This window comes from Streptomyces sp. NPDC002888 (assembly GCF_042888465.1).
Lineage (GTDB): Bacteria > Actinomycetota > Actinomycetes > Streptomycetales > Streptomycetaceae > Streptomyces.
In genome coordinates this window covers 113076-157416 of the sequence record NZ_JBIAPU010000030.1, presented here as the reverse complement: position 1 = coordinate 157416, position 44341 = coordinate 113076, and the positions used below count along the sequence as shown (strand labels likewise).

The following is a 44341-nucleotide window of genomic DNA, read 5'->3' as shown; positions in this document are numbered from 1 at the left end:
TGTTCAGACGAAGGCCGCTTCTGCGTACGGCAGTTACCGGACTGAGTGATCAAGTTCGACGCACCATTCGATGCCGGACGTTAAAGATCAAGCTAGGGCCCCTGACCCAGGAGGACACGGCATGACAGAGGACCTCGTGCTGCCCGCCCCGCGGGAGGCCGCCGACGAGTCGGCCGGAGAACCGCTACTGGTCGTGGAGGGGCTCACCAAGCACTTCCCGGTCAAGGGCGGCTTCCCGATCCGCCGCACGGTGGGCCAGGTGCAGGCCGTCGACGGCATCGACCTGACCGTGCACGTCGGCGAGAGCTTCGGCCTGGTCGGCGAGTCCGGCTGCGGCAAGTCGACGACCGGGCGCCTGATCACCCGTCTGATGGAGCCGACGGCCGGGACGATCACGTACCGCGGGCGGGACATCAGCCGCGCCTCGCGCAAGCAACTGGCGCCGATCCGGTCCGAGATCCAGATGATCTTCCAGGACCCGTACTCCTCGCTGAACCCCCGCCAGACGGTCGGCAAGATCATCTCGGGCCCGATGGAGATCAACGACATCAACCCGGCGGGCGGCCGGGAGGCGCGGGTGCGCGAGCTGCTGGAGATCGTGGGCCTCAACCCCGAGCACTTCAACCGCTTCCCGCACGAGTTCTCCGGCGGCCAGCGCCAACGCATCGGTGTGGCGAGGGCGTTGGCGCTGGAGCCGAAGCTGATCGTGGCCGACGAGCCGGTCTCCGCGCTCGACGTCTCCATCCAGGCGCAGGTCGTCAACCTGCTCCAGAAGGTGCAGCAGGAGCTCGGCATCGCGTTCCTGTTCATCGCCCACGACCTCGCCGTCGTACGGCACTTCTCCCAGCGCGTCGCCGTCATGTACCTCGGCAAAGTGATCGAGGTCGGCGACCGCGACTCCATCTACACCCGCCCCCGCCACCCCTACACCCACGCCCTGCTGTCCGCCGTCCCCGAGGTGAACGTCACCGACGGCGAGGGCGCCTCCGGCGGGCGTGAGCGGATCCGGCTGGCCGGTGACGTGCCGTCCCCCATCTCGCCGCCGTCCGGCTGCCGCTTCCGTACGCGCTGCTGGAAGGCGCAGGACCAGTGCGCGACCGAGGAACCCCCGCTGATCCAGCTCTCCGGCAACCATGACGGCCACCTCACCGCCTGCCACTTCCCGGAGGAACCGACGATCGAGGCACGCGAGGAGGACATCGTCCTGGACCCGGCGCTGGCGGCGCTGGAGGAGGGGGCCGAGGGATAGGGCTGGATGTGCCCGCCACCAAGTAATGCCTCGACAGCGGTCGTTGTGATCAGTAATGCTCAGCGCGATGACAAGAACAGATGACACTCCTCCCGCGTGGGACGAGCGCACCCAGCTCACCACGTTCCTCGACTACGCCCGCGACACCGCCCGCGCCAAGTGCGAGGGCGTCTCCGCGGAGAACGCGCGCAGGGCACCCCTGCCGACCTCACCGCTGATGACCCTGAGCGGACTGATCAACCACCTCCGCTGGGTCGAGTACTGGTGGTTCCAGGTGGTCTTCCTCGGCGAGGAGGACGAGGGCCCCTGGACCGACGAGGACCCCGACCGCGAGATGCGCGTCGCCGTCGACTTCCCGATGGAGCAGCTGCTCGACGAGTACGCGGCCCAGAGCGCCCGCTACCGCACGCTGGTCGCCGAGAACGACCTGGACACCAAGGCCAAGCGCCCCGTCCGCGACGGCCTCCACGTCGACCTGCGCTGGATCCTCCTCCACCTCACCGAGGAGACGGCCCGCCACAACGGGCACATCGACATCCTGCGCGAACTGGCGGACGGCACGACGGGGGACTAGGGCGCGTATCGAGTCGTGATCAGTTGGTGGTCCGGGTGAGGTCTTTGATCCAGATCATCGAGGCTCGTAGGTGGAGGCCGGCGAGGTAGCTGTCCGGGGTCTTGTCGTATCGGGTGGCGATGCCTCGCCAGGCCTTGAGCTTGTTGATCAGGCGCTCGACGGTGTTCCTCTCCTTGTAGAGGGCGGCGTCGTGGCTGACGGGTCGACCGCCTCCGGAGCCCTTCTTCTTCCGGTTTGCGGCCTGGTCCTTCTTCTCCGGGATCACTGCCTTGATGCCGCGTCTGCACAGGTGGGCCCGGTTTGCGCGGGAGGAGTAGGCCTTGTCGCCGGCGACCGCGTCCGGCCGGGTGCGGGGGCGGCCGGCGGGGCCGCGGACCCGTAACTTCCCCAGCACCGGGATGAACTGCGGACTGTCCGCGGCCTGGCCCGCGGTCAGCACGAACGCCAGCGGGCGGCACCTGCGGTCGGCGGCCAGGTGGGCCTTGCTGGTCTGCCCGCCCCTGGAGCGTCCCAGGAGGGCGGCCTTCAGCCGGAGTTTTCGCCGACGCCGGATGCGTCGTCGTTCCTCCCGCCCGGGATCGAACTCGCCGTTCTGTCCGTCTTGTTCTTCGACACTGCCCCTTTTGACCTGGCCTTCTCCCCCTCGGTGGCAGCCTTCTCCAGCGCGGTGAGGACGTCCTCGCCCAGGTGCATCCCGGCTGCGTCGTGGTGAGCGCGCGCGGTGGTGGCGTCGATGCTGACCAGGGACAGATCGATCTCACCCCGCGTCACATTCGCGGGTTGACCTGCGAGAACGGTATGCGGAGCCGCCGGAGACGTGTGTTCACGGCTCTGGAGCCCAGACCCATCGATGTTGGAGAGCACTGCGACCCGACCATGGGCTCCAGTATTGCGGCGCCTCCGCCAGGGAACCGTCCATGTGGCCCGATCTGATTGTTTCTCGTCTATTTGAGCACTATAAGCTCGACCTAAAGAAAAGAAGTCGCAAAGTTGGATCAAGATTCCTTTGCTTGCTTGCGGAAGTCTCGCTCGTCCGCCTAGCCTTCCGGCAGGTGTTCGAAAGGCGTGGCGTACAGACCAACCGCTCACGTTAGCTTTGCGTTGGATCGGAGCGAGGGGCCCCGATCCAGCGAAGCGGAATATACGGGGATGATCTTCGAATGCGATGTTCCATCATGCCTGGGTTCCGGCCCTCGCATCTCGGCTGCTCCGATGTCTCTGATACTCCCTTTTCCTCGGGTAGTGGCTAGCCGTCACTGATCGAAAGCACAATGCACCGCTTGCTGCGGGCGCTGTGGGGCTGCCGAGGGAAGTGAGCTCGTGACTCTGCAAGACCTTCAAAGTGTACTCTTCAAGATCTACCTCAACCCCGGATACCGGCTGGCCCACCGAATGGATCCCGGATCCTTCGCCGTCCATATGGGACTCAGCGGGGCGAATGCTGAGTTAGTGCGGAATCTTTCGCCGGGCGAAGCGGACGAGTTCGCAGAGGGGCTCAAGGCCAAGCAGCTCGGCTCCCTGGCCTCGCATATGCCCACCACATGGAAGTGGCTGCACGCCGAACGGCCGGAAATTCTGCACGAGTTCCAGGAGGGCAGGACCTACAGTCGTCTCGCCGAGTGGGGCGGCTTGGCCAAGCAGCTCGTCGAATTCGTACGCGAATGCCATGACTTCTACGAGGGTGTGCCCAGAGCCCTCTCCGATGTCGCCCAGCTGGAATTTCTGCTGATGGCGGCCAGGCGGGAGCAGGAGATCAGGAGCGGCCGAACACCCGGCTCGGCACCTGATCCGGATCGGTTCTCCTGGGAATCGCTCTACTGGAAGCTTCCGCACACGTCCCTCGCACACTTCTCTGTCGACGCGTTTGCCATTCTGCTGGGCAAGAAGAAGATGGTGGACGAGCGCGAGCCCACCTGGGTCGTTATCGCCCCGTCCGCATCGCGTCGTATGCCCGTCATTCTCCGCATCACGGAAGCGGCCTACAGCCTGCTCACCGAAATGAACGAACCCAGCACCGCCAGACATCTGCACGAGTACGCCTCGGAACAGGGTCTGAACGTTTCGGTAAAGGCGCTCGAGGCGTTGCTGGGAAGTCTTGTGAAGTCTCGCGTCGTCGGCTCTCACCATCTCAAGGAGAACGATGTCGATGCATGACGAGACGCACCTTTCCGATCTCATCGTGGCGGACCATTCCGAAGAACTGGACAGGGTAAAACCACGCCCTCTGGAAGGCTGTGCCGCTTGCCGGGCGTGCGCCCTATGGAGCCTCAGGGGCAAGCCGAGCACGAGCTCGATCGAAGGATGATGCGGTGACCTCGGACGATTCAAGCAGCTGGCGGCCTCCGATACACGGAGCGGGTCTGGGTTACCGCAAGGAGCTGAGCAAGGAATTCACCCTGCACCGTGCGGAAATCGATGTCGTCGAGATACTCGCCGATCAGTGGTTCGGCCATGACAATCCTCGGCGGCTTCGCGAAGTCGCCGATGAGTTCACCACCGTGACCCACGGTGTCGGCATGTCGCTGGCCGGCGCGGGACGTATCCCGGACGACTATCTGGCCGAGATCCGCAAGGTCACGGACGCCTGTGGCTCCTCGTATTACAGCGAACACCTTGCCATGACTCACGTCCCCGGCGCGGATTCCGGGCATCTGTGCCCTCCGGTCATCAGCGAGGAGAGTCTCCGCGTATGCATCAGGAATGTGGATCAAGCGCAAGAGGCTCTCGGTATCCCGCTGGCCGTGGAGAACATCACCTACTCGTTCTCGCTCGGTACCGGCCATGTCGAAGCTGCTTCGTTCTTCGCTGAAATCATGGCGGCCACCGGTTGTTTCATGCTGCTCGACGTGGCGAATCTCTACATCAATTCCAAGAATCATTCGTTCGACCCCCTGGGCTACCTGGACCAGTTGCCGACGGATCGGATCGTGCACATCCATCTGGCCGGTGGCCTGGTGACGTCGACGGGGCACCACATCGACAGTCATTCCGAGACGATCGGCGAGGAGATCTGGCGGTTGGCGGCTGCTGCCGCGGAGCGCTGCAATCCGAGTGCGGTCATCGTGGAGCGCGACGACAATTTCCCTGATTTCGAGGCACTGGTCAAAGAGGTTGCGATGAGCCGCGAAATCTTCTACCCCCGGAGCTGAGGAAAGGCGATCGAGGTGGCAGTCCATGATCACACACCACCGTTTGTTGTCGCTGTGATCGGCGCGGGACTCTATGGCTTGTCAACGCTTGAGCGTCTCGTCGTGAATATTCCCGAGTACTTTCCGGACCAGGAACGGGAAGTCCACATCCATCTGATCGACCCATGCCTCGAACGCGGCAGTCGAACCTGGCCGGTCGATCAGCCGGCTGAGCTCTGGATGAACTCGCATGCGGGGCTGATGACCCTGTTCACCGACGATTCCTCCAGCTGTGAGGGTCCGGTGCGGAAAGGCCCCACACTTCAGGAATGGGCGATCGCGTCGGGCGAGGTCCTGAGCGTGGACGAGACCCTGGACCGTCTGGTGGACGCCCACTCTCCCTATCGGTGGGCATCGCGCTCAGTGATGGGCAAGTACATGGGCTGGTTCTTGGAGCACGTCGTGCAGAACGCGCCCAATAACGTTCGCATACACCGGCACAAGTCACTGGCAGTTGAGATCGCGCTGGCATCCCCGTCGCAGAGTGGAGCCGAAGCCGTCCGCCTCGCCGACGAACCGCAGCCGCTCATCTGCCATCGCGTGGTTCTGGCCCAGGGCAGGCCTCCCATGGAGCTGGCCGCAGGCCAGGAAGACCTGCGGCGAGCCTTGTCCTCGTACCGGGGCAGCTACGAACCACCCGGTCACGCCGCGCTGTCGAAGACGTCGCACATCAAGCCCGGCGAGCGTGTGCTGCTGCGTGGACTGGGGCTCACGTTCTTCGACTACCTTCAGCTCCTCACTACGGTGCGAGGTGGAACATTTCACCGAGCGGCCAACGGCTCCCTGAGGTACGAACCGTCCGGCGACGAGCCAAGCATTTTCGCCACGTCACGGACCGGTGTGCTGGCGCATCCTGCCCGATGGTGGCCCATGACGGGCAATATGGTGAAGTGCCCCGTGCCCAGGTTCACTTCGTCCCGGATATTCGCCGAGCTGGCTCGAAGTACTGACACGGCGGGCGCTCTCCGGAAAGCGACCGCGCGCATGACGTCGGAGCTCCAGTACTTCTACTACTGCGAACTCCTCGCCGCCGATCCCGAGCGCTCTTCCCATGTCTTGGAACGGTTCCAGCAGACCTACCCGACCCTCGAACCGGGAACGTCGGCCCAGGAAGAGCTAATCGCGACGATCATCCCGGAGGATGAGCGACTCGACTTCAGCCGTCTGCTGGATCCGCTCCAGGGCCAGAACTTCCATGACCTGGACTCCCTCCAGTCGTGGATGAGGCGGTATATCGCGCAGATCACCAATCGCACCTTGTCCAAGGAACACAGCCGCGATCTGGCACTCCGGATCGGTCTCTCCTATCTCACCACCTCCCTCATGACGGCCGCGCGTTCGCACGGGCCTCGGGCAAACACCGATTTCTACCAGGCGACACGGGACTGGGTGTGGGCCAGGATGGCGATCCTGACAGGAGGGGCCCCGTGGCCGAGGCAGCTGGAGCTACAAGCTCTTTCCCGCGCCGGTGTGGTGACCTTCCTGGGTAAGGGATCGCGCATCGTCAATGACACCGAGACGCGGACGGTGAAATACAGGAGCGAGACCGTTCCCGTGACCATCAATGTCGACCACGTGATAGAGGCGCGCCATTCGATGCCATCGGTGACGCGGACGAGCGACGAGCTGATCAAGCAGCTGCAGCGGCGCGGGGAAGTGTCGTGGCGGGAATTCGGTCGTACTTCCCCCGGTCATGAGCCCGGGCCGCAGAGGGTCACCGTCACTCGGCACGGCAGCCTCATCACCGCTGACCGCGGCGTGAGCCGCACCATGTACGCGGTCGGTGCCGACACCTCGAACCCGATCCTGACGCCGGGTCTGCCACGTGCGGGGACCGACAGCGATGTCTTCCACCTGACCGACCGGGTGGCACGACACGTCCTTCAATCGCTTGCCGGCGGCTACCCGGACCCGTCCACGGAGGGCTGAATGATACCGAGCATCAAAACCGACACATATGCGGTGTTCGACGATGTCCTCACTGCGGAGACCCTCCGTTCGGTTCGGAGCCGCATGGCCGACGAGCGTTTCGTCCATCTGAAGAACGTCTGGCAGCCGAACCATTTCCATCGCCTGGTCGAAGGAGAGCCGCTGGTCGGCCGCACCGTCTATCACAACCACCCGAAGGTACCCAAGGGCCTGGCCTCCTACCCCTCGGGTGACTCCGCGGACGAAGTGGTCGAGGCACTGCTGGAGGCCGAGGACTCACTCGCCGCGTGGATCGGACTGCGGGGGAGCGCCTGGGACTTCCTGACCTGTACGCCCTACCTGTACCCGGTCGGCTCGGGCCTCTCCTGGCACGATGACGCCAAGGACAGATCCGGTTCCTTCGTGTTGTACGTCCATGAGGACTGGAAGTCGTCCTGGGGCGCCGAACTGTTGATCGCCCACAATATGGGGGAGCGAAAGGCATCGGTCGAGCGCTACCAGGGCATCAATACCGATCTTGGGCAGTACGTCGCGGCTGTGCCCAACCGACTTGTGGTCATCAAGGCGGGAACTCCTCACTCGGTGCGGAGCGTGAGCGCACGCGCCGGGGAAAATCTGCGGATGTCCATGACCGGGTTCTTCCAGCCTCTGCCGCAGGGCCTGCGGGACGCGGGATGACGCATCCCGGCGGCCGCGTTCTGTGGCTACGCGTGCTGAGGCTGCTGGCTCTCGACCGGGTCAGGCTCACCGTCTCGTTCTTCGTCGTCCTGTCCTCCGTTGCTCTCACCATGACCAGCACGGTCCTGCTGAAGGGCGTTGTGGACGTGGCGCTTCCGCAGCACGACGTACGCCTGCTGAGCATGCTCTGCTCGCTCATGCTGCTCGCAGTCGTGCTGTCGTCCCTCTGCATGGTGGTGACGGCACGGCTCAATCACACGATCGGTCAGGGCCTGGTGCACAGGTTGCGCAGGGACATCTTTCGATCCACTCAGCGGATGCCCTTGGAGCACTTCACGCGCCACTCGGTCTCCGACGTGCAGACCCGCATTGCCAATGATGTCGAGGGTGTCAGCAATGTCCTCACGTTCGCCGCACAAGGAATGGTCGCTTCGGCGGCGGCACTGATCACGTCCGCGGTCATCATGCTGATCATGAGCTGGCCCATCGCCCTGGTGTCGCTATCGGTGGCTGTTGCTCTGAACATCCTGAACAACCGGTACGCCCGGAAGCGTCGCCGCCTCACCCACGCCCAGCAGGGCAAGGCCTCGGACATGGTCCACTTCATCGGCGAGCATCTGTCGCTCTCGGGTGTGCTGCTCGGGAGGACGCTGAGCCGGGAACACTGGCAGTTCGAAAGGTTCGACGGTATGTCCCGAGAGGCCGCGGACACCGCGATCCAAGAGCGTCTCGCCGGCCGGACGGCGCTCGCGACGATCTCCATGACACTGGCCGTCCTGCCGATCCTGGCCTACTGGGCCGCCGGTACCGCCTTGCACGGGATATCGCTGGGTGCGGTGATCGTCATCACCGCGTTGCAGGCTCAGATCTCGATGCCGATCCAGCAGTTGATGCAGTTGTCGGCGGATGTCCAGAGCTCCAGGGCATTGTTCGAGCGTATTTTCGAGTTGATCGACCTGCCGGATTCTCTGCCGCGACGGGACAAGCACGTCGTCGACGCCAGGGAGCGGGAAGCGGTTACCGAAATCCGCTTCGTGGATGCGGAGTTCAGCTACGGAGAGCGCATCGGGAAGGTTCTGGACTCGGTCAACCTCACCCTGCCGGCTGGCCGACGCGTCTTCGTCACCGGAGAGTCGGGCTCGGGCAAGAGCACCTTGGCGCTGATGTTGGCCGGCCTGATCATTCCGCAAGCGGGGTCGGTCTCCGCCTGTCTGGCGAGCGGGCGCACGGCTGAGGACATGAGGGCGGTGGCGACGTTGGTCCCCCAGGAGCCGACTCTGTTCAATCTGTCCATCCGGGAGAATCTGGCCTTTGGCGATCCATCGTGCACTCCTGAACGCATGACCGCAGTGCTGCGCACCGTAGAACTGGACGGTCTGCTCACCCGTCTCCCGGACGGCCTGGACACGGTCGTCGGTGATCGCGGTGCCACGGTTTCGGGTGGCGAGCGACAGCGAATGGCGGTCGCGCGAGCATTGCTTGCCGACTACCCCGTACTGGTTTTCGATGAATTCTCCAGTGGGCTCGATGACGCAACGTCGGAAGCGGTATTCGAGGGGCTTTTGCAAAGGATCGAAGGTAAAACCCTCATCGTGGTGGCACACAGATTGCCCACTTTGCGTGACGGCGACATCGTCCTGACTATGAGCTCGGGAAAGGTCGCGATCGTCGAATCGGTATGACGGGTATTAAAAAGAAGCAAAAAAGCAGGTGTCCCTGAGAAGCGTCAGCTCCTCAGGGACACCTTGATTGAGGCGCGCTCAGATGGGACCCGGGCGTCCCCGGCAGCCGGCGCTGCAGATCACAGACGTGCTCCCGCCACCGCTACAGCACGGCGTGGGGACGTTGGTCATCCACACCTCCAGCTCCTCCTCGTCGAAGTCCACCGGAATTATCAGTTCCTGGTGATCGAGCTCAACGAGGGTCTCGGCGGGCTCTTTGAGCGCCGAAGATCCAGTTGCCTGCATTGATTTCCTTCCGTTCGTTGGGGCACGGATGGTTCGCTTGGGTACGTTATTTGCGGCACCGCTTCCCGTGCAATACCCGGAGGTGATCTTGACGAATGTTTTACGTTTACTTTACTTCGCGCGAGGCTATATTTTGAGGAAATGCTCGCGTGGCTGACCGCAGGAGTTTGCTCACCATGCTCGACTTTCGCTTCCTTGAGTTCTGCCGACCTGACAAGCTCTTCTACGACGTGCCCGACGCGGAGAAAGCGGAGGACGACTTCGAGGTCTCCCTGCCCGACGAGTGGCGCGTCGAGCGCGGGCGAGACTGGACTTCATGTCGGCCGCCTGACCCCTCCGGGCGGCCGGAGCAGGGCTGGAAGATCCATGTGTCCGGCACCCTCGACACGGCTGAGGGTCTGCTGGCGACACTCGTCCCGTATCTGGTCGAGCGGGGGGTGATGTTCAAGTTCATACGCAGTGCCACCGTGCTCAGGCGCCGCAACTCCAAGAACGGCGAGCGCACGGCCAGCGGCAAGTTCATCACCGTCTACCCGCACGGCGACCGACACACCGAGCAGTTGCTGAACGGCATGGAGGAGTTGGTCGGTGGGACCCCCGGGCCGTACATCCTCACCGATCTGCGCTGGAAGCAGGGGCCGCTGTACGTCCGCTACGGCGCCTACGTATGGCGGTCGACGCGTGACCAGCGCGGGGTGATGGTGCCCGCGATGACCGGCCCGGACGGGACCCTCGTCCCTGACGAGCGCCGACCGGTCTTCCGGCCCCCCGCCTGGGTGGAGATCCCGGACTTCTTGCACGAGGCACTCCAGGCCCGCAAGGAAGGCACCCTGGCGAACTTCCCGTTCAAGATCCGAGGTGCGCTGCACTTCTCCAACGGCGGTGGGATCTACCGGGCCACCGAGGACGGCACCGGCCGGGACGTGCTGCTGCGCGAAGCTCGCCCGATGGCCGGAGTCGACGCCGAGTGGGGGGATGCGGTCACCCGCATGAAGCGCGAACACTGGGCGTTGGAGCGGTTGAGCGGCCTGCCCTGCGTCCCGGAGTTCATTGACTATCTGACCGGGCACGAGCACCACTATCTGGCGCGTGAGTACGTCGAAGGGGACTCGTTGTCCGCGGCGATGGCGACCCGCCACCCCTACTCCGTCGGCGACAACAGCCCCCGCGCCCGCCACGCCTACCGCACCTGGGCGCTGGACGTGCTCAGGAGCGTCGAGGACGGCATGAACGCCATGCATGAACGCGGCGTGGTCTTCGGCGACTTGAGTCTCGCCAACGTGCTGGTTACCAAGGACGAGATCCGGTTCATCGACCTGGAGACGGCTACACCCGTGGACGAGGCCAGGCCACAGGCCATGGGCAGCCTGGGGTTCAGGGCGCCCGAGCACCTGAGGGGCCGGGACATCGACCGCTATGCGCTCGCCGTCCTCAAGCTCGTTCTGTTCATCCCGGTGCCGCAAGCGGTGCCCTGGAGCGCCCACAAGGCACGGCAGTTGGTGGACGAGATGGTGCGCGACTTCCAGGTGCCCGTCGAGTTCGTCGACTCCATCCTCGCCTGGCTCAGCCCTGAGAACCTGCCCACACGCCATGAATGCACCGTTGCCTGGCCCGAGCGGGCGGAGCACTCCGACCTGGAGGCCCGGATAGTCGACTCGGTTCTCGCGACTGCCACGCCCAACCGCACGGACCGGCTGTATCCCGGTGATCCTATGCAGTTCATGAGCCCCGGCGGCGGAACCACCTTTGCCTTCGGCGCCGCGGGCACCCTGTGGGCCCTCTCCCGCACCGGTTGGACGGTGCCCGCCGAGCACGTACGCTGGCTGGTCGACCGGGTCAAGGCCGGTGAGAGCGGCGACGGACCCGGCTTCACCGGCGGTCTCGCCGGCCTCGGCCACACTCTCGACGAACTCGGCGAACACGACCTGGCCAGCGAGGTGCTGGAGCGGGCCCTGGCCCAGGCGGACGAGCAGGGCGTCCCGGACTCCTTCGCCTCGGGACGGTCGGGCGTGGCCCTGGCCGTGCTGTTTCACCACCGGGCAACCGGCGACGCACGGTGGCTCGACGCAGCCCTCGATATCGCCGCTCGCATCGAGCAAGGGCCGCACAGCGCACGCCGGGTGGGCCTGCTGCACGGGCGCACCGGGCCGGCACTGCTGCACATACACCTGCACCGTGCCACCGGCGACCCGGAGTCACTGGCCAGGGCGGTCGACGAACTGGGACGTGACCTGGAGCTGCTGGAGCGGGCCAGGCGGGTCGGGCCCGGGCTTGACGGGGGAGGCGGCATGGCCGTTGTCGCCCGCGCGGCCATCGGGTTCGGTGCCGTCGAACTGCGCGAGCCGCACGAGCTGTTGGTGCGGTCGCTGGACCAGATCGCCGCCGGATTCGGACTCTGGGGAGGCCGGGTGGGCAGCGTGCTCGCTCGGGTCGACCACGGACTGCCCACCGATGACCATGTGCGCTCGCTCGGCTGGGACGCCGTCTTCCTGCAGGACGACTCCGTCGACTTCATTGGAGACCGCCGCTTTCGGCTCTCCACTGACCTCTCCACCGGCTCGATCGCAGCACTGCTTGCCCTCGCCAGCGCCCGTGGGCGGACCATCGTGTTCCCCTTCCTGGGGCGCGACCTGGGGTGACCATCCTCCGCGCAGCTGCGAGTCGGCCGCGCGAATCGGAGAAGGCCCGCGCCGGGTGGGCGCGGGCCTTCCTCCCCCGGAAGCAGGGGGATCGTGTGGTGCGGTCAGGCCGCCGGCTCGGAGTCCTTGGCGAGGCGGGGGGCCGGCACGGTCTCGGCCGTCTCGGGGTAGTGGCAGGCGGTCAGGTGGCCGGCCTTGTTGCCCTCGACCTGCACCAGCGGGGGAGCCTCGCTCGCGCACTTCTCCGTCGCCTTCCAGCAGCGGGTGCGGAAGCGGCAGCCGGAGGGCGGGTTGATCGGGGAGGGCACGTCGCCCTGCAGCCGGATGCGCTCGCGGGCCGGGGTGTCCTCCGCCGTGGCCTCGGGCACGGCCGACAGCAGCGCCCGGGTGTAGGGGTGGCGCGGGTTGCCGTACAGGTCGTCGCGGTCGGCGATCTCCACGATCTTGCCGAGGTACATGACCGCGACACGCTGCGAGAAGTGCCGTACGACGGCGAGGTCGTGGGCGATGAACAGGAACGCGATGCCCAGGTCCCGCTGGACCTTCTGGAGCAGGTTGACGACCTGCGCCTGGATGGACACGTCCAGCGCGGAGACCGGCTCGTCGGCCACGATCAGCTTGGGTTCCAGGGCCAGGGCGCGGGCGACACCGATGCGCTGGCGCTGGCCGCCGGAGAACTCGTGCGGGAAGCGGTTGTAGTGCTCGGGGTTGAGGCCGACGATCTCCAGGAGTTCGCGGACCCGCTTCTCGTGGCCGCCGTCCGGGCGGATGTCGTTGATCTCCATCGGCCCGGAGATGATCTTGCCGACCGTCTGCCTCGGGTTCAGCGAGGCGTATGGGTCCTGGAAGATCATCTGGATCTCGGACCGGATCGGCGCCAACTGCTTGCGATTGGCGTGCGTGATGTCCTTGCCCTGGTACTTGATCGAACCGCCGGTCGGCTCCAGGAGCCGGGTGATCAGGCGTCCGGTCGTCGACTTGCCGCAGCCGGACTCGCCGACGAGGCCCAGGCTCTCGCCCTCGGCGACCTGGAAGTCCAGGCCGTCGACGGCCTGCACGGCACCGACCGTGCGCCGGATCGGGAAGCCGCCCTTGATCGGGAAGTGTTTGGTCAGCCCGGAGACGTCCAGGAGGGGAGTGGTGCTGCTCATGGTGGTGAAATCCCGTCTCTTGTACGTCAGTTCGCCGCGCCGGCGAGGTCGGAGAAGTACTCGCCGCGCTGTTCGGCGGTCAGGTGGCAGGCGCTGCCGCGGCCGTCCACGAGCTCCAGGAGCGGACGCTCCTTGGAGCACAGGCCCCCCTCGACCTTCTCGGCGAATGCGCACCGCGGGTGGAAGCGGCACCCCGACGGCGGGTTCAGCAGCGACGGCGGCGAGCCCGGGATCGGGTTCAGCGGCACGTCGACGGGGTGGTCCAGACTCGGCATGGAGCTCAGCAGGCCCCAGGTGTAGGGGTGCTGCGGGTCGCGCAGCACCTCCTGCTTGGTCCCGCGCTCCACGCACCGGCCGCCGTACATCACCAGCACGTCGTCGGCGATGTCCGCGATCACGCCCAGGTCGTGCGTGATGAAGATGATCGCGGTGCCGAACTCCTTCTGGAGGTCCTTGAGCAGGTCCATGATCTGGGCCTGCACAGTCACGTCGAGGGCCGTGGTCGGCTCGTCGGCGATCAGCAGCTCCGGGTCACAGACCAGGGCCATGGCGATCATCGCGCGCTGGCGCATGCCGCCGGAGAACTGGTGCGGGTAGTCGTCCACCCGGGTCTCCGGCTGCGGGATCCCGACCCGGCGCAGCATCTCGATCGAGCGCGCCCGGGCCTCCTGCTTGGAGCAGCCCGTGTGCTTGCGGTACGTCTCGGCGATCTGCCGGCCGATGGTGTGGTACGGCGACAGCGAGGCCAGGGCGTCCTGGAAGATCATCGCCATCTTGTTGCCGCGCAGCTTCTCAAGGGTCTTCTCCGGCGCCCCGTTCAGCTCCTCGCCGTCGAGGACGATGGAGCCCTCGACGTGAGTGGTGTCCGGGTTGTGCAGGCCCAGGATGGTCAGGTTGGTGACCGACTTGCCGGACCCCGACTCACCCACGATGCCGAGCGTCTTGCCGCGTACGAGGTCGAAAGAGAGGCCGTCGACGGCCTTGACGGTGCCGTCCTCGGTCGAGAAGTGCACCTTCAGATCCTTGACGGACAGGAAGGGCTGCTGATCGGTGCTCGTCACGGGGACGCTCCAGAGGGGGTGATGCGGGGGGTAGCTGGCGGGGCGGGCGGGTGCCGCGCGGTCAGGCGAGCCGGATCCGCGGGTCGATGAGGGCGTAGCAGGCGTCCACGACGATGTTGGCGATCACCACGAAGGAGGCGGTGAGCACCATGACGCCGAGCAGCATGGGCAGGTCGCTCGTGATGACGGACTTCACGGCGAGCATGCCGATGCCCTGAAGGCTGAAGGTGCTCTCCGTGATCATGGCGCCACCGAAGAGAACGCCCAGGTCGATGCCGAAGATGGTGACGATCGGCCCCATCGCGCCGCGCCAGGCGAAGCGGAAGAAGACGCTGCGCTGGGACAGACCCTTGGCGCGGGCCGTACGGACGTAGTCCTCGGTGAGTGTCTCGACCATCTGGGAGCGCGTCATACGGGTGTAGTTCGCGGTGAAGATCAGGGCGAGTACCAGCCACGGGAGGAGCAGTCCGCTGAACCAGGCACCCGGGTTGTCGCTGAGCGGTGTGTAACCCGGCTGGTCCATGATGTGCCACTGGTACACGAAGAAGTACAGGGCCAGCGTGCCCACGAAGTAGATCTGCATCGACGAGGCGACCAGCGAGGCGCCGGAAGCGATCTTGTCGACGGGCTTGCCCTGCTTCAGCGCGGCGATCATGCCCATCCCGACACCGAAGACGAGGAAGACCACGGCGGCGCCGATGCCCAGGGAGAACGTCGTCGGGAAGCGGTCCATAACCGTGGCGAGCACGGGCTCGCGGTTGACGAAGGAGTAACCGAGGCACGGCGCGTCGCAGTGGCCGAAGCCCGGGTAGTCACGGCCCAGGAAGATGCCGGTCAGCCAGTGCCAGTACTGCAGCGGCAGCGGGTCCGAGATCCCCATGTTGTGGCGGATGAGCTCCAACGTCTCAGGCGTGCACAGCTTGCCGCAGGCCAGCCGGGCAGGGTCGCGCGGCACCGAGTAGAAGAGCATGAACGTGACCGCGCTGATGATCAGCAGCGTGATCACGGCGCCGAGGACTCGGCGGACGAGGAAGCGAAGCATGGGGAGTGGCTTTCCTGGGAGGGCCGTCGTGCGGAACGGGCCGGGCCGGGGTGACCGGGGGCCCGGAGGACGAGAGCCGAGGGTGGGGGCGGCGTCGTGGCCGCCCCCACCGCTCAGTGAGGGATCAGGACTTGACGTACATCTTGTAGAGCATGCAACCGTCGAAGTTCGGGTCCATCTTCACGTTGCCGAGCTTGGAGCCGTGCATGTAGATGCGCCGCATGTACACGTCGGGGATGAAGGCGCCGAGCTCCGTGACCTGCTTGTCCAGGGCGGCCCACATCTCGTTGGCCTTGTTCTGGTCGGTCTCGGCGGTGGCGGCCTTGATGGCCGCGTCGACCGCCGGGTCCTTCAGGTGCGAGTAGTTCTGGCCCTGGTCCTTGACCTGGTCGCTCTGGAACAGCGGCTGGAAGACCGAGAAACCGGTCGGCCAGTCGGCGGACCAGCCGCCCCAGTAGACGTCGAAGCCGTTGTCGAGCTTGCCGACCTGGTCGTACCAGGTGGTGGAGTCGATCGGCTTGGTGACGACGTCGAAGCCGGCCTTCTTCAGGGCCTGCTCGACGACGACCTTGACCTTGGCGTTGGTCGGGTCGTTCTGGTAGGCGTAGACGATCTTGGTGCCGGTCTTGCCGGCCTTCTCCAGGATCTTCTTCGCGGCGGCCGGGTCGCCCGCCGGGTTCTTCAGCTTGCCCCAGACGTCCTGCGACTTGTAGCCGGCGACGAGCGGGCTCATGATGCCGGTCGCGTACTCACCGCGGTTGGCGCCACCCTGGAGCTGACGGATGTTGGCGGTCGGCCAGGCCTTGATGAGGGCCTCGCGGACGGACTTGTCCGTGACACGGGTGGTGTTGATCCAGTAGACGCTGACGCCGCTGCCGAGCTCGGAGAAGACGCGGTCCTTGGCCTGCGAGGTCGCCTTGGCGACGCGCTCCACTGGGATCGTGCGCCACGACACGGCGTACTGGTCGGGGCCGGAGTCGGCGAGCAGACGGTCGGCCGCGGTGAGCGCCTCGATGCCGAAGGTGAAGTCGAACTCGTCCGGGTAGGCGTTGCGGATCGGGTCGGTCGCCGGGTCCCAGTGCTCGTTGCGGACCAGCACCATCGACTTGTCGGTGACGTGCGACTTGATCTTGTAGGGACCGTTGGAGACCGGCTTCTTGTCGTAGTTCTCCTTGGTGTCCTTCTTCACCGGGGTCGGCGCGTAGGAGTGCATCGCGAGGACGTAGTTGAAGTCCGGACGCGCCTCGGAGAGGTGGAAGGTGATGGTCTTGCCGCTGGTCTCGATCGACTTCAGGTGCTTGCCCTTGTAGGGGCCGGGGTACGACTTGCGGTAGTCCGCGGTGCCCGTCAGCCAGGTCTGGACGTAGAAGGCGCCCTCGGTGATGAAGCTGGCGAAGGCACGCTCGAAGCCGTGGCGGACGTCGTCGACGGTGACGTCGGAGCCGTCCTCCCACTTGATGCCGTCCTTCAGGGTGAAGGACCAGGTCTTGCCGCCGTCCTTCATCGTGCCCGTGTCGGTGGCGAGGTCGCCGACGAGGGTCATCGAACCATCGTCGCCGATCTTGTAGCCGGTCAGGGTCCGGGAGAGGACGATCGCGGCCAGTGAGTTCCAGGCGTAGTAGATGCGCTGCGGGTCGAGGTGCGAGAAGTCGTCGTCGTTCAGGAGGGAGACCTTGCCGCCCTTCTTCGCGCCGGAGACCTCGGGGGCCGGGCCCTTGGAGTCCTCCGCGGTGCCGATCTTGACCACGGTGGCCTTGGCCTTGGCGGCGTCCTGCTTGCCACCGCCGGTGTTGCTGCTGGAGTCACCGCTGCTGCACGCGGTCAGCACGGATCCCGAAGCGGCGGCCACACCGGTGGCTATCAGGAAGTTTCTGCGCGAAAAGGACATCGCATCCTGCCTAGGAAAGAGAGTTGATGAGAGAGGTTCCGGCACCCCGGCACCTTTGCCGTGGTCCTGAAAAGGGCCGGAGTCAGCGCTTGGTCTTCGGGTCGAGCGCGTCGCGTACCGAGTCACCGAGCAGGTTGAACGCCAGTACGAAGATCACCATCGCCACGCCGGGGAAGAGCAGGAAGGTGATGTCGTCCTGGTAGAACTTCGCGGCGTACCCGATCATGACGCCCCAGTCGGGCGTCGGGTCCTGCAGACCGACACCGAGGTAGGCGAGACCTGCCTCCGTGGTGACCATCAGCGGGAGGTTGAGGGTCGCCTGGATGAGGATCGGCGTCCACAGGTTGGGCAGCAGCTCCTTGAAGATGATGCGTGCCGGGGAAGCGCCGGTGACCTTGGCGGCCTCGATGAACTCACGCTCGCGCAGGGCCAGTACCTGGCCGCGCAGCAGTCGCGCGATGGAGGCCCAGCCGAAGACGGTGAGCAGGCCGATCAGGCAGACGACGGTCAGCCAGACCGGCGTGTTGTCCTCGGGGTCCACGAAGAGGGCGATCACCACCGGGGTGAAGGCCACGAAGAAGAGCTGCGACGGGAAGGCCAGCAGGATGTCGATGACACGGCCGAGGAACCAGTCCGTCTTGCCGCCGATGTAGCCGGCGGTCACGCCGATCACCACACCGATGATCACGACGAGGATAGTGATGCCGGTCGCGATGAGCAGCGAGTTGCGGATCGCGTAGAGCAGGAAGGTGAAGACGTCACGGCCGAGCTGCGGGTCGATGCCGAACCAGAAATCGCCGCTCATGCCGCCGTTGGCCCCCGTGGGGAAGCCGTTGTCGCCGAGCAGGCCCGGCGTGTTCAGGCCGTAGGTGTCGTACGGGTTCTTCCCGTAGACCTTGGCGATCAACGGGGCGCACAGCGCGATCACGAAGAAGAAGATCACGACGAAGGCGGATATGACGCCCGTGCGGTCCCGTTTGAACCGGCGCCACGCGAGCTGCCCGGGGGACCGGCTCTCGTTGGCCTTCGGGGCGGGAGAAGTGATCGACTTCTCGACGTCCTCGTCGGTCACCTCGAGCGGGGCAGCCGCGGATGGAGTAGGGGGGGTCATGGTGCTCCTGGCCCAGGGAGGGTCTGAATGACTCCGCAGGGCACTCCCCTACGGGCTACGCGGGACTTTTTCAACGCAATTCGTTCAAGGTCAATAAAAACTAGCCTCCCTTGGTCTTCTATTTACTTTCTTTACCTCGCCTTTGCCGTACTGTAGCTACGCGTGTAGCGCGTTGTAATCGTTCCGTGTCCAGAACCCGGCGAACCGGGCGAAGCGGGCAACGTGTTCGTTATCCGGATACCTCAGCGTCGAAATGCGTACATGAAGGGGTAGCAATCCAACGGTTCGGCATCGGATGACAATGATCCATTGCGTCCCCCGGTGGAGATCCATTGTGAGGCACGGGGGAGATCCTTCGGTATCCCTCCAACAGCCCCGCGGCGCGCGGGGTCCATGTGCGGTATGCACCTCTTGAGTCGATATTGGCCAATAACGGATCGGCCAGAAACGGTCGGCCGGTGACGGATTCTCAGGAGGAGACACCCATGCGTGGAGCCACGCGCGCCAAGTGGGCCGTATGTGCGGCGGCGACGGCCCTCGTGGCCGCGGGCTGCGGAACCGAGACCAGCGGCAGCGGCGCCGGCGGGGCGGTGCTCACCTCGTCCTGGGGCGACCCGCAGAACCCGCTGGAGCCCTCCAACACCAACGAGGTGCAGGGCGGCAAGGTCCTCGACATGATCTTCCGGAGCCTCAAGCGGTACGACCCGCGCACCGGCGAGGCCGAGAACATGCTCGCCGAGCGCATCGAGACCCCGGACTCACAGCACTTCACCGTCACCCTCAAGGACGGCTGGACCTTCAGCAACGGCGAGAAGGTCACCGCCGCATCCTTCGTCGACGCCTGGAACTACGGCGCGAACCTGAGGAACAACCAGAAGAACGCGTACTTCTTCAGCTACATCGACGGCTACGACGCCGTCCACCCCGAGGGCGGGGGCAAGCAGAGCGCCGACACGCTCTCCGGGCTGAAGGTCGTCGACGACCGCACCTTCACCGTCCGGCTCAGCCAGAAGTTCTCGGCCTTCCCCGACACCCTCGGCTACCCCGCCTTCGCCCCGCTGCCCCGCGCGTTCTTCGACGACCACGACGCCTGGTTGAAGAAGCCGGTCGGCAACGGGCCCTACAGCGTCGAGTCGTACACCAAGGGCGCGGAGATGGTCCTGCGGAAGTGGGACGGCTACCCCGGCAAGGACAAGGCGCGCAACGACGGCGTGACCCTCAAGGTCTACACCGACACCAACACCGCCTACACCGACCTGCTGGCCGGCAACCTCGACCTCGCCGACGACATCCCGGCCGCACAGCTCAGAAACGTCCGCGGCGACCTCGGCGACCGCTACCTCAACACGCCCGCCGGAATCATCCAGACCCTCGCCTTCCCCTTCTACGACAAGAAGTGGAACCAGAAGGACTCCGTCAAGATCCGCAAGGGGCTGTCCCGGGCGATCGACCGCAAGGGCATCACCGAGACGATCTTCCAGAAGACCCGCACCCCCGCCACCGACTGGACCTCCCCGGTCCTCGGCAAGGAGGGCGGCTACAAGGAGGGGCTGTGCGGTGAGTGGTGCGAGTACGACGCCGCCGCGGCGAGGAAGCTGATCGCGGAGGGCGGCGGGCTGCCCGGCGGCCAGGTCAGGATCACCTACAACGCGGACACCGGCTCGCACCGGCTCTGGGTCGACGCCGTCTGCAACTCCGTCAACAAGGCCCTCGGCAACGACCGGGCCTGCGTCGGCAACCCGGTCGGCACCTTCGCCGACTTCCGCAACCAGACGACGAAGCAGAAGGTCCAGGGCCCCTTCCGGACCGGCTGGCAGATGGACTACCCGCTGAGCCAGAACTTCCTTCAGCCGCTCTACTACACCAACGCCTCCTCCAACGACGGCAAGTGGTCCAACCAGGACTTCGACCGGCTCGTCGACCGCGCCAACGCCGAGACCGACACCGCCAAGGCCGTCGACCTGTTCCAGCAGGCCGAGGAGATCGTCCGCGACGAGATGGCCGCCATCCCGCTCTGGTACCAGAACGGCAGCGCCGGCTGGTCCGAACGGCTGTCGAACGTGACGCTCAACTCCTTCAGCGTCCCCGTCTACGACGAGATCAAGGTCGGCTGACCCGCATGGGACGCTACGTCGTCCGGCGCCTGCTCCAGATGGTCCCGGTGTTCATGGGCGCCACCCTGCTGATCTTCCTGATGGTGAACGTGATGGGCGACCCCGTCGCGGGCCTGTGCGGCGAGCGGCAGTGCGACGCGGCGACCGCCGACCGGCTCAGGCAGGAGTTCGGCCTCGACGAGCCCGTGTGGCGGCAGTACCTGACCTACATGGGAAACGTCCTCACCGGTGACTTCGGTACGGCGTTCAACGGCCGGCCGGTCACCGAGCTGATGGCGACCGCCTTCCCCGTCACCGTCCGCCTGACGATCGTCGCGATCCTCTTCGAGGTCGTCATCGGCATCACCCTGGGCGTCGTCACCGGCCTGCGCCGCGGCCGGCCCGTCGACACGACCGTGCTGCTGTTCACCCTGGTCGTCGTCTCCGTGCCCACCTTCGTCACCGGCCTGCTGCTCCAACTGCTCCTCGGCGTGGAGTGGGGCTGGATCAGACCGTCCGTCTCCACCGAGGCCGGCTTCGGCGAGCTGATCGTGCCGGGCCTGGTGCTGGCCTCGGTCTCCCTCGCCTACGTCACCCGTCTGACCCGGACGTCCCTCGCGGAGAACCGGCGCTCCGACCACGTCCGCACGGCAGTCGCCAAGGGACTGCCCCGGCGCCGGATCGTCACCCGGCACCTGCTGCGCAACTCCCTCATCCCCGTGGTCACCTTCATCGGCACCGACATCGGCGCCCTGATGGGCGGAGCGATCGTCACCGAGCGCATCTTCAACATCCACGGCGTCGGCTACCAGCTCTACCAGGGCATCCTCCGCCAGAACACCCAGACCGTCGTCGGTTTCGTGACCGTCCTCGTCCTGGTGTTCCTGGCGGCCAACCTGCTGGTCGACGTCCTGTACGCCGTGCTCGACCCGAGGATCCGTCATGCCTGAGCTCCTCGACACCACCGCTGACCAGGTGAGTGCCCTCGGCAGACCCCGCAGCCTGTGGTCCGACGCCTGGCGGGACCTGCGCCGCAACCCCGTCTTCCTCGTCTCGGCGCTGGTCATCCTCTTCCTGGTCCTCATCTCGCTGTGGCCGTCGGCGATCACCTCCGGCAACCCCCTGGCGTGCGACCTCGCCAAGGCCCAGCAGGGCTCCCAGCCCGGTCACCCCTTCGGCTACGACGGCCAGGGCTGCGACGTCTACACCCGCACCGTGTACGGCGCCCGTACGTCCGTCACGGTCGGCGTCTGCGCCACCCTCGGGGTCGCCCTTCTCGGCTCGGTCCTCGGCGGGCTCGCCGGGTTCTTCGGCGGGGCGTGGGACGCGGTGCTGTCCCGGACCACCGACGTCTTCTTCGCCATCCCGGTCGTCCTCGGCGGACTCGTCCTCCTCTCCGTGGTGACCAGCAACACGGTCTGGCCGGTCATCGGGTTCATGGTGCTGCTGGGCTGGCCGCAGATCTCGCGGATCGCCCGCGGCTCGGTCATCACCGTCCAGCAGAACGACTACGTCCAGGCCGCCCGCGCCCTCGGCGCCTCGAACTCCCGTGTCCTGCTGCGGCACATCGCGCCCAACGCCGTCGCCCCGGTGATCGTGGTGGCGACCATCGCGCTCGGCACCTACATCGCCCTGGAGGCGACCCTGTCGTACCTCGGCGTGGGGCTGAAGCCGCCGGCTGTGTCCTGGGGGATCGACATCTCCGCCGCCTCGCCCTTCGTCCGCAACGCCCCGCACGCGCTGCTGTGGCCGTCGGGGGCGCTGGCGGTCACCGTCCTGGCCTTCATCATGCTCGGCGACGCGGTGCGCGACGCCCTCGACCCGAAGCTGAGGTGAGCCACCGTGCTGCTCGAAGTGCGCGACCTGCACGTGGAGTTCCGGACCCGGGACGGGGTCGCCCACGCCGTCAACGGCGTCACCCTCGGCGTGGACGCGGGCGAGACGCTCGCCGTGCTCGGCGAGTCCGGCTCCGGCAAGTCGGTCACCGCCCAGGCGGTCATGGGCATCCTCGACACACCGCCGGGACGGATCACCGGCGGCGAGATCCTCTTCCGGGGCAGGGACCTGCTGACACTGACGCGGGAGGAGCGACGCCGGGTCAGGGGCGCCGAGATGGCGATGATCTTCCAGGACGCGCTGTCCTCGCTCAACCCCGTCCTCACCGTGGGCGACCAGCTCGGCGAGATGTTCGTCGTCCACCGGGGGATGTCGAGGCGGGACGCACGCGCGAAGGCCGTGGAGCTGATGGACCGCGTCCGCATCCCGGCCGCGAGGGAGCGGGTGAGGCAGTACCCCCACCAGTTCTCCGGCGGTATGCGCCAGCGCATCATGATCGCGATGGCGCTGGCCCTGGAACCCGCCCTCGTCATCGCCGACGAACCCACCACCGCCCTCGACGTCACCGTCCAGGCCCAGATCATGGAACTCCTCGCCGAGCTGCGGCGCGAGACCGGCATGGGGCTCGTCCTCATCACCCACGACCTGGGCGTGGTCGCCGACGTCGCCGACCGGATCGCGGTGATGTACGCGGGCCGCATCGTGGAGTCGGCCCCGGTGCACGACCTCTACAAGGCGCCCGCCCACCCGTACACGCGCGGCCTGCTGGACTCGATCCCACGCCTGGACCACAAGGGCCGGGAGCTGCACGCCATCCTGGGCCTGCCGCCCAACCTCATGGACATCCCGCCCGGCTGCGCCTTCCACCCCCGCTGCCCCACGGCCCGGGACGACTGCCGCTCCGACGTACCGCCGCTGCACGCGGTGGACGCGGGGCGTGGCAGCGCCTGCCACCACTGGAGGGGGTGTCTGCATGGCTGAGCCGATTCTGGAGGTCAGCGGGCTCGTCAAGCACTACCCGCTCACCCGCGGCGTCCTCCTCGGCAGACAGACCGGCGCGGTCAAGGCCGTCGACGGCGTCGACTTCACGCTCGGCCGGGGCGAAACCCTGGGCATCGTCGGGGAGTCCGGCTGCGGCAAGTCCACCGTGGCCCGGATGCTGGTCAACCTGGAGAAGCCGACGGCCGGTTCGATCCGCTACAAGGGCGAGGACATCGGCAGGCTCTCCGGCCGCGCCCTGCGGGCCGTGCGCCGCAACATCCAGATGGTGTTCCAGGACCCGTACACCTCCCTCAACCCCCGTATGACGGTGGGCGACATCATCGGGGAGCCGTACGAGATCCACCCCGAGGCGGCCCCGAAGGGCGAGAGGCGCAGACGGGTCAAGGAGCTGCTGGAGGTCGTCGGGCTCAACCCCGAGCACGTCAACCGCTATCCGCACCAGTTCTCCGGCGGCCAGCGCCAACGCATCGGCATCGCCCGGGGGTTGGCGCTGCGCCCCGAGGTCGTCGTCGCCGACGAACCGGTGTCGGCCCTGGACGTCTCGGTGCAGGCGCAGGTCGTCAACCTGCTGGCCCGGCTGCAGAGCGAGTTCGAGCTGAGTTACGTCTTCATCGCCCACGACCTGTCGATCGTGCGGCACATCTCGGACCGGGTCGCGGTGATGTACCTCGGGCGGATCGTGGAGACCGGCACGGACACCGCGATCTACGACCGGCCCGCGCACCCGTACACCCAGGCGCTGCTGTCCGCGGTGCCGGTCCCCGACCCCGAGGGCCGGGAGACCCGGGAGCGGATCATCCTGACGGGTGACGTACCGTCCCCGGCGAACATGCCCTCGGGGTGCCGCTTCCGCACCCGCTGCCATCAGGCCCGGGAGAGCTGCGCGGGGGAGGCGCCGGAGCTCCGGCCGATGGGCGGATCGGCGGCGCACGAAGTGGCCTGCCACTTCGCATAGCCCCACAAACCCGCCGCAACCGCGTTAACACGCAGGCAACTTGGCTGACCCGATTCCGATATACGGACGCGTCAGGCTGAACAGCGTACGGCCGTGCGGGTGCCGTGAACGGGCCGGGAGCGCCATGTCTCCCGGCCCGTTTCTTGCGCCTAGTCCAGCGGGGCGAGGCCCAGCGACCGCTTCAGGAAGTCCACCTGAAGCAGCAGCAGGTTCTCCGCGACCTGCTCCTGCGGGGTCATGTGGGTCACGCCGGACAGCGGCAGCACCTCGTGCGGGCGGCCCGCGGCCAGCAGGGCGGAGGACAGCCGCAGGGCGTGCGCGACGACCACGTTGTCGTCGGCCAGACCGTGCACGACCATCAGCGGGCGGTGCGGCTCGGCGGGCGAGGAGAGCCCCTCGTCGGTGACGAGTGAGCTCCTGGCGTACGACTTTGGGGTCGCGGCCGGGTCGCCCAGGTACCGCTCGGTGTAGTGGGTGTCGTACAGCCGCCAGTCGGTCACCGGCGCTCCCGCGATACCCGCGTGGAAGACGTCCGGCCGGCGCAGCACCGCGAGGCCCGCCAGCCAGCCGCCGTACGACCAGCCGCGGATCGCCACCCGGGACAGGTCCAGGGGGTACCGCTGCGCGAGGTCCTGGAGCGCGTCGACCTGGTCCTCCAGGGAGACCGTCAGGTCGTGGTGGATCGCCTTCTCCCAGGCGGGGGAGCGGCCGGGGGTGCCGCGGCCGTCGGCGACTACCACCGCGAAACCCTGGTCGGCGAACCACTGCGAGGTGAGGTACGCGTTGTGCGCGGCGAGCACCCGCGGACCGTGCGGACCGCCGTAGGGGTCCAGCAGGACGGGGAGGGGAGTGTCACCGCGGTAGTCCGTTGGCATAAGCACGGCGCACGGGACGCGGCGTGCGCCCCCCTCGGTGAGTGTCACGCGCGGGGACAAACCGGGATCCTCGGCATACGACGTCACAAAGGGCCCCGGCTTCCCGTCGCGCAGTACCTGGGCCCGGGCCCCCGGCCGGTCGAGCGCCGCCGACACCAACACGGTCACGCCCCCGGCCCGCACCGCCGAGTGCACACCGGGCTCCTGGGAGACGCGCTCGACCCCCAGCTCGTTGACGCGATACACATGCACCTCGCCGGTCTCCGGGGCCGCCGCGTCCTCGCCGGCCGACGCCGAGACCAGCACGTCCTCGTCGGAGACGTCCAGCACCGCCCGCACCTGCAACTGCGCCCTCGTCAGGGGCCGTTCGCCGACCGCGAGGACCCGCGCGCCGCCCTCGTCGGCGATCCGCACGAGCCGTCCCGACGGGGTCCAGCACGGCACTCCGGGGAAAAGATCAAGCCAAACTGGATCTTCGTCCGCGTGCACCATCCGGGTCGCCCCGGACTCCGGGTCCACCGCCAGATACAACTGGCTGCGCTGGTCGCGAGCCTGCACGAGCAGCAGCGGCGCACCCGCCGCTGACCAGTGCACTCGCGCCAGATACGGATAACGGGCCCGGTCCCAGACGACCTCCGTGCGCGTCCCGTCCAGATCGACCGCGAACAGCCGGACCTCCGCGTTCGCGGTGCCCGCCGCCGGATACGCCACGTGTTGTGGGTCACGTTCCGGATGGGCGGGGTCGGAGATCCACCACCGCCCCACCGGCGTGTCGTCCACCCGCGCCACCAGCAGCCGATCGCTCTGAGGCGACCACCAGAAGCCGCGTGACCTCCCCATCTCCTCGGCCGCGATGAACTCGGCCGTGCCGTACGACACCCCCTCCGACTCCGGTTCGGCGAGCGCCCGGTCGCCCTCGCCCTCGGCGCCCACGACCCGCAGGGCGCCGTCGGCGGCGTAGGCGATCCGCCGCCCGTCGGGGGAGGGGCGCGGGTCGATCACCGGCCCGGGGGCGGGGAGCTCGCGTGCGGTGCCGGCCCGCAGCTCCGCCGCGAAAAGCCGCCCTGACAACGCGAAAGAGGCCAGTTCGACGGTCGTGTCGGTGGCGTAGCCGATGATGCCCGCGCCGCCCTCGCGACTGCGTTCGCGCCGGGCCCGCTCCTCGGCGGACAGGTTCTCCGAGGCGCCGCCCAGCAGGGCGTACGGGTCGGCCGCCACCCGCTCCCGGCCGTTGGCCGGATCAAGGACCCACAGCGCGCCCGCCCGGTCCGTGCCGGAGGCGGACCGCAGGAACACGACACGGGAACCGTCGGGAGCCACGGTGAACGAACGCGGCGCGCCGAGCGAGAACCGCTGGGTGCGGGCGTGCCGTCGGGGGAAGGAGTCAGGCTCGGTCGTCATCCCCTGACCATATTGGCCGTGCGCCCCCTTGTGCGGCTGTGCGCCGACCGATGCGCGCGTACTCATAGTTATGATCACTAGCGCTGTGTGGGTATGAACCTGCTGCCCGTCGTATGGATTTACAAAATGGCCGCGCTCTGATTTGGAGGTGAGCCGCCGTGGCACTCTCGATTTCGGCGGTGGTGCTGCTGGCGATCGTCGTCTTCTTGTTGATCAAGAAGTCGGGGCTGAAGGGCGGTCATGCTGTCGTCTGCATCCTGCTCGGTTTCTACCTGGCCTCCTCCACGATCGCTCCGACGATCAGCGAGCTGACGACGAACATCGCGGGGATGATCGGCAGCATCAAGTTCTGACGCGCGGAGGCACGTGGGCTCCGGTGGCTGGCTGACTGGAGCTCACCCGTGGCCGCCGTTTTCCACGTCTTCCCCGCATCCGGATCCGTAAGCGTGACGGATCCGGGGCAGGTGCAGGGTGGGAGTGGGGGGCACGCGACGGTCGTGTGGCGCAGGGAGAACCCTTCGCGTTCCGCTACGTCAGCACGGGCGTGGAAACGTACTTCCTCAACAGCGTCGACCCCGATGCCCGCTCCCGCGCATGGTCCAGGTTGGCGCCATCACGGGCCTGGAGGGCTCTCTGGCGGCCGACCGCCCGCACGCCCTCATCCAGGGACCACGGGCGCCGGCAAGACGCTCACGGCCGTCACGGAGACCTACCACCTGCCGTGCCACGCTGGAGCCCGCAGGATCCTTTTCCTCGTCGACCGCAACAACCTCGGTCGGCAAGCCCGCGCCGAGTTCGACAAGTACAGGGCACCGGACGGGGACCGGTCCAGCGGATGTGCGCGCTCCTCAAGGGCGAGGAGTTGCCGGACGGGCCGGAGACGGACGAGCCGGAGACGAACGAGGTTGCGGTCGGCGACGGCGGAGACGCCGCCAACGGCGTGAACGGGGAGGGCAAGAATTCCTCGAACCTGGACGAGACCTACGGGGCGGACGAGCCGATCACGGCAAGCACGCCACCCTCGTCCTCGCAAACTCTCCCTGGGTCGCAAGTCCGCGATCACGGTCATCGGCCAGGACGGCGAGGTCCCGAAGGCGGACATCAAACCGCCCGAGGTGATCGCCGAGGAGATCGTCCGTGGCCTCCAAGCCGCCCTGAACGAGTTCACGGCCATCGCAGGCTTCTTCGGCGGCGAGGTCGCCGTACCGGAGGCCGAGATCGACTAGACCATCAGCCTTCGGATGCGTACGGCACGAAGTCGGCCCAGGCCTCCCGCGAGAGCCGGAGGCAGGGGCCGGAGGTGTGCTTGGAGTCGCGGACGTGGACGAGGGCGGGGGTCGTTGCGACCTCAACGCACTCATTGCTGTTGCTGCTGTCGCTGTAGCTGCTCTTGAACCACCGCAGCCCCGAGCCGTCCTCCGCACAGGTCTTCCGGATCATGTCTCCCCCAGAACTTGCTCGATGAAGGCCAGTGACTCCTCCGGCGAGAGAGCCTGAGCCCGGATGATGCCACACCGTAGTTCCATGATCCGAAGATGCTTCAACTCGGAGACCGGCCGACTGCCGAAGTCTCCTTCGGCACGGCCGACTGCCGTGCCGTCAGCGAACTTGAGCACTTGGATCTCTCCTCCCATGCCGGCATGGACCGTGCGGTCGATCGGCATCACCTGGATCTCCACGTTCCTCATCTGACTGAGCTCCAGGAGATGCTCCAACTGGCCACGCAACACCATTTTGCCCCCGAGCGGACGCTTGAGCGTCGCCTCTTCCTGGACGAAGCAGAGGTCGGGAGCAGGTGCACGCTCGAAGATCGATTTCCGGGCCAAACGTGCCCCGATCAGCCGCTCCACCTCGTCCTGCGGGTGAGCTGGCCGTCGCATCTCGAACAATGCCCGCATGTAGTCAGCCGTCTGCAGGAGACCGTGAAGATTGTGGGTGCCGTAAGCAGTCAGTTCGGCTGCTTTTGCCTCCATCCGTGCAAGATCCCGAACTGTCTTGGGGTAACGGACCTTCTTCACGTCCTCCTTCATCGCCGAGAGCAACCCACCCGCCCCCAGCACCTCGTCCGCCCTGTCCAGGAACTCAGGCCGGGGGATGCGCTTACCGCTTTCGATTTTGTAGACCATGTCCTCGCCGTACCCGACGGCCTCCCCGAACTGACCGGCCCGCATCCCCACGGCCTCCCGCCGCAGCTTCACCTGCCGCCCCACCGTGGCGACCACCGCGACACCCCAGTCGTCGTCCGGGTCCACCTCCCACCCCGGCTCGTCGGCCTCGCCCGTGCTGAGCCGTCCCGCGTCACTGTCCACGCTCACTCGGCGCCCTCCCGTCGTACGACTTGGCAACGACGCACTACCCGTACGCAGCACTCCGACCGGCCCGGACAACGCTGGACAAAGCCCGGACAGTCACTATGTGTGATCGTGTCGTCACTTCTTACGATAAGGCTTCGCCACTCCGCGTGACGTGATCCACGAAACCGGCGCCGCTGAAGGTGCCGTTGGACCCCGCTCCGCTTTGCCTGGCCGAAACCCGTACGCACCGTTGAACGCTCCCGTTAGGCCTCAGAAGATGGTCATAGCGGTGACGCGATGCCGGTCTGTAGAGGCCGGTGGGACGGGGGTTGAGCGGTGCTGGCAGGTGGCGACGCGGTCGTGAGTTGTGCCCGATGAGGAACCGTATGCAGGTTGCGCTTCAGATCATGCTGGCGCTCGTCGCCTGCTTACTCGGAATCGCCACCAACTACGCGACCAGCACCGACAAGGTTCCCTGGGCATTGGAGGCGATTCAGAGGTTCTCCGTTCCGGCCATCGGTGTGCTGATCGTGGCACTCGTGGTCGGGCAGGTCGTCGTCTACCGGCTGGAGAATCCCGCGCCGCCCCGGATCGAGTGGCCGCGTGACCGGGTTCCCTACCCGGGCCTCGACGCGTTCGACGAGGACGAGGCGCCCGTCTACTTCGGCCGGGAGGCGCAGGCCGCCGAATTGACGCGCAGGCTGAACTCCACCGTGGCCCGCCCCGCAGAACGGCTCCTGGTGCTGGTCGGAGCGTCAGGAAGCGGAAAGTCCTCGCTGGTCAGGGCTGGAGTGATGCCCCGGCTTCGGGAACGCCGCTGGACCGTCGTACCGGCCTTCGCCCCCGGCCCCAACCCGCTGGGCGCCCTCGCGGGAGCGCTGGCGGCCATTGCCGACGGGCAGGAACCGGCGAGTGCAGTACTACGCAGGTTGCGCCAGTCGCCGGACGCGCTGCGAGCCGAACTGTCGCGGCTGCGTGGCGGCCGGTTCCGGCGGATACTCCTCGTGGTCGACCAGTTCGAGGAGGTCGTCACCCTGGCGGGGGAGCGAGAACGCGCCCAGTTCCTCGAAGCGCTGCGCGCCTGCGTGGAACAGGACCCGGCGGTCCGCGTACTGGTCACCCTCCGGGTGGACCTGCTCGGTCGGCTCCTCGGCACCGGACACGCGGAACTCCTCCAGCACCCTGTCGCCATCGGTACGTTGGGCAGAGCACAGCTCGCCGAAGCCGTGGAGCGACCCGGGGCCCTCGTCGGCCTCAGCTTCGAGCCCGGGGTTGTCGACACCATCGTGAGCGAGACCGGGGCGGACGACGCCCTGCCGCTGCTCGCCTATCTCCTCCAGGAGTTGTACTTCGCCTCCGGCCCTGGCGGAACGGTTACCGAGGAGCTGTACCGGCGGCTCGGCGGAGTACCCGGCGCGCTGGCCCGCCAGGCGGACAACACCGTGACCGGGCTCGGTGCGGGCGTGGGCATCGACTCCGTCCTCCGCGTCCTGCTCAGGTTCGTCACCGTCGAGGGACAGGACGTGGCTCGCCGCCATGTGCCGTTGTCCGAACTCGACGAACGGGACCGCCATGTCGTCGATGCCTTCGTTGAGGCGCGGCTGCTGCGCACCGACATTGCTGGCGGCGGATCCGCAACCAGCAGCGAGCCCTACGCGCAGGTGACGCACGAGGCCCTGTTCCGTCAGTGGGCCCCGCTGCGGCAGGAGGTCGAGGCACAGGCCGAACGACTTCGTGAGCGCGCCGAGCTGGAGCGGTGGGCGGCCGACTGGGAGCGGGCCGGACGCAGCGACGACTATCTCCTCACTGGGGAACGCCTTACGGCGGCCCGGCGCTGGCTCGAAGCACTGGAGGAGTCCGGGCAGGCGTCCGCACCCGCTCGCGCGCTCATCGAATCCTCACAGCGCCGCGACCTGACCTTCCTGAGCCGGGTCTCTGACAGCATCGGCCGGCAGGTCCTACTGAGTGCGGAGAGCGAGCCGGAGCGCTCCCTGTTGCTCTCGCTCGCCGCGCTCGGCGAGTGCACGCCCACGCCCTCGGCCAGGCGTGGGCTGATGGCGGCACTGGCGGCGAGTCACCTCCGCTCCCGGCTCGACGGACACACTGACACCGTCCGGCACATCGCATGGTCCCCGGACGGGCGCATGCTGGCCACGGCGTCCCGGGACGGCACCGCCCGCCTTTACGACGCGCGGTCCGGGCGCGCGCTGCTGGTGCTGCCCTGCGACGGCGTCATGGTCGAGTCCGTCGCCTGGTCCCCGGACTCGGCGAGGGTGGCAACCGCCGGCCGTGACCGTGTCGTACGGATCTGGGACGCCGCCTCGGGGGAGCCGGTCCGGCTGCTCACCGGTGCCGGAGACCTCAACAGGCAGGTGGCCTGGTCGCCGGACGGACGGCATGTCGCGGCGAGCTGCAAGGACCGGACCGTACGGGTCTGGGAGGCGGACACCGGGAGGCTCGTGCACGAGCTGCACGGGCACGACGAGGACGTGTGGGGTGTGGCCTGGTCGCCGGATGGCAACCGCCTAGCCTCCGCCGCACACGACCAGACCGCGATCGTGTGGGACCTGACGACCGGGAGGGCGGTCACCACACTCACGGGCCACTCGGACTTCGTCGAGGGCATCGCCTGGTCACCGGACGGACGGCACATCGCCACCGGCTCCGGGGACCACACCGCGCGTATCTGGGACGCCGGGACCGGCGACCTGCGGCTGTTGCTGCGAGGACACACCGACTACGTGTGGAACCTGGCCTGGTCGCCGGACGGGCGGATGCTGGCCAGCGCCTCCTCCGACCGCACCGTGCGCATCGTCGGCACCGAGGACGCCAAAGTCCTGGCCGTGCTGCGTGGTCACGCCGACACCGTGTGGGGCGTCACCTGGTCGCCCTGCGGGACCATGCTCGCCACCAGCTCCACCGACGGCACCGGCATGGTGTGGGACCTGCGCCCGCGTGGCGCCGAGGCCGTACTGGCCGACGGTCACCGGGCCCCGGTGAACCAGGCCGCGTGGTCCGGCAACGGCGGTCGTTTCGCCACGGCCTCGGACGACGGCACCGTACGGGTGTGGGACGCTGCCACCGGCGTTCCGGCCGGACCGGTGATCGAGTCGGAGGACCGGGCGTGGGCCGTCGCCTGGTCTCCGCAGGGGGAACGGCTCGCCCTCAGCACCAACGACGGCCTGCTCCGGATCACCGACGGGCACGGCGGCACACTGTTCGAACGACACGGCGAGGTTGTTGAGGGGTGCGCCTGGTCCCCCGATGGCGGCCGGATCGCCACCGGTGGCCACGACGGCGCCGTACGTGTCCTGTCCGCGCTGGACGGAACCGAGCTGCTGAAACTGACGGAACATCAAGACTGGGTGGGGCGCGTGGCCTGGTCGGCGAGCGGACGGCTGCTCGCCAGTTGCTCCGACGACCGTACGTGCCGACTGTGGGACATCGGGGAGGGGCAACAGTTCACGGTGCTGCGCGGCCACGACAACTACGTGGAGGACGCGGCCTGGTCTCCGGACGAGACGAGGATCGCCACCGCCTCCGGCGACTGGACGGCCGCCGTGTGGGACGTCGTCACCGGACGGCGCATCGAGGTGCTGAAGGGGCACGAGGGACGGCTTCGCGCCGTCGCCTGGTCACCCGACGGCCTGCGCATCGCCACGGGCGCCGACGACTGCACCGTACGGCTCTGGTCCGCCACCACCCTTGAGGAGATCGCCGTGGTCGGCGTCCACCAGGACAAGGTGACCTCCGTGGCCTGGTCCCCGGACGGCACACGGCTGCTCACGGCATCGGCCGACGGGACGGCGCGCGTGTGGCGGGCGGAGCCGGACTACGACCGGCTGGAGGCGACCGCCCGAGGACGGGTCTTCCGCACCCTCACTCAAGAGGAACGGCGGCAGCACTTGCTGCCGCTCGACCCCGCGTGACGGTGTGATCAGTAGACACCTTCGACCGTGCGGTCGTCGGTGTGGACGAGGTAGTCGTCCGGGTCCAGGCCCATGGCCTTGCGCTCGGGTGACGACCAGTACAGCGCGTTGCGCTCGGCGAAGGTCTCCGGGCCCTCGTACGAGATCAGCCAGACGAACTGGTTGCGCTCCCGGTCCACCCAGGCCCCTCCGATGGTGAAGCCCAACTCCAGTCGCAACGGCACGATTTCCTCCCGCCACCGCTCCGCCCACTCGTCGAGCAGGCCGTCCCGGACGGTGTACGTACGCAGCTGTGTGGTCTTCGGCATGCCAGACATCTTCTCCGAGGGGAGGACGGTGGCACCCGCGAGTGAGCGAAGCCCATCTGGCGCCGGAACATGCCCGCCCGTGCTCCGGTGCGAGGGGCGCTCTCTTTTCCAAGGACCACGACGGCGAAAATGACCTGACCAAGCCCCACCCCTCCCGCCCGCAGCGCACGCTCACTCGCGCGAGTGAATGTCACCAACTCGGCTGGATTTGTGGCCCATTGCCTGCCTTACGCTCAGCGCAACAACCGCAAAAATGCGACGGCCCCCGCCGGGACTGCAATCCCAGTGCGAGGGCCTGACCACCGAGGAAGGTAAGGACTTCCCGATGGATACGCAGAACCCTAGCGTGCCTCCGCACGCCCAGTCCCGCGTTGCCGCCAGCAACCACCCGAACCGGCGTCGCCCCCGCTCCGGATTCGGCGGCCTGGTCCACGACAACGCCCGCCACACCACCCGCTTCACGGTGATCGGCAACCACCTCGCCCAGCACGAGGAGCTGTCCCTCCTCGCCATCGGGCTGGCGGTGCACATCCAGTCGCTGCCGAAGGGCGCCCACGTCGACATCAAGTCCCTCGCGGCTCGCTTCCCCGAGGGGGCCACCCGGATCGCCGCCGCCTTGCGCGAGCTGGAGGCCCACGGCTATCTCCGCCGCGAACGTGAACGCATCCCCGACGGCCGCATCGTCACCCGTACGGTCTCCTGCAACCAGCCCGGCCACCAGCGCCGACCGGCTGCTGCCGGGCACGCTCCGAAGAGCGCCGACAGGCCGAAGCGGCGTGTACCCGGCAAGCCCCTCCCCGCCGTACCGCGCCCCTCACACCCCCACCCCGCCCTCCTCGAGGCAGCCAGCGACCTCCTCGCCGGCCTCCGCCGCCACGACCCCCGCCTTCTCCTCTCGACCTGCGACACGGTGCACCTTGCCCCCGGCGTCGCCGCCTGGCTGGAGCGGGACGTCAGCCCCACCGCCGTACGCCAGGCCCTGACCGAGGATCTCCCGCCGGAGGGCCTGCGCCGCCCCGCGGCCCTCCTGGCCTACCGCCTCACGGCCCAATTGCCTCCTCCGCCCCCGTTCCGGGCTCCGGCCGCGCCGCCGCCGCCCGTCCGGCACCCGATGCGGAACTGCGACGGGTGTGACCGCGGCTTCCGCTCGCCCGAGCCGGGCGGCCGCTGCCGCGACTGCCAGGAGCTGTCGGTCGCGGCCTGCTGAAGACCCAACCAAGCAAAGGAAACGCATGGTCAACTCGTCCCACGAGGCGATGCACCGGATCTTCCAGGAGTACCCCGGCTTGTTCACCGGTGTCTCCAAGGTCCTCGGCCTGCCCTTCATCCAGCCCACGTCGGTCACGGTTCTTCCCACCGATCTCACCGAGATCCAACCCGTCGAACGCCGTGTCGACACACTGCTGCGTTTCGACGGCGACGACCCGTTCCTGCTGGCCGTCGAGGCGCAGAGCGCGAAGGATCCGGACAAGTCCGCCAGCTGGGCCTACTACCTGTCCTTCCTCTACACCAAGTACAAGACCCCGCCCCTGCTGCTGGTCGTCTGCCAGGACCGGGCCACAGCGGCATGGGCAGCCCAACCCGTGCCCATCGGCCCCCGATGGTGGGCTGCCCTCACCCTGCGCCCGCTCGTGGCCGGTCCGCACAACATGCCCTTCATCACTGACCCGGACGAAGCCCGTGCCGACCTGGCCCTGACCGCGCTGTCCGCCATCACGCATGCAAAAGATCGGGACGTCACTGGGATACTGAAGGCCCTGTCCACAGCGTTGCGGGACGTGCCTGAAACCGTTGCCGACCCCATCATCGAACTCACCACACGAGGCCTGGACAGCGTGCGCCGGGCCGCAGAAATTTGGAGGACCCTGGTGGCCGTGGACCTTTCCTTCTACAAGTCATCCATCTCCGAAGAGATCCGTGACGAGGGGCGTGCCGAGCGGGGAGCTGAGGACGTCCTGCTCGTCCTGGAGGCACGGGGCCTCAATGTCCCCGAGGAGATGCATGTGCGCATCACCGACTGCGACGACCCCGACCTCCTGCGCCGCTGGCTGACCCGCGCGGTCACCGTCTCGTCCGCCGATGAGATCTTCACGGAGCCGGAAGCCTCGGCCTGAGCCCCCAAGAGCCGTCGAACCCCGCCCTGCCCGGGTTCGACGGCTCCCGGTCGGGGAGGTGGCCGGGCGGCCGCTGTCGCCTCGTAGGGTGGGGGCATGACGGAAGCACCTGCCCGGCGTCTGCTGCTCGTGCACGCGCACCCCGACGACGAGTCGATCAACAACGGCGCAACCATGGCGCGGTATGTGACAGAGGGTGCGCGAGTGACTTTGGTCACCTGCACGCTCGGTGAGCTCGGTGAGGTCATCCCGCCCAATCTGCAGCATCTGAGCGGGTCCGCGCTGGGCGAGTACCGGCTGGGTGAGCTCGGCGCCGCCCTGCGTGAGCTGGGTGTCGAGGACTTCCGTCAGCTCGGCGGCCCCGGGCGCTACCAGGACTCGGGGATGATGGGTCTCCCCGACAACGACGACGAGAGCAGCTTCTGGCAGGCCGACGTCGACGGGGCCGCCGGGCATCTCGTCGAGGTGATCCTCGAGGTACGCCCCCAGGTCATCGTCACCTACGACGACCACGGCGGCTACGGCCACCCCGACCACATCCAGGCCCACCGCGTCGCCATGCGCGCCGTCGAGCTCGCGGCCGAGCGGGGCTGGGAGATCGCCAAGGTCTACTGGAACCGCGTCCCGCGCCCGGTCGTCGAGGACGCCTTCGCCCGCCTCCGCGACGACCTGCCCGGCCTGCCCTTCGCCAAGGCCGCCGCCGTGGACGACGTACCCGGCGTCGTCGGCGACGACCGGATCACCGCGGAGATCGACGGCACCGCGTACGCCGCCGCCAAGGCCGCCGCGATGCGCGCGCACGCCACTCAGATCGAGGTCGCGGAGCCGTACTTCGCCCTCTCCAACGAACTCGCCCAGCCTCTCTTCACCACGGAGTACTACGAGTTGGTGCGCGGGAAGCCTGCCCCGGAGCGGGCGGCCGAGCGGGAGACCGATCTGTTCGCCGGCATCGAGGAGGCCTCATGAAGACCGACGGTGGGGGCTCCATGCTCGCCCAGCCGCTGCAACGCCCTTCCGCCGGACGGGCCGCCGCGCTGCTGGGGCTGTTCGTGCTCGGCGCGGTGGTCGCCCTGGCCGGGTCGCTGGTCCAGGCCGGCTGGTTCCCGGGCGGGCTGCTGCTCGCGCTCGTGGGCGCGGCCGGGCTCTTCCTCGGCGGGGCCCGGGCGACGAACAGCCGGGGCGGCGCGGTCGCGCCCGCCGTGGGCTGGACGGTCACCGTCATCCTGCTCACCGCCAGCCGCCCGGAAGGCGACTTCCTGTTCGGCGCCGGAGGCGGCTCGTACGTCTTCCTGCTCGGCGGGATGGCTCTCGCTGTGATCTGCGCCACCCTTGGCGGAGGGCGGCAACCAGGCGGCGACGGCGTCCGACTTGGCAAGTGACGTACCACTTCGCCTGACGGTCCGCGTGCGAGTCCCGTGTGGGTTTCCCCAGCGGTCGCGGGATAAGCGCCGGAAGTGGCCAGTATGGTGGTGCGCGCCGCCGAGGTGCCCGCGTGAGGTCGTGACGGGCGGCGGAGCCAACCGGGAGAACCTGCCTTGAGTCGTGAAACTGACACTCCGTCCACCGGGTCCAACGGGCGCGGCGGAGCCGCATACCCTTCGGGCACGCCGCCGTACGGGACCCCCATGGCTTCCGACGCCGGTGCGGACGCGGGCCGTTCGGCCGCGCAGCCGGAGGAGCGCAAGACCGAGACCACGCTGACCACCAGGATCCGGATCAACATCCCCGGATCGCGGCCCATTCCACCGGTCGTCGTGCGCACGCCCGTCGGGGACTCCGACGGCGCCGGCGAGGACACGGGCGCCGAGACGCAGGCGGCGAGTAGCGCCACGTCCACCGGCACGTCCACCGGCACGGTCGAGCCGCCGTCCGCCGAGCCAGCGGCTTCGGGCGAGGAGAAGACCAGCGACTGGTTCGCGCCCCGCAAGTCCGGCGGCCCCAAGGGCGGTCCGGGCGGCGGCTCCACCAACGGGGCCGGTCTGCCGGGCGGTTCGGGCGCGGCTGCTTCCGGCGGTTCGGGTTCCGGTGCGTCCGGAGCCGCGGGTGCGGGCGCGTCCGGCGGTGCCGGTGCGGCTGGCGGCGCGCGGCCCGGTGCCGGTCGTCCCGGTGGTGTGGTCGGCTCCATGGGCGCCCCGGGCGGTGCCAAGGGCGGCCGTACGAACGGCTCGGGGCTTACCGGCGCCACCGGCGGCCCGGTCGCGCCCGGGCACGGCGGCGGCACCGGCTCCTTCGACGTGACCGAGGCGCTGGCCGCGGGGCCGCGGGGCGGCGGATCGCGTCCCGGCGGCGCCGAATCGCGCCGCGACGAGCTGCCGTACTTCTCGGAGAACGACGGTGGGCAGAGCGGCTTCGGCGGTACGAACGGTCGCGGCGGCCCGGGTGGCCAGAGCGGCCCGGGCGGTCCCGGCGGCCAGGGTGGCTACGGCGGGCCGAACGGGCAGGGCGGACAGCGTGGACCGCAGGGCCCCTCGGGCCCGACCGGCGGTCCGGTCACCGGAGACGGGCCCATGGTGCCGCCGGTCGGCGGTGCGGCCGGTCCCGGTGGCGTGGCCGGTCCGGGTGGCGTGGCCGGTCCGGGTGGCCCCGGCGCCAACGGCCGTCCGGGGGGCCCCGGCGGCCCCGCAGGCCCGCGTGTCCCCGGCGGTCCCGCAGGCCCGCGTGTCCCCGGCGGCCCCGGCATGGCCCCCGGCGCCGGTCCGCAGGCCGGGCGTCCGCCCGCGGCCGGCCTGAGCGACGACACCGCGATCCTCACGCCGCAGAAGCAGGCCCCCGAGCCCGCCGCGGGCGGCTACGGCAGGCCCGCGGACAACGTCTCCGGGCACACCCTGACCAGCGGCATCCCCGTCGTGCCCTCGGCCGGCCAGCAGGGCCCGTTCGGTCCGGGCGCGCACACCGACGGACCGCTGCCGCACACGCCCGCGAAGCCCGAGCCGGCCACGCAGAGCAAGCCCGCGGCCTCGTCCAAGAAGAAAAAGAAGGGCCGCAGCAAGCTGGTCCTGCTCGGCAGCCTCGTGGTCGTCGCCGGGGCCGGCGTCTACGGTGCCGGGCTGCTGATGAACCACTCCGACGTGCCCAAGGGCACCACCGTGCTCGGCGTCGACATCGGCGGCGGCACCCGCGACGACGCCGTCAAGAAGCTCGACGACGCCTTCGACGGCCAGGTCGACAAGGCGCTGAAGCTGTCCGTCGACGGCGACACCGTCGCTCTCAAGCCGCAACAGTCGGGCCTGCAGTTCGACATGCAGGCCACGGTCGACGCGGCCGCCAAGAGCGACTACAACCCGGTCTCCGTGGTCGGTTCCCTCTTCGGCCAGCACCGGGTCGTCGAGCCCGTCATGCCGGTCGACGAGGAGAAACTGCGGGCGGCCCTGCAGAGCGCGGCGGGCGGCTCCGGCTCGGTCACCGAGGGAACGATCAAGTTCCAGTCCGGCAAGGCCGTCGCCGTCTACGGCAAGCCCGGCAAGGGCATCGCCGTCGGCCAGGCCGAGGAGTCGGTCGTGCAGGCGTACCGCACCCAGGTGGAGACCGGTGCGACCACCCCGGTGAAGGTCCCGACGACCACCCAGCAGCCGACGATCTCCAACGCCGAGGTCGACCGGATGATGAAGAAGTTCGCGCAGCCGGCGATGTCCGCCCCCGTCACGGTTCAGACGGACTCGGCGCACTCGGTCCTGCTCAGCCCGCAGAACTCACTGTGGAAGTTCCTCGGCGTGAAGGCCGTCGACGGCAAGCTCGTCGAGAACTACGACCAGGCCGCGCTGAAGGAGCTGTACGGCGGCGCCTTCAACGGTGTGCTGATCACCCGCGGCACCGGCCAGAAGACGCCCGTCACGGTCCAGGACGTGATCAGCGCCCTGCGCCCCGCCCTGACGAGCAAGAGCGACCGCGTCGCCGTCATCGACACCACCCCGAACTGACGGCCCGCACGAGCGAGGGGGCACCCGGCCGACGCCGGGTGCCCCCTCGGCGTGTACGGAGGCGTTCAGGGGCCGCGTGACATCTGTCATGCGGCACCCAGGACCGCCGACACTGCCGGGCCACCGGCCCCCGCGGCCACGATGGCTCCATGACGACGACAGTGGCGCCGACCACCACCCCGGTGGTCGGATTCGACCAGGTGAGCAAGGCGTACGGCGACGTACGCGCAGTGGACGGGCTGACGCTCGCCCTGCATCCGGGGGAGACCGTGGCCCTGCTGGGCCCGAACGGGGCAGGCAAGTCGACCACCCTCGACCTGCTGCTCGGGCTCAAGCAGCCCGACGCCGGCGCGGTCCGCGTGTTCGGCACCAGCCCGCGCGAGGCGATCGTCGCCGGGCGCGTGGGCGCGATGCTGCAGAGCGGCGGCCTCATGGACGAGGTGACGATCGCCGAGCTGGTGCGCCTCGCCTGCGCCCTGCACCCCCGCCCGTACCCGGCCGCCGACGTGCTGGCCCGCGCGGGCCTCGCGCAGATCGCCGACCGCAAGGTCAACAAACTCTCCGGCGGTCAGGTCCAGCGGGTCCGCTTCGCCCTGGCCACCGCGGGCGACAGCGACCTGATCGTCCTGGACGAGCCCACCACCGGCATGGACGTCTCCGCCCGCCAGTCCTTCTGGGCCACCGTGCGCGAACAGGCCGACGAGGGCCGTACGGTCCTCTTCGCCACGCACTACCTGGAGGAGGCCGACGCCATCGCGGACCGGGTGCTCGTCCTGCACCGGGGCCGGCTGCTGGCCGACGGCACGGCCGCCGAGATCAAGGCGAAGGCGGGCGCCCGGAGGATCTCCTTCGACCTGGCCGACGGGATCGGCGGGACCGACGAGGCGGCGCTGCGCGACCTGCCCTTCCTGACCTCGATAGACGTGTCGGGCCACACCGTCCGCATCCAGTCCTCCGACGCCGACGCCACCGTCCACGCCGTGTACGGCCTCGGCCTCTACCCCCGCAACCTCGAAGTCGCCGGGCTCGGCCTGGAGCAGGCCTTCGTCGCCATCACCGCCGCCGAGGAGGCGAAGCAGCAGTGAACAGCCTGATCAAGCTGGAACTGGCCCGCGCCCTGCGCAACCGCAAGTTCCTGTTCTTCTCGGTGATCTACCCGTCGCTGCTGTTCCTGATCATCGCGGGCAACTCCGACAGCACCACGAAGGTGGACGGCACGGGGCTGACCCTGCCGACCTACATGATGGTCTCCATGGCGTCCTTCGGCGCCCTGACCGCCGTCCTGATGGGCAACAGCGAGCGCATCGCCAAGGAGCGCGAGAGCGGCTGGGTGCGGCAGCTGCGGCTGACCCCGCTGCCGGGGCGCGGCTACGTCCTCGCCAAGACGGCGAGCGCCGCCGTCGTGAGCCTGCCGTCCATCGTGGTCGTCTTCGTCGTCGCCGCGGCCCTGAAGGACGTACGCCTCGACGCCTGGCAGTGGCTCGCCCTCACCGGTGCGATCTGGGCGGGCAGCCTGGTCTTCGCCGCGCTCGGCGTCGCCCTCGGCTACCTCGCCAGCGGGGACGCCGTCCGCCCGATCACGATGATCGTCTACTTCGGGATGTCCATGCTTGGCGGCCTGTGGATGCCGACGACGACCTTCCCCGACTGGCTTCAGGACATCGCCAAATGGCTGCCCACGCACGCGTACGCTGCCCTGGGGCGGGCCATCGAACAGAGTTCCGCCCCGCATGCCCAGGACATCGCCGTGCTCGCCGTCTCCTTCGCCCTGTTCGCGGGCGGCGCGGCCTGGCTGTACCGGAAGGACACGCTGAAGGCGTGAACGCGACGACGCAGGACCCGTGTTCCGAGGAGCAGATGGCGGACCGGCTGACGCTGATGGGACAGCCGCCCCGCAACCGGCGCGAGCGGCTGCGCAAGAGCGTGTGGATCGGCATCTGGCTGGTCTTCCTCAGCTCGCCCGTGCACGACCTGGCCTCCGGCAACCACACGACCGGCGGCACCGTGGCCGGCTGGCTCGGCCTCGCGGCCTTCGTCGGGCTCTACCTGGCGCTGGTCTTCCGGAACATGGGCCGGCCGTACGCCCGTTGGGTCATCGGCGGCCTGATCGTCGTCCTGGCCGCGCTCGCCACCCTGCTCTGCCTCACCCTCGGCTCCGCCTGGCTGGGCCTGTACTGCTACGTCTCCGTCGCCTGCGGGATGATCCTCCCGCTTCAACTCGCCTACTGGGCGATCCCCGCGACGGGCGGGGTGATGCTGCTCGTGGGGCTCCAGGTCGGCGAGGAGGACGCCCTCAACCTGCTGCTCCTCGTCCAGCTCATCGGCTTCGCGATGACCGGCGTCAGCCAACTCATCCGTACGACCATCGAGTTGCGCAGGGCCCGGGCCACCGTCGCCCAGCTCGCCGCCAACGAGGAGCGGCTGCGTCTCGCCCGTGACCTGCACGACCTGCTCGGCCACTCCCTCTCCCTGATCACGCTGAAGAGCGAGCTGGCGGGCCGTATGCTCCCCGGCCACCCCGACAAGGCGGCCCAGCAGGTCGCCGACATCGAACAGGTCAGCCGCCAGGCCCTCGTCGACGTCCGCGAGGCCGTCACCGGCTACCGGCGCCCCCGCCTGGCCGCCGAGCTCGCCGGCACCCAGGTCGCCCTGACGGCGGCCGGCGTCACCGCCGAACTCCCCACCGACCCCGACCTCACCGGCGTCCTGGAGGACAGCGAGTCCGCCCTCGCCTGGGCCCTGCGCGAGGCCGTCACCAACGTCGTACGGCACAGCGGCGCCCAGCGCTGCACGGTGGAGCTGCTGCGCCGCCAGACCCTCGACGGCCCCACCCTCGAACTCTCCGTCGAGGACGACGGCTCGGGTGGCTCCGGCAAGGCCCCCGGCAACGGCCTCACCGGCCTCACCGAGCGCCTGGAGAAGGCGGGCGGCACCCTCGAGGCGGGCCGCACCAAGCACGGTTTCCGCCTGGTCGCCCGCGTGCCCGCCCCCGCCGTCGCGGACGTAGGATCCGCGTCATGAGCCGTACGATCAAGGTCCTCCTCGCCGAGGACCAGTCGATGGTCCGCGAGGCACTGGCCGCCCTGCTCGGCCTTGAGGACGACATCGAGGTGGTCGCCCAGGTGGCCCGCGGTGACGAGGTCCTCGCGGCCGCCCGGGAACACGACGTGGACGTGGCCCTCCTCGACATCGAGATGCCGGGCGCCACCGGCATCGAGGCGGCGGCGCTGCTCCACAAGGAGCTCCCCGCACTCAAGCTCGTCGTCCTCACCACCTTCGGCCGTCCCGGCTACCTCCGCAGCGCCATGGAGGCCGGCGCCGACGCCTTCCTGGTCAAGGACGCCCCCGCCGCCCAACTCGCCGCCGCCGTCCGCAAAGTGCTGGCCGGGGAACGGGTCATCGACCCCACCCTCGCGGCAGCGGCCCTGGCGGAGGGGGCCAACCCCCTGACGGACAGGGAACGCGAAATCCTCCGCGCGGCGGCCGACGGCTCGACGAACGCGGAACTGGCGGCGGCCCTGCACCTGTCCCAGGGCACGGTGCGCAACTACCTGTCGACGGCGATCCAGAAGCTGGCGGCAAGGAACAGAACGGAGGCCGCGTCAAGAGCAAGGGAGAAGGGCTGGTTGTAAGCGCGCCGAGGTGCAGCGCCCCAGGGGCGCGGGGCTGTATCGACATGCGGCTCCGCCGCGTGGGCGCGACCAGCCCGACCACAGCCGCACCCGAACAACAAGCGCACCCCGAACCGCGCTCTCAGTTGAGCCTCGCCCGAGCCGCCAGCGCCTGCCCCCGCACCTTCTCCGCGGCCGACTCGTCAACCGCGCCCACGAGCTCCGCGTACGCCTCCAACTCCGCCGCACCCTCGACGAAGTCACCCCGCTGCACCAGCAACTGCGCCCGCTCATACCGCAACCGAGCCGGATGCGACGGCACCTCCAACGACAACTCCACCGCCCACAACGCCACATCCGACCGCTCCGGCCGCGCGGCAGCCCACGCCCGGATGTTGTTCAGGATCCGCACCAGCACCTCGATCGGATCCGCGGGCGCCAACATCGACGGCTCCAACGACGTCCCCGTCGCCCCCGCCACGAGCACCTCCGCGTCCGCCCCCGTCAACACCCGCCCGCCGTCGAACGGGTCCACGAGCACCTGCGCGTCCTCCGGCCCGAACCCCACGACGAAGTGCCCCGGCAGCGCGACCCCGTACACCGGCGCCCCCGCCCGCCGCGCGACCTCCACCCACACCACCGACAGCAGGATCGGCAGCCCGCGCCGCCGCCGCAGGACCTCGTGCAGCAGCGAGGACTCCAGCCGCCGGTAGTCGGCGGGGCCACCACGGAACCCCAACCGGTCGCCGAGCAGCTCCCGCAGTGCGACGGCCCAGGAGCGCGGGCCGCCGGGCCGGAACGGCAGCCGGCCCGCCAGCTCGTCCAGCTCCACCTGGGCCGCGTCCATGCCCGCCTCGTCGAGTGTTCCGTCGGCCGCCGCACCCACCAGCAGACACAGCATCGACAGATCGGGCCGCTCGGACCGCACCTCCTCGGCGAACCGGCGCCGCACCTCGGCGGCGCGCTCGGGCGGCGGGGGGCAGGGGGAGGGCACAGGGGGCTCGTACATGGCGGTTCGTGTCCCCTCAGCCGAGGTCGGAGTCGGAGCTGGAGCCGGAGTCGGAGCCGGCCCCGGTTCCGGAAGCCGGCGGCTGCCGATAGTGGTGGTAGGCGTGGTGCGCCGCGAAGCCCATGTCGGCGTACAGGGCCCGCGCCCCCACGTTGTCCGTCTCGACCTGGAGCCAGGCGGCCGAGGCACCCTCGTCCAGCGCGCGCCGGGCCAGCGCGACCATCACCGCGGTGGCCAGCCCGCGCCGCCGCTGTGCCGGGTCGACCTCGACCGCGGCGAACCCGGCCCACCGCCCGTCCACGACACACCGCCCGATGGCGGCGGGCGGCGCCCCGGCCGTCTCACCCGGCACGGACGCGAACCACACCGAGGGCCCTCCCTCACTCTCGGCTTCGCTCGAGCGGGGGGACCCCCCGCCGAGCACCTTCAGGGCCACCTCGCTCACGCCCTTGCGCTGGTACCGCGCCAGCCACGCCTCACCGGCCTCCCGTGTCACGGAGACCTCGGCCGACGCGTCCTG

Annotated in this window: 36 protein-coding genes and 1 pseudogene (1 of these 37 running past the window's edge); 25 read left to right on the top strand and 12 right to left on the bottom strand. The window is 68.6% G+C overall.

Features of this window, described 5'->3' with window-relative positions; all coding sequences use genetic code 11:
• The first annotated feature begins 121 nt into the window (after positions 1-121).
• Entirely contained in the window at positions 122-1249 is a 1128-nt protein-coding gene (locus ACFYWX_RS37435) for an ABC transporter ATP-binding protein (RefSeq protein ID WP_389429322.1), read from the top strand.
• Between the two features lie 67 nt (positions 1250-1316).
• A complete protein-coding gene (locus tag ACFYWX_RS37430; protein WP_389429321.1) occupies positions 1317-1823 on the top strand; it encodes a DinB family protein in 507 nt (168 codons plus the stop codon).
• A 19-nt stretch (positions 1824-1842) separates the two neighbouring features.
• Here ACFYWX_RS37430 and ACFYWX_RS37425 read toward each other — a convergent pair.
• Positions 1843-2585, bottom strand: a pseudogene (locus tag ACFYWX_RS37425) (IS5 family transposase); the annotation flags it as partial.
• A gap of 558 nt (positions 2586-3143) precedes the next feature.
• Here ACFYWX_RS37425 and ACFYWX_RS37420 point away from each other — a divergent pair.
• From ACFYWX_RS37420 to lanKC, 6 genes are all read left to right on the top strand, one after another.
• Entirely contained in the window at positions 3144-3977 is an 834-nt protein-coding gene (locus tag ACFYWX_RS37420; RefSeq protein WP_389429320.1) for a hypothetical protein, read from the top strand.
• A gap of 155 nt (positions 3978-4132) precedes the next feature.
• A complete protein-coding gene (locus ACFYWX_RS37415) occupies positions 4133-4972 on the top strand; it encodes a DUF692 family multinuclear iron-containing protein (RefSeq protein WP_389429319.1) in 840 nt (279 codons plus the stop codon).
• A gap of 15 nt (positions 4973-4987) precedes the next feature.
• The gene (locus tag ACFYWX_RS37410) at positions 4988-6940 is read left to right on the top strand and encodes an FAD/NAD(P)-binding protein (RefSeq protein ID WP_389429317.1); all 1953 of its coding nucleotides are present in this window, start codon (positions 4988-4990) and stop codon (positions 6938-6940) included.
• 84 nt (positions 6941-7024) lie between these two features.
• Positions 7025-7618 (top strand): 2OG-Fe(II) oxygenase, encoded by a 594-nt coding sequence (locus ACFYWX_RS37405; RefSeq protein ID WP_389429316.1) that lies wholly within the window; start codon positions 7025-7027, stop codon positions 7616-7618.
• Positions 7615-9300, top strand: a complete 1686-nt coding sequence (locus tag ACFYWX_RS37400) for an ABC transporter ATP-binding protein (protein WP_389429314.1) — start codon at positions 7615-7617, stop codon at positions 9298-9300. Before ACFYWX_RS37405 ends, ACFYWX_RS37400 begins: the two co-directional genes overlap by 4 nt.
• Positions 9301-9761: 461 nt before the next feature.
• Positions 9762-12224 (top strand): class III lanthionine synthetase LanKC, encoded by a 2463-nt coding sequence (lanKC, locus tag ACFYWX_RS37395; protein ID WP_389429313.1) that lies wholly within the window; start codon positions 9762-9764, stop codon positions 12222-12224.
• A gap of 104 nt (positions 12225-12328) precedes the next feature.
• On the opposite strand, the gene ACFYWX_RS37390 is transcribed toward lanKC, so the two are convergent.
• The 5 genes from ACFYWX_RS37390 to ACFYWX_RS37370 form a co-directional block, all read right to left on the bottom strand.
• Positions 12329-13375 carry an ABC transporter ATP-binding protein gene (locus ACFYWX_RS37390; protein WP_389429312.1) on the bottom strand — a complete coding sequence of 349 codons (1047 nt, stop codon included), beginning with the start codon at positions 13373-13375 and terminating at the stop codon, positions 12329-12331.
• Between the two features lie 26 nt (positions 13376-13401).
• On the bottom strand, positions 13402-14436 hold the full coding sequence (locus tag ACFYWX_RS37385; RefSeq protein ID WP_389429311.1) for an ABC transporter ATP-binding protein: 1035 nt from the start codon (positions 14434-14436) through the stop codon (positions 13402-13404).
• A 61-nt stretch (positions 14437-14497) separates the two neighbouring features.
• Positions 14498-15478, bottom strand: a complete 981-nt coding sequence (locus ACFYWX_RS37380) for an ABC transporter permease (protein ID WP_389429310.1) — start codon at positions 15476-15478, stop codon at positions 14498-14500.
• Positions 15479-15602: 124 nt separating this feature from the next.
• Positions 15603-17366: an ABC transporter substrate-binding protein gene (locus ACFYWX_RS37375; RefSeq protein WP_389429309.1), complete on the bottom strand. Its 1764-nt coding sequence runs from the start codon at positions 17364-17366 to the stop codon at positions 15603-15605.
• An 82-nt stretch (positions 17367-17448) separates the two neighbouring features.
• Positions 17449-18477: an ABC transporter permease gene (locus tag ACFYWX_RS37370; protein WP_389429308.1), complete on the bottom strand. Its 1029-nt coding sequence runs from the start codon at positions 18475-18477 to the stop codon at positions 17449-17451.
• Between the two features lie 485 nt (positions 18478-18962).
• Between ACFYWX_RS37370 and ACFYWX_RS37365 the strand changes: the two genes are divergently transcribed.
• From ACFYWX_RS37365 to ACFYWX_RS37345, 5 genes are read left to right on the top strand one after another with little or no spacing between them, the layout of a single operon-like run.
• On the top strand, positions 18963-20591 hold the full coding sequence (locus ACFYWX_RS37365) for an ABC transporter substrate-binding protein (RefSeq protein ID WP_389429307.1): 1629 nt from the start codon (positions 18963-18965) through the stop codon (positions 20589-20591).
• Positions 20592-20596: 5 nt separating this feature from the next.
• Complete coding sequence (locus ACFYWX_RS37360) at positions 20597-21520, top strand: ABC transporter permease (protein ID WP_389429306.1); 924 nt, start codon at positions 20597-20599, stop codon at positions 21518-21520.
• Positions 21513-22406, top strand: a complete 894-nt coding sequence (locus ACFYWX_RS37355) for an ABC transporter permease (protein ID WP_389429305.1) — start codon at positions 21513-21515, stop codon at positions 22404-22406. Before ACFYWX_RS37360 ends, ACFYWX_RS37355 begins: the two co-directional genes overlap by 8 nt.
• 6 nt (positions 22407-22412) lie before the next feature.
• The gene (locus ACFYWX_RS37350) at positions 22413-23387 is read left to right on the top strand and encodes an ABC transporter ATP-binding protein (RefSeq protein ID WP_389429304.1); all 975 of its coding nucleotides are present in this window, start codon (positions 22413-22415) and stop codon (positions 23385-23387) included.
• Positions 23380-24363 (top strand): ABC transporter ATP-binding protein, encoded by a 984-nt coding sequence (locus ACFYWX_RS37345; protein ID WP_389429303.1) that lies wholly within the window; start codon positions 23380-23382, stop codon positions 24361-24363. Before ACFYWX_RS37350 ends, ACFYWX_RS37345 begins: the two co-directional genes overlap by 8 nt.
• A 149-nt stretch (positions 24364-24512) precedes the next feature.
• Here the strand turns inward: ACFYWX_RS37345 and ACFYWX_RS37340 are convergent, their stop codons facing one another.
• Positions 24513-26639 (bottom strand): prolyl oligopeptidase family serine peptidase, encoded by a 2127-nt coding sequence (locus ACFYWX_RS37340; RefSeq protein ID WP_389429302.1) that lies wholly within the window; start codon positions 26637-26639, stop codon positions 24513-24515.
• 158 nt (positions 26640-26797) lie between these two features.
• Here ACFYWX_RS37340 and ACFYWX_RS37335 point away from each other — a divergent pair, with 158 nt between their 5' ends.
• Both ACFYWX_RS37335 and ACFYWX_RS37330 read left to right on the top strand, forming a co-directional pair.
• The gene (locus ACFYWX_RS37335; protein WP_389429301.1) at positions 26798-26992 is read left to right on the top strand and encodes a hypothetical protein; all 195 of its coding nucleotides are present in this window, start codon (positions 26798-26800) and stop codon (positions 26990-26992) included.
• Positions 26993-27217: 225 nt separating this feature from the next.
• Positions 27218-27583 carry a DEAD/DEAH box helicase family protein gene (locus ACFYWX_RS37330; RefSeq protein WP_389429300.1) on the top strand — a complete coding sequence of 122 codons (366 nt, stop codon included), beginning with the start codon at positions 27218-27220 and terminating at the stop codon, positions 27581-27583.
• A 286-nt stretch (positions 27584-27869) separates the two neighbouring features.
• Here ACFYWX_RS37330 and ACFYWX_RS37325 read toward each other — a convergent pair whose 3' ends face one another.
• Complete coding sequence (locus ACFYWX_RS37325; protein ID WP_389429299.1) at positions 27870-28079, bottom strand: DUF397 domain-containing protein; 210 nt, start codon at positions 28077-28079, stop codon at positions 27870-27872.
• A complete protein-coding gene (locus tag ACFYWX_RS37320) occupies positions 28076-28954 on the bottom strand; it encodes a helix-turn-helix domain-containing protein (RefSeq protein WP_389429298.1) in 879 nt (292 codons plus the stop codon). The genes ACFYWX_RS37325 and ACFYWX_RS37320 overlap by 4 nt, the downstream gene beginning before the upstream one ends.
• A gap of 365 nt (positions 28955-29319) precedes the next feature.
• Here ACFYWX_RS37320 and ACFYWX_RS37315 point away from each other — a divergent pair, with 365 nt between their 5' ends.
• Positions 29320-32862: an NACHT and WD repeat domain-containing protein gene (locus ACFYWX_RS37315; protein WP_389429297.1), complete on the top strand. Its 3543-nt coding sequence runs from the start codon at positions 29320-29322 to the stop codon at positions 32860-32862.
• Between the two features lie 8 nt (positions 32863-32870).
• Here ACFYWX_RS37315 and ACFYWX_RS37310 read toward each other — a convergent pair whose 3' ends face one another.
• Positions 32871-33170, bottom strand: coding sequence for an NIPSNAP family protein (locus tag ACFYWX_RS37310; protein ID WP_389429296.1), 300 nt, complete (start codon positions 33168-33170; stop codon positions 32871-32873).
• 325 nt (positions 33171-33495) lie between these two features.
• On the opposite strand from ACFYWX_RS37310, the gene ACFYWX_RS37305 reads away from it, so the two are divergent.
• From ACFYWX_RS37305 to ACFYWX_RS37265, 9 genes are all read left to right on the top strand, one after another.
• Positions 33496-34377, top strand: coding sequence for a helix-turn-helix domain-containing protein (locus tag ACFYWX_RS37305; RefSeq protein WP_389429295.1), 882 nt, complete (start codon positions 33496-33498; stop codon positions 34375-34377).
• 25 nt (positions 34378-34402) lie between these two features.
• Complete coding sequence (locus tag ACFYWX_RS37300; protein WP_389429294.1) at positions 34403-35284, top strand: hypothetical protein; 882 nt, start codon at positions 34403-34405, stop codon at positions 35282-35284.
• Positions 35285-35380: 96 nt separating this feature from the next.
• Positions 35381-36250, top strand: a complete 870-nt coding sequence (gene mshB / locus ACFYWX_RS37295; RefSeq protein ID WP_389429293.1) for an N-acetyl-1-D-myo-inositol-2-amino-2-deoxy-alpha-D-glucopyranoside deacetylase — start codon at positions 35381-35383, stop codon at positions 36248-36250.
• The gene (locus tag ACFYWX_RS37290) at positions 36247-36663 is read left to right on the top strand and encodes a DUF6113 family protein (protein WP_389429292.1); all 417 of its coding nucleotides are present in this window, start codon (positions 36247-36249) and stop codon (positions 36661-36663) included. The genes mshB and ACFYWX_RS37290 overlap by 4 nt, the downstream gene beginning before the upstream one ends.
• A gap of 156 nt (positions 36664-36819) precedes the next feature.
• Complete coding sequence (locus ACFYWX_RS37285) at positions 36820-39201, top strand: hypothetical protein (RefSeq protein WP_389429291.1); 2382 nt, start codon at positions 36820-36822, stop codon at positions 39199-39201.
• Positions 39202-39350: 149 nt separating this feature from the next.
• Positions 39351-40286: an ABC transporter ATP-binding protein gene (locus ACFYWX_RS37280; RefSeq protein ID WP_389429290.1), complete on the top strand. Its 936-nt coding sequence runs from the start codon at positions 39351-39353 to the stop codon at positions 40284-40286.
• The gene (locus ACFYWX_RS37275; protein WP_389429289.1) at positions 40283-41023 is read left to right on the top strand and encodes an ABC transporter permease; all 741 of its coding nucleotides are present in this window, start codon (positions 40283-40285) and stop codon (positions 41021-41023) included. The genes ACFYWX_RS37280 and ACFYWX_RS37275 overlap by 4 nt, the downstream gene beginning before the upstream one ends.
• A gap of 56 nt (positions 41024-41079) precedes the next feature.
• Entirely contained in the window at positions 41080-42222 is a 1143-nt protein-coding gene (locus ACFYWX_RS37270; RefSeq protein ID WP_389429334.1) for a sensor histidine kinase, read from the top strand.
• Entirely contained in the window at positions 42219-42833 is a 615-nt protein-coding gene (locus ACFYWX_RS37265; RefSeq protein ID WP_389429288.1) for a DNA-binding response regulator, read from the top strand. Before ACFYWX_RS37270 ends, ACFYWX_RS37265 begins: the two co-directional genes overlap by 4 nt.
• 121 nt (positions 42834-42954) lie before the next feature.
• On the opposite strand, the gene ACFYWX_RS37260 is transcribed toward ACFYWX_RS37265, so the two are convergent.
• Together ACFYWX_RS37260 and ACFYWX_RS37255 are read right to left on the bottom strand one after the other, a co-directional pair.
• On the bottom strand, positions 42955-43821 hold the full coding sequence (locus tag ACFYWX_RS37260; RefSeq protein ID WP_389429287.1) for a tetratricopeptide repeat protein: 867 nt from the start codon (positions 43819-43821) through the stop codon (positions 42955-42957).
• A gap of 16 nt (positions 43822-43837) precedes the next feature.
• On the bottom strand, positions 43838-44341 hold the end of the coding sequence (locus ACFYWX_RS37255) for a GNAT family N-acetyltransferase (RefSeq protein WP_389429286.1). The gene runs 588 nt beyond the window's last position; 504 of the gene's 1092 nt are visible here — the last part of the coding sequence; its start codon lies off the right edge, out of view; the stop codon is at positions 43838-43840.

Excerpts from the sequence above, each read along its gene's own strand:
- ACFYWX_RS37365 (WP_389429307.1), top strand. The coding sequence starts at position 18,963 with ATGCGTGGAGCCACGCGCGCCAAGTGGGCCGTATGTGCGGCGGCGACG.
- ACFYWX_RS37300 (WP_389429294.1), top strand. The coding sequence starts at position 34,403 with ATGGTCAACTCGTCCCACGAGGCGATGCACCGGATCTTCCAGGAGTAC.
- lanKC (WP_389429313.1), top strand. The coding sequence starts at position 9,762 with ATGCTCGACTTTCGCTTCCTTGAGTTCTGCCGACCTGACAAGCTCTTC.
- ACFYWX_RS37310 (WP_389429296.1), bottom strand. The coding sequence starts at position 33,170 with ATGCCGAAGACCACACAGCTGCGTACGTACACCGTCCGGGACGGCCTG.
- ACFYWX_RS37315 (WP_389429297.1), top strand. The coding sequence starts at position 29,320 with ATGCAGGTTGCGCTTCAGATCATGCTGGCGCTCGTCGCCTGCTTACTC.
- ACFYWX_RS37405 (WP_389429316.1), top strand. The coding sequence starts at position 7,025 with ATGGCCGACGAGCGTTTCGTCCATCTGAAGAACGTCTGGCAGCCGAAC.
- ACFYWX_RS37430 (WP_389429321.1), top strand. The coding sequence starts at position 1,317 with ATGACAAGAACAGATGACACTCCTCCCGCGTGGGACGAGCGCACCCAG.
- ACFYWX_RS37340 (WP_389429302.1), bottom strand. The coding sequence starts at position 26,639 with ATGACGACCGAGCCTGACTCCTTCCCCCGACGGCACGCCCGCACCCAG.
- ACFYWX_RS37270 (WP_389429334.1), top strand. The coding sequence starts at position 41,080 with ATGGGACAGCCGCCCCGCAACCGGCGCGAGCGGCTGCGCAAGAGCGTG.
- ACFYWX_RS37360 (WP_389429306.1), top strand. The coding sequence starts at position 20,597 with ATGGGACGCTACGTCGTCCGGCGCCTGCTCCAGATGGTCCCGGTGTTC.
- ACFYWX_RS37435 (WP_389429322.1), top strand. The coding sequence starts at position 122 with ATGACAGAGGACCTCGTGCTGCCCGCCCCGCGGGAGGCCGCCGACGAG.
- ACFYWX_RS37400 (WP_389429314.1), top strand. The coding sequence starts at position 7,615 with ATGACGCATCCCGGCGGCCGCGTTCTGTGGCTACGCGTGCTGAGGCTG.
- ACFYWX_RS37375 (WP_389429309.1), bottom strand. The coding sequence starts at position 17,366 with ATGTCCTTTTCGCGCAGAAACTTCCTGATAGCCACCGGTGTGGCCGCC.
- ACFYWX_RS37280 (WP_389429290.1), top strand. The coding sequence starts at position 39,351 with ATGACGACGACAGTGGCGCCGACCACCACCCCGGTGGTCGGATTCGAC.
- ACFYWX_RS37330 (WP_389429300.1), top strand. The coding sequence starts at position 27,218 with ATGCCCGCTCCCGCGCATGGTCCAGGTTGGCGCCATCACGGGCCTGGA.
- ACFYWX_RS37265 (WP_389429288.1), top strand. The coding sequence starts at position 42,219 with ATGAGCCGTACGATCAAGGTCCTCCTCGCCGAGGACCAGTCGATGGTC.
- ACFYWX_RS37355 (WP_389429305.1), top strand. The coding sequence starts at position 21,513 with ATGCCTGAGCTCCTCGACACCACCGCTGACCAGGTGAGTGCCCTCGGC.
- ACFYWX_RS37305 (WP_389429295.1), top strand. The coding sequence starts at position 33,496 with ATGGATACGCAGAACCCTAGCGTGCCTCCGCACGCCCAGTCCCGCGTT.
- ACFYWX_RS37260 (WP_389429287.1), bottom strand. The coding sequence starts at position 43,821 with ATGTACGAGCCCCCTGTGCCCTCCCCCTGCCCCCCGCCGCCCGAGCGC.
- ACFYWX_RS37390 (WP_389429312.1), bottom strand. The coding sequence starts at position 13,375 with ATGAGCAGCACCACTCCCCTCCTGGACGTCTCCGGGCTGACCAAACAC.
- ACFYWX_RS37345 (WP_389429303.1), top strand. The coding sequence starts at position 23,380 with ATGGCTGAGCCGATTCTGGAGGTCAGCGGGCTCGTCAAGCACTACCCG.
- mshB (WP_389429293.1), top strand. The coding sequence starts at position 35,381 with ATGACGGAAGCACCTGCCCGGCGTCTGCTGCTCGTGCACGCGCACCCC.
- ACFYWX_RS37380 (WP_389429310.1), bottom strand. The coding sequence starts at position 15,478 with ATGCTTCGCTTCCTCGTCCGCCGAGTCCTCGGCGCCGTGATCACGCTG.
- ACFYWX_RS37290 (WP_389429292.1), top strand. The coding sequence starts at position 36,247 with ATGAAGACCGACGGTGGGGGCTCCATGCTCGCCCAGCCGCTGCAACGC.
- ACFYWX_RS37325 (WP_389429299.1), bottom strand. The coding sequence starts at position 28,079 with ATGATCCGGAAGACCTGTGCGGAGGACGGCTCGGGGCTGCGGTGGTTC.
- ACFYWX_RS37370 (WP_389429308.1), bottom strand. The coding sequence starts at position 18,477 with ATGACCCCCCCTACTCCATCCGCGGCTGCCCCGCTCGAGGTGACCGAC.